Annotated in this window: 43 protein-coding genes, 1 tRNA gene and 1 pseudogene (1 of these 45 running past the window's edge); 20 read left to right on the top strand and 25 right to left on the bottom strand. The window is 62.0% G+C overall.

What is annotated here, in order from left to right:
- From otnK to otnI, 4 genes are all read left to right on the top strand, one after another.
- Positions 1-927 carry the 3' portion of a 3-oxo-tetronate kinase gene (otnK, locus tag K0H47_RS19900; RefSeq protein WP_219273478.1) on the top strand. It extends 366 nt beyond the left edge of the window, so 927 of the gene's 1,293 nt are visible here — the last part of the coding sequence; the start codon falls outside the window, past its left edge; the stop codon is at positions 925-927.
- Positions 924-1,562, top strand: a complete 639-nt coding sequence (locus K0H47_RS19895; protein WP_219273477.1) for an aldolase — start codon at positions 924-926, stop codon at positions 1,560-1,562. Before otnK ends, K0H47_RS19895 begins: the two co-directional genes overlap by 4 nt.
- A gap of 184 nt (positions 1,563-1,746) precedes the next feature.
- The gene (locus K0H47_RS19890; RefSeq protein ID WP_201142642.1) at positions 1,747-3,207 is read left to right on the top strand and encodes an SLC13 family permease; all 1,461 of its coding nucleotides are present in this window, start codon (positions 1,747-1,749) and stop codon (positions 3,205-3,207) included.
- Positions 3,208-3,217: 10 nt separating this feature from the next.
- On the top strand, positions 3,218-4,000 hold the full coding sequence (gene otnI / locus K0H47_RS19885) for a 2-oxo-tetronate isomerase (RefSeq protein WP_219273476.1): 783 nt from the start codon (positions 3,218-3,220) through the stop codon (positions 3,998-4,000).
- A gap of 49 nt (positions 4,001-4,049) precedes the next feature.
- Here the strand turns inward: otnI and K0H47_RS19880 are convergent, their stop codons facing one another.
- A complete protein-coding gene (locus tag K0H47_RS19880; RefSeq protein WP_063028990.1) occupies positions 4,050-4,871 on the bottom strand; it encodes a DeoR/GlpR family DNA-binding transcription regulator in 822 nt (273 codons plus the stop codon).
- Between the two features lie 105 nt (positions 4,872-4,976).
- Entirely contained in the window at positions 4,977-6,104 is a 1,128-nt protein-coding gene (locus K0H47_RS19875; protein ID WP_219273475.1) for an alpha/beta hydrolase, read from the bottom strand.
- 151 nt (positions 6,105-6,255) lie between these two features.
- On the opposite strand from K0H47_RS19875, the gene K0H47_RS19870 reads away from it, so the two are divergent.
- Positions 6,256-7,107, top strand: coding sequence for an EcsC family protein (locus K0H47_RS19870; RefSeq protein WP_063028986.1), 852 nt, complete (start codon positions 6,256-6,258; stop codon positions 7,105-7,107).
- A gap of 165 nt (positions 7,108-7,272) precedes the next feature.
- On the top strand, positions 7,273-9,033 hold the full coding sequence (locus K0H47_RS19865; RefSeq protein ID WP_063028984.1) for an EAL domain-containing protein: 1,761 nt from the start codon (positions 7,273-7,275) through the stop codon (positions 9,031-9,033).
- A 44-nt stretch (positions 9,034-9,077) separates the two neighbouring features.
- Here the strand turns inward: K0H47_RS19865 and katG are convergent, their stop codons facing one another.
- The 4 genes and pseudogenes from katG to K0H47_RS19850 all read right to left on the bottom strand — a co-directional run bounded on the left by katG (position 9,078) and on the right by K0H47_RS19850 (position 22,137).
- On the bottom strand, positions 9,078-11,348 hold the full coding sequence (katG, locus tag K0H47_RS19860; RefSeq protein WP_219273474.1) for a catalase/peroxidase HPI: 2,271 nt from the start codon (positions 11,346-11,348) through the stop codon (positions 9,078-9,080).
- 442 nt (positions 11,349-11,790) lie between these two features.
- A complete protein-coding gene (locus tag K0H47_RS19855) occupies positions 11,791-16,011 on the bottom strand; it encodes a YadA-like family protein (RefSeq protein ID WP_219273473.1) in 4,221 nt (1,406 codons plus the stop codon).
- A 42-nt stretch (positions 16,012-16,053) separates the two neighbouring features.
- A pseudogene (locus K0H47_RS31455) lies at positions 16,054-16,356 on the bottom strand (hypothetical protein); the annotation flags it as partial.
- A 795-nt stretch (positions 16,357-17,151) separates the two neighbouring features.
- Positions 17,152-22,137, bottom strand: a complete 4,986-nt coding sequence (locus tag K0H47_RS19850; protein ID WP_219273472.1) for a YadA-like family protein — start codon at positions 22,135-22,137, stop codon at positions 17,152-17,154.
- A 469-nt stretch (positions 22,138-22,606) separates the two neighbouring features.
- On the opposite strand from K0H47_RS19850, the gene K0H47_RS19845 reads away from it, so the two are divergent.
- The 4 genes from K0H47_RS19845 to K0H47_RS19830 all read left to right on the top strand — a co-directional run bounded on the left by K0H47_RS19845 (position 22,607) and on the right by K0H47_RS19830 (position 27,483).
- Positions 22,607-23,911 (top strand): EAL domain-containing protein, encoded by a 1,305-nt coding sequence (locus K0H47_RS19845; RefSeq protein ID WP_063028976.1) that lies wholly within the window; start codon positions 22,607-22,609, stop codon positions 23,909-23,911.
- A gap of 159 nt (positions 23,912-24,070) precedes the next feature.
- The gene (locus K0H47_RS19840) at positions 24,071-24,730 is read left to right on the top strand and encodes a response regulator transcription factor (RefSeq protein ID WP_063028974.1); all 660 of its coding nucleotides are present in this window, start codon (positions 24,071-24,073) and stop codon (positions 24,728-24,730) included.
- A 2-nt stretch (positions 24,731-24,732) separates the two neighbouring features.
- Positions 24,733-27,150: an ATP-binding protein gene (locus K0H47_RS19835; RefSeq protein ID WP_219273471.1), complete on the top strand. Its 2,418-nt coding sequence runs from the start codon at positions 24,733-24,735 to the stop codon at positions 27,148-27,150.
- Between the two features lie 108 nt (positions 27,151-27,258).
- Positions 27,259-27,483: a hypothetical protein gene (locus K0H47_RS19830; protein WP_063028970.1), complete on the top strand. Its 225-nt coding sequence runs from the start codon at positions 27,259-27,261 to the stop codon at positions 27,481-27,483.
- A 270-nt stretch (positions 27,484-27,753) separates the two neighbouring features.
- Here the strand turns inward: K0H47_RS19830 and K0H47_RS19825 are convergent.
- The 5 genes from K0H47_RS19825 to K0H47_RS19805 form a co-directional block, all read right to left on the bottom strand.
- A tRNA-Gly gene (locus K0H47_RS19825) sits at positions 27,754-27,829 on the bottom strand.
- Between the two features lie 63 nt (positions 27,830-27,892).
- Positions 27,893-28,453: a CDP-diacylglycerol--glycerol-3-phosphate 3-phosphatidyltransferase gene (gene pgsA, locus K0H47_RS19820; protein WP_003208929.1), complete on the bottom strand. Its 561-nt coding sequence runs from the start codon at positions 28,451-28,453 to the stop codon at positions 27,893-27,895.
- A gap of 32 nt (positions 28,454-28,485) precedes the next feature.
- Positions 28,486-30,324 (bottom strand): excinuclease ABC subunit UvrC, encoded by a 1,839-nt coding sequence (gene uvrC / locus K0H47_RS19815; RefSeq protein ID WP_257626709.1) that lies wholly within the window; start codon positions 30,322-30,324, stop codon positions 28,486-28,488.
- A gap of 1 nt (position 30,325) precedes the next feature.
- Positions 30,326-30,967 (bottom strand): UvrY/SirA/GacA family response regulator transcription factor, encoded by a 642-nt coding sequence (uvrY, locus tag K0H47_RS19810; RefSeq protein ID WP_008436066.1) that lies wholly within the window; start codon positions 30,965-30,967, stop codon positions 30,326-30,328.
- 151 nt (positions 30,968-31,118) lie between these two features.
- Positions 31,119-31,484 carry a helix-turn-helix domain-containing protein gene (locus K0H47_RS19805; RefSeq protein ID WP_023658724.1) on the bottom strand — a complete coding sequence of 122 codons (366 nt, stop codon included), beginning with the start codon at positions 31,482-31,484 and terminating at the stop codon, positions 31,119-31,121.
- Between the two features lie 81 nt (positions 31,485-31,565).
- Between K0H47_RS19805 and K0H47_RS19800 the strand changes: the two genes are divergently transcribed.
- A complete protein-coding gene (locus K0H47_RS19800) occupies positions 31,566-31,805 on the top strand; it encodes a DNA-binding protein (RefSeq protein ID WP_003208935.1) in 240 nt (79 codons plus the stop codon).
- A 64-nt stretch (positions 31,806-31,869) separates the two neighbouring features.
- Here the strand turns inward: K0H47_RS19800 and K0H47_RS19795 are convergent, their stop codons facing one another.
- Together K0H47_RS19795 and K0H47_RS19790 are read right to left on the bottom strand one after the other, a co-directional pair.
- Positions 31,870-32,304: a GNAT family N-acetyltransferase gene (locus K0H47_RS19795; protein ID WP_219273470.1), complete on the bottom strand. Its 435-nt coding sequence runs from the start codon at positions 32,302-32,304 to the stop codon at positions 31,870-31,872.
- 13 nt (positions 32,305-32,317) lie between these two features.
- Positions 32,318-33,070 (bottom strand): carbon-nitrogen hydrolase family protein, encoded by a 753-nt coding sequence (locus K0H47_RS19790; RefSeq protein WP_177025999.1) that lies wholly within the window; start codon positions 33,068-33,070, stop codon positions 32,318-32,320.
- 145 nt (positions 33,071-33,215) lie between these two features.
- Between K0H47_RS19790 and K0H47_RS31175 the strand changes: the two genes are divergently transcribed.
- Positions 33,216-33,350: a hypothetical protein gene (locus K0H47_RS31175; protein ID WP_017475425.1), complete on the top strand. Its 135-nt coding sequence runs from the start codon at positions 33,216-33,218 to the stop codon at positions 33,348-33,350.
- A 338-nt stretch (positions 33,351-33,688) separates the two neighbouring features.
- Positions 33,689-34,765, top strand: coding sequence for a 3-deoxy-7-phosphoheptulonate synthase (locus K0H47_RS19785; protein WP_093208468.1), 1,077 nt, complete (start codon positions 33,689-33,691; stop codon positions 34,763-34,765).
- 122 nt (positions 34,766-34,887) lie between these two features.
- On the opposite strand, the gene K0H47_RS19780 is transcribed toward K0H47_RS19785, so the two are convergent.
- The 11 genes from K0H47_RS19780 to K0H47_RS19730 form a co-directional block, all read right to left on the bottom strand.
- On the bottom strand, positions 34,888-35,589 hold the full coding sequence (locus K0H47_RS19780; protein WP_063028964.1) for an NAD(P)H-dependent oxidoreductase: 702 nt from the start codon (positions 35,587-35,589) through the stop codon (positions 34,888-34,890).
- A 9-nt stretch (positions 35,590-35,598) separates the two neighbouring features.
- Positions 35,599-37,218, bottom strand: a complete 1,620-nt coding sequence (locus K0H47_RS19775) for an ABC transporter ATP-binding protein (protein WP_219273469.1) — start codon at positions 37,216-37,218, stop codon at positions 35,599-35,601.
- A gap of 2 nt (positions 37,219-37,220) precedes the next feature.
- On the bottom strand, positions 37,221-38,048 hold the full coding sequence (locus K0H47_RS19770; protein WP_219273468.1) for an ABC transporter permease: 828 nt from the start codon (positions 38,046-38,048) through the stop codon (positions 37,221-37,223).
- A 3-nt stretch (positions 38,049-38,051) separates the two neighbouring features.
- Positions 38,052-39,011 (bottom strand): ABC transporter permease, encoded by a 960-nt coding sequence (locus K0H47_RS19765; RefSeq protein WP_010173705.1) that lies wholly within the window; start codon positions 39,009-39,011, stop codon positions 38,052-38,054.
- Between the two features lie 186 nt (positions 39,012-39,197).
- Entirely contained in the window at positions 39,198-40,784 is a 1,587-nt protein-coding gene (locus K0H47_RS19760) for an ABC transporter substrate-binding protein (RefSeq protein WP_219273467.1), read from the bottom strand.
- Positions 40,785-40,796: 12 nt separating this feature from the next.
- Entirely contained in the window at positions 40,797-42,407 is a 1,611-nt protein-coding gene (locus tag K0H47_RS19755; RefSeq protein WP_219273466.1) for a 5-guanidino-2-oxopentanoate decarboxylase, read from the bottom strand.
- An 11-nt stretch (positions 42,408-42,418) separates the two neighbouring features.
- On the bottom strand, positions 42,419-44,518 hold the full coding sequence (locus K0H47_RS19750; RefSeq protein WP_219273465.1) for an acetate--CoA ligase family protein: 2,100 nt from the start codon (positions 44,516-44,518) through the stop codon (positions 42,419-42,421).
- A gap of 18 nt (positions 44,519-44,536) precedes the next feature.
- On the bottom strand, positions 44,537-45,697 hold the full coding sequence (locus K0H47_RS19745; protein ID WP_017475434.1) for an acyl-CoA dehydrogenase family protein: 1,161 nt from the start codon (positions 45,695-45,697) through the stop codon (positions 44,537-44,539).
- A gap of 42 nt (positions 45,698-45,739) precedes the next feature.
- The gene (locus K0H47_RS19740; RefSeq protein ID WP_219273464.1) at positions 45,740-46,531 is read right to left on the bottom strand and encodes an enoyl-CoA hydratase/isomerase family protein; all 792 of its coding nucleotides are present in this window, start codon (positions 46,529-46,531) and stop codon (positions 45,740-45,742) included.
- Between the two features lie 154 nt (positions 46,532-46,685).
- Positions 46,686-47,324, bottom strand: coding sequence for a TetR family transcriptional regulator C-terminal domain-containing protein (locus K0H47_RS19735; protein ID WP_219273463.1), 639 nt, complete (start codon positions 47,322-47,324; stop codon positions 46,686-46,688).
- A gap of 41 nt (positions 47,325-47,365) precedes the next feature.
- A complete protein-coding gene (locus K0H47_RS19730) occupies positions 47,366-48,124 on the bottom strand; it encodes a class II aldolase/adducin family protein (protein WP_063028946.1) in 759 nt (252 codons plus the stop codon).
- Positions 48,125-48,255: 131 nt separating this feature from the next.
- Here K0H47_RS19730 and K0H47_RS19725 point away from each other — a divergent pair, with 131 nt between their 5' ends.
- The 7 genes from K0H47_RS19725 (at position 48,256) to K0H47_RS19695 (ending at position 56,365) form a co-directional block, all read left to right on the top strand.
- Complete coding sequence (locus K0H47_RS19725) at positions 48,256-50,211, top strand: FAD-dependent oxidoreductase (protein ID WP_219273462.1); 1,956 nt, start codon at positions 48,256-48,258, stop codon at positions 50,209-50,211.
- Positions 50,199-50,777: a helix-turn-helix domain-containing protein gene (locus K0H47_RS19720; RefSeq protein WP_374106765.1), complete on the top strand. Its 579-nt coding sequence runs from the start codon at positions 50,199-50,201 to the stop codon at positions 50,775-50,777. Before K0H47_RS19725 ends, K0H47_RS19720 begins: the two co-directional genes overlap by 13 nt.
- Before the next feature lie 121 nt (positions 50,778-50,898).
- Entirely contained in the window at positions 50,899-51,105 is a 207-nt protein-coding gene (locus K0H47_RS19715; protein WP_063028939.1) for a hypothetical protein, read from the top strand.
- Positions 51,093-51,920 carry a hypothetical protein gene (locus tag K0H47_RS19710; protein ID WP_063028937.1) on the top strand — a complete coding sequence of 276 codons (828 nt, stop codon included), beginning with the start codon at positions 51,093-51,095 and terminating at the stop codon, positions 51,918-51,920. The genes K0H47_RS19715 and K0H47_RS19710 overlap by 13 nt, the downstream gene beginning before the upstream one ends.
- A 161-nt stretch (positions 51,921-52,081) precedes the next feature.
- Positions 52,082-53,470 (top strand): amidase, encoded by a 1,389-nt coding sequence (locus K0H47_RS19705; protein ID WP_218264193.1) that lies wholly within the window; start codon positions 52,082-52,084, stop codon positions 53,468-53,470.
- A gap of 94 nt (positions 53,471-53,564) precedes the next feature.
- Positions 53,565-54,917: a citrate-proton symporter gene (locus tag K0H47_RS19700; RefSeq protein ID WP_257626708.1), complete on the top strand. Its 1,353-nt coding sequence runs from the start codon at positions 53,565-53,567 to the stop codon at positions 54,915-54,917.
- A 101-nt stretch (positions 54,918-55,018) separates the two neighbouring features.
- Positions 55,019-56,365, top strand: a complete 1,347-nt coding sequence (locus K0H47_RS19695) for an OprD family outer membrane porin (RefSeq protein ID WP_219273461.1) — start codon at positions 55,019-55,021, stop codon at positions 56,363-56,365.
- A 9-nt stretch (positions 56,366-56,374) separates the two neighbouring features.
- Here the strand turns inward: K0H47_RS19695 and K0H47_RS19690 are convergent, their stop codons facing one another.
- Positions 56,375-57,277, bottom strand: a complete 903-nt coding sequence (locus K0H47_RS19690; RefSeq protein ID WP_063028932.1) for a LysR family transcriptional regulator — start codon at positions 57,275-57,277, stop codon at positions 56,375-56,377.
- Positions 57,278-57,671 lie beyond the last annotated feature (394 nt).

The raw sequence follows: 57,671 nt of genomic DNA, 5'->3' as shown, positions 1-57,671 counted from the left end.
CCGGCGTTTCCGGAAAATGGCCGAACGATCTTCCGTGGCCATTTGTTCGTGCAGGACCAGTTACTCAACGAGTCGGGCATGCAGCACCATCCGCTGACCCCCATGACCGATGCCAACCTGGTCCGTGTGCTGCAATCGCAAACCTCCTGCAAGGTTGGGCTGCTGCGCTACGACAGCATCGCCCAGGGCGTTGCGCAGGTTCGCGAGAAAATCGCCGAACTGCGCGCCCAAGGTGTGGGCATGGCGGTTGCCGATGCGCTGTCCGACCAGGACCTTTATACCCTCGGCGCTGCCTGCGCCGACTTGCCGCTGTTGACGGGTGGCTCGGGCCTGGCCCTGGGGCTTCCAGAAAACTTCCGCCGTGCCGGCAAGCTGCGCGACTTCGACCCGGCCTCACTGCCAACGGTGGAAGGCGGCGAAGTGGTGTTGGCCGGTAGTGCGTCGATCGCCACCAACGGCCAGGTTGCCGCCTGGATCGAGGCCGGGCGGCCAGCGCTGCGCATCGACCCACTGGCCCTGGCGGCCGGTGAACCGGTGGTGGCAAACGCCGTGGCTTTTGCACGCAACCAGCCACACACCGTGTTGATCTACGCCACCAGTACTCCGGACGACGTCAAGGCGGTCCAGCAGCAACTGGGGGTCGAGCATGCGGGCGAGCTGGTGGAGAACGCCTTGGGCGCCATCGCCCAGGCCCTTCGCGAGAGCGGTGTGCGGCGCTTCGTTGTCGCCGGTGGTGAAACCTCCGGTGCGGTGGTCAAGGCTCTCGGCGTACAGCTGTTGCAGATTGGCGCGCAGATCGACCCCGGGGTGCCGGCCACCGTGAGCAACACCGCCGAACCGCTGGCGCTGGCCCTCAAGTCCGGCAACTTCGGCGGCCGGGACTTTTTCGACAAGGCCCTGAAGCAATTGGCCGGAGGTGCGCAATGAGTCGCGAAAACGCACTGCGCGAGGAGATTTGCACGGTTGGGCACAGCCTTTATCAGCGCGGGTTTACCGTGGGCAGCGCCGGCAACATCAGCGCCCGGCTCGATGATGGCTGGCTGATCACCCCCACCGACGCCTGCCTTGGGCGCCTGGACCCTGCGGCCATTGCCAAGGTCGATCTGGCGGGCAAATGGGTGTCGGGCGACAAGCCTTCGAAGACCCTGGCCCTGCATCGCCAGGTCTACGATCGCAACCCTGGCGTGGGTGGCGTGGTGCATACCCATTCCACGCACCTGGTGGCCCTGACCCTGGCCGGAGTGTGGAGCCAGGACGACATTCTGCCGCCGCTGACGCCGTATCAGGTGATGAAAGTGGGTCATATCCCATTGATCAACTATCAACGCCCTGGCGCACCCAATGTCGCCGAGCAGGTGGCGCAACTGGTCAACCGCGTACGCGGTGTGATGCTCGAACGCCTGGGGCCGGTGGTCTGGGAAAGCTCCGTGTCCAAGGCCAGTTATGCCCTGGAAGAACTCGAAGAAACCGCACGGCTTTGGCTGATGAGCAACCCGCGACCGGCGCCACTGGACCAGGCCGCACTGGACGAACTGCGGGAGACGTTCGGCGCCCAGTGGTAGGTCACCGGTTTTACCCGCAACCCCCTTGATGCACGCCTTCGCGACCCGAGGCAGCCACGCTGTCGCGAGCACGTGCCTGAACAATAAAAACAACAGGACATTCCAGCATGATCAAGCCCTACTGCAGTGTTGACCCTTACAGTGGCACTCACCTTCCGCACGTTCAATGCGCAGGGTGGATGCTATGAGCCCGCTTATTCTGATGGCAACCGCCGGCCTTGGGATCGCACTCCTGCTGTTCCTGGTGCTCAAGTACAAATTCCAGCCGTTTGTGGCGCTGATGCTGGTGAGCATCCTGGTGGCGTTGGTCGCCGGGGTGAAACCGGCCGACCTGGTCGCCACCATCGAAGGCGGGATGGGCAAGACCCTCGGCCACATCGCAATCATCATTGCCCTGGGCGCCATGATCGGTCGCATCATCGAGTTGTCCGGCGGCGCCGAGGCGCTGGCGAAAACCCTGATCGAACGCTTCGGTAACCGACGCACGCCGCTGGCGTTGACGGTGGCCGGCTTCATCATCGGTGTGCCGGTGTTCTTCGAAGTGGGGGTGATCATCCTGATGCCGCTGGCCTATGGCGTTGCCCGCCGTGCGCGCAAACCGCTGCTGATGTTTGCCTTGCCGATGTGCGCGGCGCTGCTCACGGTGCACGCCTTCCTGCCTCCGCATCCCGGTGCCGTGGCGGCCGCCAGCCAACTGGGCGCCGACCTGGGCCGGGTACTGATGTTCGGGCTGCCGCTCACGGCCTTCCTGTGCTACGTCGGCTACCGCGTGGCCGGACGCATGACCCGGCGTTTTTACCCGATGTCTGATGATATCCGTGCAGAGGTCTACGGCCCCCACGTGACCAACGATGACCTGCGCGCCTGGCATAACGGCAACGCCCAGAACGTCGAACAGAGGGCTGGTGCCGTCGCGCACATGGGCCTCGAAGAGTCCACCAGCAGTCTCGTTGCCAAGCTGCCGCCCGCTCCGGCGCCGGGTTTCGGGCTGATCGTCAGCCTGATCCTGTTACCCATCATCCTGATTCTGCTGGGCACCCTGGCGACGTCGCTGCTGCCCATCGAGTCGACGTTACGGGCGATCATGACCGTCCTCGGTGCTCCGTTGGTGGCACTGCTGCTCGATACCTTGCTGTGTGCCTGGCTGCTGGGCTCCCGTCGCGGCTGGAGCCGTACCCAGGTGTCCGATGTGATCGGCTCGGCATTGCCCGGCGTGGCCATGGTGATCCTGATCGCCGGTGCCGGCGGCGTGTTCGGCAAGGTGCTGGTGGACACCGGGATCGGAGCGGTGGTCTCCGACTTGTTGCGCACCACCGGGCTGCCAGTACTGGCGCTGGGCTTTTTGCTGACCATGCTGTTGCGCGCGGTACAGGGTTCGACCACCGTGGCACTGGTGACCACAGCGGGTATCATCAGCCCGTTGATTGCCACGCTCAACCTGACGCCCAACCATATGGCCCTGCTGTGCCTGGCCATGGGCGGTGGCGGGCTGGCGATGTCGCACATCAACGATGCCGGTTACTGGATTTTCACTAAACTGGCCGGGCTCAACGTGGCCGACGGCCTGCGTACCTGGACGGTGATCACCACCCTGCTGGGTACCCTGGGTTTCCTTGTCACCCTGTTGATCTGGCCTTTTGTCTGAAGGAGTTCCCATGCCTCGCTTTGCTGCCAACCTGAGCATGCTCTATCCCGAACACCCGTTTCTGGAGCGCTTCGCCGCGGCCGCCGCCGACGGATTCGAGGCGGTGGAGTATCTGTTTCCCTATGAGTACAGCCCGCAGGAACTGCGACAACGCCTGAACGACAACGGCCTGGTGCAAGCCCTGTTCAACGCGCCGCCGGGTGATTGGGCGGCGGGCGAGCGCGGCATCGCGACCTTGCCGGGTCGCGAGGGCGAGTTTCGCACCGGCTTCGACCGGGCGCTGGAGTACGCCGCCGTGCTGGGCAATACCCGCATCCATGTGATGGCCGGCTTGCTGCCGTCGGAAAGCGACCGCGCGCGGCACCATGGCGTGTACCTGGAAAACCTCGCCTACGCTGCCGGCCAAGCGGCGCAGGCCGGCGTTACCGTGCTGCTGGAACCGATCAACACCCGAGACATGCCAGGGTTTTTCCTCAACCGCCAGGATCAGGTACAGGCCATCTGCAAGGAGGTCGGCGCCCGCAACCTGAAGGTCCAGTTCGACTGCTATCACTGCCAGATCGTCGAGGGCGACCTGGCCGTCAAGCTGCGCCGGGACATGGGCGGCATTGGCCATATCCAGATTGCCGGCGTGCCTGATCGGCATGAACCGGACCTCGGGGAGCTGAATTACCCTTACCTGTTCGAGCTGATCGATGAACTGGGGTATGACGGCTGGATAGGCTGCGAATACCGACCGCGGGGTGACACCTCGGCCGGCCTGCAATGGTTGCGGGACTGGAAGGCACGCTAAACAACGCTACCGCCCCCGCTCGCCGCTCGCAGCAGACCGAAAAGACCCGTCAGGCGGGCGTGAGGTCGGACGGCAACATCAGTTCGACCCCTTGCTTGCGTATGCCGTCCGCTGCGGCGGGCGCCAGCGCGGCATCACTGATGACGATATCGAACTGCTCCAGTCCGGCGATCTTGTACATGCTGAAGGTGCCGTACTTGGAACTGCTGGCCACCAGCACCACTTGCGACGCCGACTGCATGGCAACCTGCTTGACCTCCACCTTCAACGCCGAAGGCGTGGTTATCCCGCGTCGCAGGTCCCAGGAACTGGTAGAGATAAAGGCGATGTCGGTGACCACCTGGCGCAGGGTGGCCACCGCAAGCCCGCCCACACACGAATGGTTGGAGTGATCCAACTGCCCGCCCGTGTGAATCACCGTCACTTGCGGGGCGTCCATCAGTGCCTGCACCACGCCGAAGTCGTTGGTCACCACCGTCATGCCGGCGAGTGCCTTGATGTAAGGCACGATCTCCAGCGTGCTGGTGCCTGCGTCCAGGTAGACCGTCATGTCCGCACGCAGCAAGCGCGCGGCAAGCTTGGCCATGGCCTGCTTCTGCGGCAACTCCACCACGGCCTTGAGCTGATGGCTCGGCTCGCTGTGAAGCTGGCTGGCAATGCGCACCCCACCGGTGACCGAATACGCCCGGCCTTCCTGCTCCAGCAATGCAATGTCGCGCCGCACGGTCATGTGGGAGCAGTCGAACATCTCCATCAACTGATGAACACTCAGCACTTGATGCTTGCGCAATTGACGCAGTATCAGCTCACGGCGCTGATCAGGAATCATCGGTGCGCCGCTCTCGGCGGTGATGTCCTTCTGGCTTGGCATTCAAGGCTCCAACGGGTACGGCGGGTGGGTTCGGGTGAACCCCATAGTAGCGAATCCACCGGGGCCCGCGCGAGCCTGGCAAAAAAATGCAGCCGGCACACACACCTACTTCAACCGCCCGGCCTCACCCAGCCAAGCAGGTGCGTCTATGTGCAGCCAGTCAGTGGCCGCAGGATTGTGTTTGACCCGGCTGTCCAGAAACGCCACGCCAATGGCCTGGATCGCCGCGACTTGCTTGGGATCCGGCGCCGGTTCGCCCGCCATCGGGCTACCGCCGCCAGGTTTGGCGCCGTGCTTGTGCCCTCGACCTTTGGGCGCATCGCCGGACGAATCATTGCCTTTATCGGCTTTTTTCGCCGGCCGGCTGAATAACTCACTGCCCGCCAACGTTTTGTGCGTCGCACTGTTCAGGTCCAAGCGGACACTCCCGGCTACCCTCACCGACTCACCCAATACTTCCCGCTGGCGATAGGAACTGACCCAGTTGAATGGGTCTTCATCCTGTTGACCGGTCATCGACAGCACGGGCGCCGATATCCGGGCATACCTGTCTGGCCGAGCATCGGCGTCCACATAAGGGCTGAGCAGCAGCACTGCCTTGGGCTGAACCGCAACGCCCGACGCACCGCCAGGCTCCAGCGCCCCGGCGAGCGCCTCGGCGGTCTGCGCGCCAAAATCAAAGCCGGCCACCACCACCTGGTTCCAATCGATGGCTGCCAGTTGCGTATCGCCCTTGGCGGCCCGTGCCCGAACCTCAGTCAGGACTTTCTGCAAGGTGGACAGCCTGTCGCGCAGTGCGACGTCGGAATAATGACTGCTCGCCATCCCGCGAAAATCGCCATATTGCGCCTGCTGCGAGGCGAAGATCGACTGGTCATGGGCGTGCTCCTGAACCGACAGCACCGCATAACCGGCCTGCGCCCAAGCCTTGCGCCACGCCACGCCGCCCGAGGCCGACTCTCCCAACCCCGGCAAGTAGATAATCAGCGGCACACGCTCCTGGGTCACCGGGGCCAACCACGCCACATTCACCGATTGCTGATCGACTTGCCAGGTCGCGTCCCAGCCGGCCGTTTCGTAGTGGGACGGTTGATAAGCGGTACTCAGTTCCTTATCGACCCGCTCGCTGAAAGCGGCTCGCGGGTTTGGCGGATCGCCCGCACACCCTGCGATCAATCCCAGGCTGCCCACCAGGGCGCCCACCGCCAGCCAGTACCGCGGTTGAAGGCTCATTCGATGCATACCGTCATTCAGTTCAAGATGAATGGCAGCGTAACCGACCCGCTGGCGAACGCAGCACACGCACAGGTAAAGAATGGGTAAAGCGTGACGGCACGATGGCCTTTCTTGCGGGTCTTTGTTTTATGAGAACCGGAAAAACTTCATGGAGACGCCTGTGAGCATCAGAGACAACCCCGAGGACTACCAGGATCTCAAGCGGGCCGTCGGCTTGCTCGAGTCACCCTCCCTGACTGCCAGGCTGTCCGGCATGATCGGCTCCCCCATTGAAAGTGCGGTGAAGGCTTTGCCGGGGGTGGTTTCAAAAAGGATCAATGGCGCCGTGGCGGCGGCGCTGCACTCCTCCGCCGGCGCGGCGCTGAAGAGCCTGGAGAACAGCCCGAAAAAACCAGCCTCGACCCGGCTGCACAAGGCCTTCGCAGCGACCTCGGGCGCTATCGGCGGAGCCTTCGGTTTTGCGGCGCTGTTTGTCGAACTGCCGATCTCCACCACCATCATGATGCGCGCGGTCGCCGATGTGGCGCGCAGCGAAGGTTTTGACCTGGGGGACTTTGCGACCAAGCAGGCGTGTATTGAGGTGTTTGCCATGGGCGGCAACAGCCAGGTCGACGATGCAACGGAGACGGGTTATTACATGACCCGCAGCTTCACCACCCAGGCCATGCAGCAACTGTCGAAAGAACTGGCGGGAATCGCCGCCAAGCAGGGTTCCAAGGCCATCAGCACCTTGTCCCCGGGGCAAGCCGGCAAATGGCTGGCGATCCTGATCGACAAGGTCGCGACCCAATTTGGCTTTACCATTTCCAGCAAGTTCGCGGCGCAGGCCGTTCCCGTGATGGGCGCCTTTACCGGGGCGACCATCAATACGCTGTTCACCCATTTCTATCAGGACATGGCGCGGGGGCACTTCATCGTCAAACGGCTTGAAGATAAATATGGGTTTGAGGCGGTCAAGGATGAGTACATGGCCATCAAGGCAGCCCCCCTGGTGCACTAGACGCGGGGGAAATGCCTGGCACCACGATGCCCCGGGAGCAGGTTTTCCGGGAGAAGCCGCCCGGATGCATACGTTTGAGCTATCTGTTGAATAGAAAAAACAACATCATAATGATGGCACTGTCTGATACTTTGTTGTACGAACACAGCCACTCCGAGGATTGTCATGGGCGAAGGCGCTCCTATTCCGCCGAATGAAGTTGAACGGCTAAAAGAGGTCGCGAAATTTTGTCCACCCGACAGCGACCACGATGATGTCTTTGAAAAAATCGTCGAGATGGCGTCTGCCTACTTCAACGCCCCTATCGCACTGATTTCAATTGTCGATAAACACCGGCAATGGTTCAAAGCACGCGTGGGGCTTACAGAAACGCAGACACCACGAGAAGTCTCTTTTTGCGCCTACTCCACGCTGGACAATTCCCTGTTGGAGGTGTTGGACGCCACGCTGGATGCCCGTTTCAAACACAACCCCCTGGTAACAGGGCCACCGCATATTCGTTATTACGCGGGCGCGCCGTTGATTACGGAGGATGGTTTTACACTGGGAAGTCTCTGCATCATTGACACCGTCTCCCGCCCTCCCATGAACGAGCGTGACAGTGCCATGCTCAACGGCTTCGCGGAACTTGTGATGATGCGCATACAGGGCATGCGGTCTCGCAACTTTATAGACCAACCCACGGGGCTGTTTAATCGACTCAGGCTTGAGGAAGATATCCGTCAAGCGGTGAAGCTTAAAACCCGGTGCCAGGTGTATGCCGTTGACATTATCTCGCCAAAGTTCCTCAACGATATCGTAAAGGCCCTGGGGTATAGCTTTGCCGGAGACTTGGTCCTGGCGATCAAATCTCGCCTGCAAACACTCTTACCCGCGCGGTGCCTGCTTTACAAAATAAGCCCGACCCGGTTTGGCTTCCTCCTTGAGGAGGAACAAACCACCGAGCACATCTGCACAAGTATTCTGACGGACTTCAAAAAGCCGGTTGAATGCCACGGCATCCCCATACTCATGCAAGTGGGAATTGGCGTCCTGCCCATTCGTGGCGCAGGGCAGCAAGACTGGCTGCGCCTGCTGGTCAGCGCGGCAGATGAGGCGCGTGACCGCAAGCTGGGATGGTCTCTTTATGAACCTCAGTTTGATGCCGCTCAACAACGCGCGTTCATGTTGTTGAGTTCGTTGCCGGAGGCGGTCAGCTCCGACCAACAGTTCAGCCTGGTGTATCAGCCCAAAATCAAACTGCCCTCGGGAAAGTGTGATTCGGTAGAGGCTTTGTTGCGATGGACCCATCCGTTGCTTGGCCCCATCAGCCCTGCTGAATTCATCCCCTTGGCTGAAAAAACTGCCCTGATACCCTCCGTGGGACTATGGGTGCTCAACGCAATCATCCGGCAAACGCTTGTCTGGAAAGCGCAAGGTGTGCGCCTGCGGATAGCGATGAATATCACTGTCAGCGATCTCGAAAGTTCCGAGTTCGTAGACGCGATGATTCATGAAATTCAAACGCACGGCCTGGACCCGGCCAGCTTTGAACTTGAGTTTACCGAAAGCATGCTGATGACCAATCCTGAAGAAGTCATTCGGCAGTTGGAACGGGTTCGTAAGTTTGGCGTAGAGGTTGCCGTTGATGATTTCGGCACTGGCTACAGTAACTGGGCGTATTTGAAAGAGCTTCCGGCCACTACCGTCAAGCTTGATCAATCACTGATCAGCGGACTGGGCACCAATCAAAATGACAAGCAACTGGTTAAAACCCTGATAGGCCTGGCGAAGGGGCTCGGCTACCGCGTCGTTGCCGAAGGCGTAGAAAATGAAGAGATCCTGGATCTTTTAATACAGTGGGGGTGTTCCGAGGCGCAGGGCTATCTGATAGCAAAGCCTATGAGCGCAGCGGATCTGGAAGCCTGGATAAACCAAGGCCGCTAGCGAACAGGCCCACAGCGTGGGCCTGTACAAGTATGGCGCTGGTGTCAGGCCAGTTCGAAGCGATCCAGATTCATCACCTTGGTCCAGGCCGACACGAAGTCTTCGACGAACTTCTCCTCGGCGTCGGCACTGCCATAGACTTCGGACAGCGCCCTCAACTGGGCATGCGAACCGAACACCAGGTCGACCCGGGTGCCAGTCCACTTGACGGCACCGGTCTTGCGGTCATGCGCCTCAAAGGTATCGTGGGTGCCGGTGACTGGCTTCCATTCAACGCCCATGTCCAGCAGGTTCCTGAAGAAGTCATTGCTCAGGGTTCCAGGGCGCTCGGTGAACACCCCGTGCTTGCTTTCCCCGACATTGATACCCAAGACCCGCAGTCCGCCCAACAGCACCGTCATTTCGGGTGCGGTCAATGTCAGCAGTTGTGCCTTGTCGACCAGCAACTCTTCCGCCGACACCTTGTAGTGCCCCTTCTGGTAGTTGCGAAAGCCATCGGCGACCGGTTCAAGGAAGCCGAACGACTCGACATCCGTCTGCTCCTGGGAAGCATCCGTGCGCCCTGCCGTGAAAGGCACCGTGGTCTGGCGGCCGGCATTTTTTGCCGCCAACTCAACTCCCACGCTGCCCGCCAGCACGATCAGGTCTGCCAGGGATATCCTTTTGCCTCCCGCCTGCGCGGCGTTGAAGTCGCCCTGAATAGCCTCGAGATGCTTCAATACGCCTGACAGTTGCTCAGGCTGGTTGACCGCCCAATCCTTCTGTGGAGCCAGACGCAGGCGCCCGCCATTCGCTCCCCCGCGTTTATCGGAGCCGCGGAAGGTGGACGCTGCGGCCCATGCCGTCGAAACCAGCTGCGAGGCCGTCAGCCCCGCGGCGAGAATCTTTTGCTTGAGCGCCGCCACATCCTGCTCATCCACCAGTGGATGATCGACGGCAGGAATCGGGTCCTGCCACAGCAACTCTTCCGCGGGGGTTTCCGGGCCGAGATAACGCGCAAGCGGTCCCATGTCACGGTGGGTAAGCTTGAACCAGGCGCGGGCAAACGCGTCGGCCAGTTGGTCGGGGTTGGCCAGGAAACGTCGGGAAATCTGTTCGTACGCCGGATCGAAACGCAGCGCCAGGTCCGAGGTCAGCATGCTCGGCGCATGCCGCTTGCCAGCGTCATGGGCATCCGGAACCTTGCCGGCGCCGGCACCGTTCTTCGGTGTCCACTGATGCGCTCCCGCCGGGCTTCTGGTCAGCTCCCATTCAAAGCCAAAGAGGTTTTCGAGGTACTCATTGCTCCATTTCGTCGGCGTCGAGGTCCAGGTCACTTCCAGCCCGCTGGTGATGGTGTCACCGCCCTTGCCGCTGCCGAAGCTGTTTTTCCAGCCCAGCCCCTGCTCTTCCAGGCCAGCCGCTTCCGGTTCCGGGCCGACGTTATCCGCCGGGCCTGCGCCGTGGGTCTTGCCGAAGGCGTGACCGCCGGCAATCAGTGCAACGGTCTCTTCATCATTCATCGCCATGCGGCCGAAGGTTTCACGGATATCCTTCGCCGAGGCAACCGGGTCCGGAACCCCTTCCGGCCCTTCCGGGTTCACGTAGATCAGGCCCATCTGTACAGCGGCGAGAGGGTTTTCCAGATTGCGCTCGCCGCTCCCGGTGCGGCTTTCTTCGTTGCCATGGTTCTGCGGCTCGGCCACCAACGTACCATCGCCCGGCTGCTGCATTTTCTTTTGCACGCCGTAACGCTCTTCTCCCCCCAGCCAAGTGGTCTCGGCCCCCCAGTAAACGTCTTCGTCCGGTTCCCAGACATCCGGGCGACCGCCAGAGAACCCGAAGGTCTTGAAGCCCATGGACTCCAGCGCAACGTTACCGGTGAGGACGATCAGATCGGCCCAGGAAATCTGGCGGCCGTACTTTTGCTTGACCGGCCAGATCAGGCGACGGGCTTTATCCAGGCTGACGTTGTCAGGCCAGCTGTTGAGCGGTGCAAAGCGCTGCTGACCGGTACCGGCACCGCCACGACCGTCAGCGGTACGGTAAGTCCCGGCGCTGTGCCAGGCCATGCGAATAAACAGTGGGCCGTAATGGCCAAAGTCCGCGGGCCACCAGTCCTGGGATTGCGTCATGACATCGCGCAAATCCTGCTTGACCGCTTCAAAGTCAAGACTCTTGAACGCCTTGGCGTAATCGAACCCCTGACCCATGGGGTCGCTGAGGGAGGAATGCTGATGCAGGATCTTCAGATTCAGTTGCTGGGGCCACCAGTCTCGGTTCGTGGTGCCGCCACCCGCAGCGTGGTTGAAAGGGCATTTCGATTCAGTTGACATGCTTGATACACCTTTTCGTCATGTTCATCCGTACCATCCTGTCCGCTGGAGCACGCTGGACATTGATGGTGAAACTCAAAAGTGCAGGCCTCTCAATAATGATCGGGCGGCTCTGCAAGTGGCGCTGATCAGCTTGCCGCCAGGCGCTTGAACGAAATGCTGGCACTGACGTCTGCAAAGATTAGCCTCGTTCGCAGAAAACTCTAATAGCCGCAACCTTACCGCTTGATAGACCGACTCTTGGGATTGAACGCGCAACTGATGGTACTGCATCCCCCCATACATACCGTGGACGACCCTGACGGCTGGGAAAGACTTAATTCCAGACTTGTTTTTGCAACATTTAAACAGCCAAACGAGAAGTGGGTGTTTTGGGCGCCGCAGGTGAATTAGTGCTGCTGGCCTAAGGAAAGGCTGAAACCTCTTATGCAAAAAGGATTAACTACCAATGGTAACCAAGTCCCACGGTAAGCCCGAAATCACCCTGTGCAGTACCCGCCCCGGTTGCACTGTAGGTCCATTTCCCACCCCTGGAACGCGCCGTCAACCCAACGGCCAGAGCGGGCTGGCCCTCGTACAAAGCGGTTGCCACCGCCACCATCGACTTGCCCGGCGAGGAAGCCACCGGCAACCCGGAAGTGGCCATCACCGTCGCAATACCGGCATACACGTCCTGCCGCAGGCTGCCGATACGACGGTCGGCATAGGCATTGGCCTCACTTAGCGAGCGAACGGCGGCCTGGTTTGAAAGCCGCTTCGCCTGCCGGAAATTGACCGCATCCGTGCCTCGCGCAGCCTCGGCAACATGGCTGATTTGACGCTCGGTGCCGTGGGCGCCTACAGACACACTGTTGGCCCGACCGGTTCGGGAACCCTCCCCCAACGCCACACTGTTCGCCGCATTGGCACTTGCCCGCGAACCCAGCGCAGTGCCCTGTTCACCCTGCGCAGTGGCGCCCGCCCCAATGGCTACACTGCGCTCGCCTCCGGCTTGAGCCTGCGCCCCGAGCGCCACGGATTGACTACCCGAACGGGTGGATGAATTGTCGCCAGCTTCGCTCGCATCCACGGCGATGCCGGAAGACTGCTGGCCTAATTGCTCGGCCTGCCGGTTCACTGCCTCCAGTTGGCGCCCGTTGACGGAATCGAGACTGGTAGAACTGACCTCACCACCCTCAATGCCAGCAAGGCTGCGCGGGCCTTGGCTGCCAGTGACATCGACCCGGGCCCCATCAGCGGCACCGGCCAACTGTATGTCACGACTGAACGGATCCTGGCGGACCAGCCCTACCTCACCACTGTCCATTTGTTTGCGCAGGGTGTCGGTTTGCGCACTGACGGCGCTCGATTGATCGTCGGCAGCCACAACACGGTCTTCGAGTTGACCGAGTGCCTGTCCAATAGTGTCGACCTTGATCGACTGAGCCCCGGCGCCCTTCTTGCCAGGCTGCGTCAGTGTGTAAGGCGAAGGACTCGTTGAACCGTCGGCGTTCACAGTTGCGGCGCCGCCCAATGCGGTAGCCAGCGCCTGGTCATGGGCTCGAGCGGCGTCCTGGATGTGCCCGAGTACGGTTTCGCCTTGGGCAATACCGTACAGCCTTGCAGCTGACTGGTCCGCGACCTGACCGGCGAGCGTCGCGCTGGCGTGCGCTGCATCGGCGCGATCACGCACCATTGCAGCGGCAGTTTGTGTGGCCTCGGCAATGCCCATGGCCGCGTCTGCACCCGTCCTTGCAGTGACAGCGGCGTCTGTCGCACGCACGGCTGCGCCTTGCGTCTGGTCTGCCATGGTTTTCCCAGCCTCGGCGGCACTCCGGGCTGCCGCCGCGACGCGATCAACTTCATCCAGCTGGCCCTTGTTCACCGCATCGGCCGGTGTGCGACCGGAGGCAAGTTGGACGATGCGGGCCGGCTCACTGGCCGAGTGATCACGGCTGGCATTGTAGGCCCCGTCGATACCACTCCACTGCAACGTGTCATCGCGCAGGCCTTGTATGTCCTCGCCCACCGTACCAAGCGCCGTGGCGTGGGTACGTACGGCATCGTTGAGCGTGGAAAGACTGCCCGCCACCGCATTCAGCGCATCCCCTGCGTTGTCGTGTTTGATTGCAGGCTGAACACTACCATCGGTCGCGATCACGGGGATGCCATAGGCGGGCGCCGTGGGTTGGCTTTCGGCGTCCACGGTTGAGCCGCCACCCAGCAGCCGGGTGATGGCCTCACGGCCAAGGCCTGAAGCCGTCTTTAGCGCGGCATCAAGGCGCTCTACCACGGTCTGTCCGGAGTCGAGGCCGGCAAGCTGAACGGCCGCCACATCGGCGGCGGACCGGGCAGCGTTGGCGGTGCCCTGGGCATTATCGACCGCTCGCGCGGCTTCTGACGCAACGCCCGATGCCATGCCTGCCGTAACTTGTGCGGCAGCGGCACGCTGGCTTGCCTCAGTTGCGGTGCCTTGTGCCTGATCGGCGTCCGACTGCGCCGCGGCGGCGACACTCATTGCATCGATGCCGGCGCTGTTTGCTTGCTGCGCCGAGGCCTGAGCCGTGTCCGCCTTACGCCGCGCGGTGTTTGCCGTCTCCAGGGCCGCATTGGCGCTGCCTTGGGCGGCCAGGGCCTTCTCATTGACCGCCAAGGTGGTCAGCATCGCATGGTCCGCCGCACCCTGCGCCGTCTGCGCAGCCGCCTGAGCGGTGGATGCCGCGGCCAACGCAGCGTCAGCCTTGGCTTGGGTGTCCAGCACGGCTTGTTGTACGCCGGACGCCGCAGCGGAGGCGGTGCCGGCAGTGCCTTGGGCAGCCTGAGCGGAAGCTTGTGCGCCGGTGGCGAGGTTCAGCGCTTGATTGGCGGTAATGCTGGCAGCGCTGGCAGCCTTCCGTGCTGTCGATGCCGCACCGAGTGCTGTGTCGGCACTGTCGCGCGCTGCCATGGCGGTATTGTTCGCACTGATGGCAGAGCCCTGCGCAGCGCCGGCGGTGTGCTGCGCGGCATCCGCAGACCGCTGCGCCTGCAAGGCCGAGGACAACGCAACGTCAGCGATGCCTTGAGCTCCATCGCTGATAACCGCAGCGTTTTCCAGAGCGCCCAATGCGCTGTCTGCGAAGCGCTGGGCGACATCAGCCAGACCTTGGGCAGAAGCCGCGGTGCTGTGAGCTTTTGTTGCGGTGCCCTGGGCATTCTGCGCATTGGTTTGCGCAGTGGCGGCCGCAGCACCCGCCGAGTCAGCTGTTTGCCGGGCGGTGGCGGCCGTTGTCTGGGCGTCGGTTGCCGCGCCAAGCGCGGCATTGGCTGCAACCTGTGCCGAACCGGCGGCGCTGAGTGCACCAGCAGCCGCGTCCTGGGCTCTGTCAGCCATGCTTTTGGCGACCTCACCGGCGCCCTGGGCCGTCGACGCAGCCCCCGTGGCCTGATCGGCAATTCCACGAGCGGTAGCCGCCGCAACCTGTACGGCGTTCGCTGCGCTCATGGTCTGGCCGGCAGTGGCTTGCGCAGCATCCGCGGCAACTTCGGCGCCGTTGCCAGCGAGCAAGGCCGCATCCGCAGCACGCTGTGCAACATCGGCCACCCCCTGTGCACGTGAAGCTGCAGTGGCAGCCTGGTCCGTCCGGTCTTGTGCATCCGCAGCAGCGGCCTGCGCCGAAGTGACTGCACCCGAAGCAGCATCAGCCGAGCCCAGGGCAGCTGTTGCGGCAGTCGTGGCCTCGTCCACGATATCGACCACTTCCTTCACGCGGGTTTGTGCGGCGCTGGCCAGAGCCTGCGCCGTCGTTGCGCTGCTTTGTGCTTGCGTGGCGGCGCCCTGGGCGGTCTGGGCCGACTGCTGAGCACTGGTGGCAACAACGCCGGCACGCTCCGCTGCTACTTGCGCGTTGGCGGCAGTCGCGCCGGCCTTGCTGGCGGCGCTTGCCGCCGCACCGGCGCTGCCCTGGGCCAGATTGGCGGCGGCGAGTGCGCCAGCTGCCTCCTGGGAGGCATTGTTGGCCCGTGCCAACGATGAGTCGGCGGCATCCTTTACCGCCAACGACACCTGACGAGCCTTGTCCACGGCAGCACTGGCGGTGTCGACCGCTTGTTGAGCACGCATCGCGCTGCTTTCAACAGCGTCCAACTGACCTTTGTTGACGGCGTCGGTTGCCGCTACGCCGGCAGCCATATTGATTATCGACGCGGGCACACCGGCGTCCCTGTCGGCATCATACGCACCGGTCTGTGGGTTCCAGTAGAACCTCTTGGTCGCCCTCAACACTTGGGCTTTTTCCGAGATATCCATGACGGAATCGAACACTTCCCCCATGCGCCCATCAGTGACTTTGTGCGCCTCGTCCAAAGCCGCCAGCGCCCCCAACAGCGTGGTGGGCGGCGGTGCTCCCTGGTCGATGCTGGTCAGCACAAGCGGTGCCGGCACTACCCGGTTGCCCTGGGCCAACGGGCCGGACCCCAAGGCCTGAGCCACCGACTCAGCGGCCGTGGTCTCACGTGTGCCGAGACGGCGGATCGCCTCATATCCCGAGAACAACTGGGCACCATTAATGGCATTTGTACTCGTGGCGTTCACCGCCCCTGGAGCTACAAAAATCCATTGGCGCAATCGCGCCGCACTGCCGCCGCTGACCGTGCCGACCGCGCTGTTGCGGTCGAAAGAGTAGACGCGTCCATTGAGGGTCACGGGCGCAACTTCGCGCAGATCGTCAGTGGCCGAAAAGCTGCCGAGCGCGACACTCGCCCTCTGAGGGGCCTGGGCGCTGTAACCAAGTGCCAGGCTTTCCAAGTTGGATGCGCTCGCGTTCCTGCCGATCGCTACCGAGTTGTCCCCTCGTGATACTGCGAATCGCCCGCCGGCGAACGAACCCGCACCGCCCGCCTGTGCGCTCGCGCCGAGTGTAGTGGCATACTCACCTGAAGCAGTGGATGCCGAACCGAATGCAGTACTGAATGTATTGGAAGCCGTAGCGGTATTCCCGAACGACAGTGCATAGGGGTTCCGGGCCCTGGCGGCAAGACCTAAGGCCATGGTCCAGGCGGCCGTGCTCTGGGCACCGCGGCCGAAGGCAAAGCCGTTATCAGTCACAAACGGGGCGCCAACCTCGATGCCGGAATGGCCAATCGCGATGCTGCCGTCGACACCTCCCAACATCAGCCGCCCACTGTTGATATACAGCTCCCCGCCCAAGGAAAGCGAGGTTGCCCCAACACCCGGCGTTCCTGACGGCCGATAGAACATCACGCTCTCGGTTTGGCCACCTTTGGCGTTCGAGTCACACAGCCCCGACTGACCATCCTTGAAATTCAAGTTTTCGTTCAAATAGGCTCTGTCGGCCCCGGTGCCTGCAGTATAAGTATTTTGGGGGTCATTGAGACTGACGCATTCGCCGCTGTCATTCGCATTGATGTGTACACCGTTGCCTGCACGGGCATCAGACACGCTCAGCAGCGCCGAAACCCCGGTAAGGGTCAGCAGGCCGAGAATCGGCCAACCGCGTGATGTGACCGCAAACTCGGGGCAGTAGAAGCCGCGAATGAGGGAGCGAAGTGGGTTGAGAGGAACAGCATGCAGACAAGCGACCTGCGAATCGAAACGCAATGTGACTTTCACGATGACTTACCTGAGACATTGACGGATGCGTCGAACCGAAACAAGGCACCACGGCAATCCGATGGCTGAGACGGGTTCCACGAGTGGTAGCCGCTGCGACAGCGGGCAATGATTACTGAGGGTTATTGTGGACAGTGAGGCCGGAGAGGAATATCGGACTGCTCCTAAATCGGCAGGCCGAGGGCCAGCCCCTCGACCTGCCGATATCAGGCCCTACCATTCGTAACCCACGCCAACCGCCAGCCCGACACTTCCCTGGGCACTGCCCGAACCATTGGCCTTGTACGCCCAACGGCCATCTTCGGTGCGCCCCGAGAGGCCAACGGCCAAGGCTGATTGCCCCTCATAGACCGACGTCCCCATGGCCACCATGCTCCTGCCCGGTGTCGAAGCCACAGGCAAGGCTGCCATGGCCATGGCCGACGCGATGCCGGCATAGGCGTCCTGGCGCACCGCGCTGATCTGGCTGTCGGTATAGGCGTTGGCTTGCCGTAGCGTGCGGTCAGCGGCCTGGTTGGAGATCTGCGTGGCCTGGCCGAGATTGACGACATCCGTCGCCTCGCTGGCTGCCCCTACGTTAGTGATTTGCCGCTCGGCGCCCGGCGCGCCCACTGAGACGGTATTCGCCCGCGGGGCCTGGGAGCCGGCGCCAAGCGCGACGCTGCCTGGCGCATCGGCCTTGGCACCAGCCCCCAGTGCAGTGCTGCGAGGCGCCTGGGCCACTGCACCGGCCCCCGTGGCAACACTGCGTTCGCCACCGGCCTGGGCGCTGGCCCCTGCCGCCACGGACTTGCTGCCCGGCGCCACCGTCGCCTTGTCACCGCCTTGAGTGTCTACCGCGATGCCGGAGGCTTGCTGTGCCAACTGCTTGACCTGCCGGTTGACGGCATCGAGTTGTCGACCATTGACGGCATCGGTGCTGTCGGCACCCAAGGCGCCGTCCTTCACACCCGTCAGAATCCGAGGTCCCTGGGTACCACTGAGATCGACACGAACGCCGTCAGTGTCCCGCGCCACCTGGATGTCCCGGTTGAGGGCGTCCTGTCGAACCAGGCCGGCCTGACCGTTGTTCACCTGCTCGCGCAAACTGCCCATGCTCGCTGTGGCCTTGTCGGCCTTGGCGTTGACTGCATTCAGCGACACGTCGAGTGTTTCGATCGCTTGCCCGACGTTGCCAGCCCGGACCTGGCCAGCGGGGCCCCCCTCAGAGTCGATCCGGGTCACAGCGTAGGCCGGTGCTTTCACGGAACCATCCGCGTTGACAGCAGCGCCACCGCCCAGCGCATCAGCCAATGCCTGTCGACCTGCGTGGTTCGCTGACTGTATGCGATCAAGTACGGTTTCACCCTCCTCCAGCCCCTGCAATTGCGCTGCGGCGCGCTCCGCCACCTGGCCAACCTGACTGGCGAACGTGTGAGCAGCGTTTGCAGCCTCATGTGCGTCGGCAGCAGTGCTGCCAGCGGTATCGGCAGCATGTTGCGCGGCATCAGCAGCGGTCTGGGCGAAAGCAGCAGCAACCACCGCGCCATCCGCTGTCCCCTGGGCCTTCACCGCTGCCGCCCGGGCTGCGTCAGCGGCGCTGCCGGCCTGCGATGCGGTGGTCGCGACGGTATCGAGCTGCCCCTTGTTGACGGCATCGCTTGGTGCAACACCGGCCGCCAGGTTACCGATGCGTGCCGGCTCATTGCGATCCGCGCCACGACCCGCGGTATAAGCGCCGCTGGCCTCGTCCCACACAACGCTATCGTCACGCAAGGCCCGGACGCCCTCACCCAAGGCGCCGAGTGCTGCGCCCTGGCGGTTCACGGCGGCGTTGACCGTGCCGACATTGTGGTCCAAAGCCGTCAGGGCAGCGCCCACGTTGTCATGGAGTTGAGGAGCGGGCTGGACGCTGCCATCGGCATTGATCTGACTGATGGCATAGGCCGGCGCCGTCGGCTGGCCATCGCTACCCACGGTGGAACCTCCTCCCAGAGCCTTGGCAACGAACTCACTGGCTACACCTGCGGCGCTTCGAATAGCCGCGTCAATGCGCTGGACGACCGTCTGGCCGTCGTCCAGGCCCTTGAGCTGGCCGGTGGCGATATCGGCGGTGGCCTTGGCCGCATCAGCGGTGTGTTGGGCGGCGACCGCCCCTTTCTGGGCATTGCTTGCGGCGTCCAAAGCGTTGTCGGCGCTGGCCTGTGACGTTGTCGCGGCCTGCAGCGCATCGTTTGCCGAGCGACCGGCGGCGTCCGCCGTGCTCTGGGCCTTGTCCGCCACATTGCGTGCGGACGCGGCCGAAGCCAGGGCGGTATCGGCGGAGCTCTGCGCGGTTTCAGCGGTTTTCTGCGCGCCGGAAGCCGAGCTCAATGCCGTGTCAGCCGTGCCTTGGGCAGCATCTGCGGCGTGCTGTGCCCGGGCCGCCGAAGCCAATGCGCCGTCAGCGGTACCCTGGGCGTTACCGGCCGCGCTTTGCGCGCTGGCTGCGGCGGTCAGCGCTGCATCGGCCGTGCCTTGGGCCGTCTCGACCGCCTGGTGCGCCGTGGAGACCGTGTTCAGTGCCTGGTCTGCGGTGGATTTGGCGGCGTCGGCCGTGCGCTGTGCCGTGGAGGCAGCACCAAGGGCGGTGTCCGCCGTGTCTTGCGCGGCATTTGCGGCCTGTTGTGCACCGGCCGCCGAACTGACGGCGGCATCCGCGCGATCCTGAGCCGATTGAGCGGCAGTCTGCGCCCCTGTCGCCGTTGCCAATGCCGAATCCGCCGCGCTTTGGGCCGCGTTGGCGGATTGCCCGGCACCCTCGGAGGCGCTGAGCGCCTGATTGGCTGTAAGCTGCGCGGCATCGGCGCTTTTCTGCACCACGGCGGCCTTGTCCAGCGCCGTGTTCGCAGTGCCTTGGGCCACGTCGGCAGTCTTGTGGGAGCTGGCGGCTGCAGCCAAGGCGGCATCGGCGGAGCCCTGGGCGGCCGTAGCGGTTTCGCCGGCCCGAACAGCCGTGCCCAACGCCGTATCGGCAGAGCCCTGCGCAGCATTCGCGGCTTGTTGGGCGCTGGAGGCCGTGGTCAGCGCGGTATCGGCAGTGCCTTGGGCCGTCGCGGCGCTTTTTTGCGCTTCAGACGCCGAACTCAGTGCTGTGGTGGCTGCCCCTTGTGCGGCTTCGGCCGTCTTCTGGGCAGTGGCTGCCGAGCCCAGGGCCGTGTTGGCGACACCCTGTGCGGTTTCGGCCGTCTGTTGTGCAGTCGCAACGGCCCCTTGCGCCCGTTCGGCGGTTCCCCGGGCGGATTCGGCAGTTTTCTGGGCGTCAGCCGCGGAGTCCAGCGCGGTACTGGCCGTCCCTTGCGCCACACCTGCGCTCTTTTCGGCGCTGTCGGCCTTGGCCAAAGCGGCATCGGCAGCAGCTCGCACACCGTCTGCCGCCTTACGGGCATCATCGGCACCGGCCAACGCCGAGCTCGCCTTGCCTTCTGCAGCCTCTGCAGTTCGCTGCGCCGTCGTTGCGGAATTCGCCGCCACGTCCGCAGCCTCCTGTGCAGCCTGTGCCAGTTGCTGCGCGCCGCTTGCCGACCCCAGTGCCGAGCTGGCGGTGCCTTGGGCGGCATCAGCTGTCGCCTGCGCGGTTGATGCCACCCCCATCGCGGCAGTGGCGGAACCTTGCGCGGCTTCTGCAGCTTTCTGTGCGGTTTCGGCCGAGCTGGAGGCGTCCTTGGCGGTGCTCTGCGCATTATCTGCCGTTGCCCGTGCTCCCGCCGCCGTTTGCAGGGCAGCGTCGGCACCCTCTTGCGCCGCGCTTGCCGTTTTGCGGGCATCGTCAGCGGTGGCCATCGCTGCGTTGGCACCGGACAGCGCGCTGGCAGCAAGGCTGTTCGCGTTATTGGCCGTACTTTCCACGGCGTCCAACTGGCCCTTGTTCACCGCGTCGGTAGCAGCCACACCTGCGGCTACATTGGCAATCCGGCTCTCAGGGTGGGCGCCTTCGCTGGCCGTGTAGGCCTGCTGGTCCTCGCTCCAACGCAGGTATTTCTCAGCCATCGCCAAACGAACTTGCCCTGCCGTTGCGTTGGCCAGTTGATCAACATCATTCAAGGCTTCCTGCGTACCTTTATGGGCCTGATCCAAGGCCTTGATCGCCCCCACCACCGATGTGGGCTGTGCCACGCCAGTACCCAGGCTGGTCAGGGAAAAGGCCGGCAGCACCACCTTGCCGTCCTTGACCGCAGTACCCTCACCGAGGGCATCCGCCACCGACTGAGTGGCCACCAACTCCCGATCCCCGAGCTTCTGGATCGCATCGTAGGCCACGAATAACTGGGCGCCATTGACGCCATCGGTGCTGTTGTTGCTTACCGCCCCGGGGGCCATGTTGATCAGTTGGCGAGTCTGGCTGGCATTACCCAGGCTGACTACGCCCATGGCCGACGTACTATCGACACTGTAGGCAGTGCCATTGATCGTCACCGGCGCAACCGCCTTCAGGTTTTGCGTCGTTGAGCCACTGCCCAGTGCAACGCCGTAGTTGTGTTGCGCGCTGGCCTTGTTGCCCAAGGCAACCCCTTCATTACTGCTGGCCGTCACGCTGGCCTCAGAGCCCACCGCAACGCTGTGGGTGCCGTCCGCCCTGGCGTCGCGACTCGCGGCAAAAGCCCCGCCGCCACTGGCCGATGCACCGGCGCCCACAGCCGTGGCCCGCTCTCCCGCCGCCGTCGTATTTGCGCCGATAGCCGTGGCGTACTGATTCGAGGCCTGGGCGTTATAGCCAAATGCGTGGGCATAGTCAGCCAGGGACTTGGCCTGGAACCCCGCCGCCATGCCCCAGCGGCCGAGGCCTTGGGCCCCATGACCAATGGCAGCCCCGTCGGCGCTGGCTTGAGTACTCTCGTTACCAATCGCCATATTGCCGCCGGGCTGCCCGAGGATCACCCGGCCGCTGTTGACGAACAGTTCGCCGCCCAGGGTCAGAGAGGTCGCCCCTACGCCAGAAACGCCCCCTGGACGGTAAAACAATACCGAATCGGTCTGCGAACCTTTAGTCGCGGAATTGCACTTGCCCGAGGCCTGATCCTTGAAGATCAGGTTTTGCGCAAGATACGTCGCGGCATTGCCATCGTTGTTCTGCGGGTCATTCAAACTTACGCACTGGCCGTCCGCATTCGCGTTGATGTGCACACCATTGCCGGCATGGGCAGTTGCACTCAGCAATGCCGTTATGCCGGTCAGGGTCATCACCCCCCATATCGCCCAATCCAGTTGACGGTGTCGGGACTGACAAGCATCAGGCGCATGGCAATAACGCATGCGAACCCCGTGGCGAATTGGATTAAGCGGGGCTGATCGCAGGAACGCAAACGGCAAGACTGAACGCGACGTGACTTTCACAATAACTCACCCTGTAGCACACACACATCGTCAGGTATGAGGCCTCACGAAGTGGCATTGAAGCGCAGAGCAACAGCTGTCGGCGACAGCGTGCGTGCACTCGTTCTGTAATGCCCGCACATGCTGCGAGCCGCCATGAATCGGGGTGAATTCTGTAGAGCGCTCGCCAAATCCGATATCGGACTGCTCTTAAATTTCGGATCAGCACAAGCCGGACCCCAGACAGGGTCCAGCCGCGATTTAGTCCCAGTCTTATATTTCTCTCACATCGCCTTTGCTCAAATGTGACCTCACCACAACCACCGAGCATCAGCTGATGGCAGCCCACGTCATCGTTCCCTCCGAGCACGCCCTGCAAAGCCTGGTCATCCTGGCCAGTGACGAGCAGTACGCCCACCGCGTAGCCACGCAGCTCAACGGGAGCCCCCTTTTTCATATCGAACACATCGATTCGTTGAGCGAGTTGATGACCCGCTTGCGCAAGCAACCTGTCGACATCATCGTCGCGCAGATTCATGCCGACCATGTCGACAGCTTGATGTTGCCGTGCTGTGTCAGCGACCTGAATGCTTCCGGGCTGCTACACAGCATTCCGCATATCGTCTGGACCGCACAGCCACAATCCGAGCATGCGCTGCCCCCCGGCGTACTGACCGCAGGCCTTGAGCAGGGCTGGACGCACACTCTCAATGGCGTCTCGACGGCAGCCCTGGCTTCCCATGCACGCCTGGCCAGGGCTTCAGGTATCCGGGTAGAGATCGCGGTGGAGCAACAACCCGAGCAACTCCTGGCAGTGATCAGTCAATTGGCGCATACCGCCCATCCGGCACCGCGCAGTCCACATGAGGAAAAACTGGAGCAACTGCTCAATGACGATGAGGTGGTGGCGGCCCTCGCCACCGGCGAAGGATTAAGAGTGGTCTACCAGCCCCAATATGACCTGGCGACACGAGAGATTGTCGGCGCGGAAGCCCTGATCCGCTGGCACCATCCACGGCATGGGGATGTGCCACCCTCGGTCCTGATCCCGATGATCAACCAGCTCGGGCTGGATCTGTTGTTGTTCAGCTTTATCGAGAAGACTGTGATCGACACCCTGGGCAAGTTGAAGCGTGCAGGCATTGATATTCCCATCGCTATCAACGCTTCGGCACGCACGCTCTGCGCCCATGGCCTGGCCACGAGACTTGCGCAAAAGATGCATCGGGCGGGGTTGCCTTGCAAACGCCTCAAGATCGAGCTGACCGAAGACTTGGCTCCCGACAGCGAGCTGGCCCTTTCAGCCTCGATCACTGCTTTGCGCGCCAAAGGCTTTCCGGTGTCCCTGGACGACTTCGGTGCCGGCGCCGCGACGTTGTCCCTGCTGTCACGCATGCCATTCGACGAGATGAAGATTGACGGAGCCCTGGTGCGTGCGGTGGGCCAGTTTGCCCACTCTTCAGAAATCATCTCGGGGATCGTCGGCCTGGCGCAGTTGTTCAATATCAACTTGATCACCGAAGGGATTGAAGATACCGAAAGCATCGAGTTGCTGAGCAGGCTGGGCTGCAACACCGGGCAGGGTTTCGCTCTGGCCCGGCCCATGGAGAGCGATGTATTCCTGAGCATGATCACTGCCTAGGGATGCGCTTACGTCCATTGTTCCTGCAAACATCGCCTCGCGTGTGCTGAAATAATCACGGCGTGGTTAAACGGTATCTTCACCCCTGCTGGAGCCGAATTGAGAGATGGTCTTTAATCAATTAGTTATCCGGCTACTTTCGAGTGTCCATTGGCATCCATGAAAACCATACGCATAGCGATCCTTGATGATCATGCAGTGGTACGCCACGGCCTTGTCAGCCACCTCGCCGAAGAGTCATCCATCGAGATTGTTGGCGTCTATGAAACCAGTCGCGAACTGATACGCGGCATGGCGACGATGCCCGCCAACGTCTTGCTGCTGGACTTTGCTCTGGGACGGGATGAACTCGACGGCGTCTCCCTGATTCGCGCCTTGCGAAGCCGCTTCCCTGACTGTCGTATTCTGGTGCTATCAAGCCATCATGAGTCGGCTACCGTTTCGCTTGCCTTGCGTGTAGGAGCGCGCGGTTTTGTAGGCAAAGATGAGGGACTGGGAAGCCTGGTGAAGGCGATTCGTACCGTTGCTTCGGGCGCCATTTACCTGAGTGCCGATATGTCTTACCAGGTGGCCGACGCAGCCAGGCCCGGCGAGTCGACGCAAACGCCTATCAGCGACAACGCCTTGCAGCGAGCGGCATTGTCGGCACGTGAGCAGGAAGTGATCCGCTGCTATCTGGAAGGCATGACCGTGACGGAGATCGCCGAGAAGTTCAATCGCAGTATCAAGACCATCAGTACGCAAAAGGCCACGGCTTTTCGCAAGCTTGGGGTCACCTCCAATAACGGTTTGTTCAAGATCATGAAAACCCTGGACTAGACATGATGACCAGGAACCGCGTTCGTTGGGGCACCAGCCTGTGCCTGTTAATGGCCGCAACATGGGCTAACGCCGGCGCGCGGCCTCCCGGACCTGATTTAAGCGTCGAGGAAAGAGTCTGGATCGAACATCATCCGGTATTGCGTGTCGCCGCAGTGGGCAGTCTTTCTCCAATCGAATACGTGGAGAACGGCCGCCTCAAGGGGCTGTCAGCTGAATACTTGCAGCTGATTGCCCACAAGACCGGCATGAAGATCGACTACGTTTCCGCTCACTCGATCCAGGATCGCATAGAGCTGCTGATGACCGGTAAGGCAGACCTTATCTCCACTGTCAGGCTTAATGGGCCCGGAGGTAAAAATCCTCGGCTGCTGCTGACTTCAGCCTATTTGAATACCACCACGGTCATCATCACCCGCACCGGGCGCCCGCCTCTTTTCGAGGCCGAACAGCTGGACCGGTTGACCGTGACCCTGCCCTACTTCGACCGCTACAGTGATTTTCTCGCGACGAAGGCACCTGGGGCGAAACTGATCATCGGCGGCAGCGCCATGGCGATGCTGCAGCAAGTTGCCGAAGGAACCGCTGACGCTGCGGTTGCCACCGAAGCCTATCTGCTGCCGTTCCTCTATCGACAGTTCCAGGGCCAGCTGCAGATATCCGGGGTGCTCACCGGTATGGCATCGCAAATTGGCATGGGTACTCGAAAAAACGAGCCTTTACTGCACTCAATCATCCAGAAGACGCTGGACTCGGTCACCCCTGACGAAGTTCGCGTCCTGCACGCTAACTGGCTGCGCGAACATGCCACCCAGGAACTGCCGCTCAGGGAAGTCGTATCCCACTACCCTCACGAGATCGCGTTAATTGTCCTGGTGGTAGTGCTATTGCTCATCACGATTTACCAAACCCAGCGCATGCGTCAGCGCGCCGAGCGCAACGAACGGGAAAAGGCGATGTTCCTGGCCGTAATGAGCCATGAAATCCGCTCGCCGATGAACGCGGTGGTGGCTGCCGTCGAACTGCTGCGCAACACGCCACTGGACAAGCAGCAACAGCACTTTGCCGACTTGGCCAACCACGGCGCTCAGTCGTTATTGAGGCTGCTCAATGACGTACTGGATATTTCCAAGCTTGATGCCGGACAGGTCAGACTCGACTACGAGCCGGTGAACATCTACACCCTGGTGCATAACGTCGTTGACCTGCATCGCTTGCGGGCCCAGGAGAAACATCTATCGATCAGCACCGATGGCGAATCCCACCTGCCGCTGTTGATGCTCGACAGCACCCGCATTGGGCAAGTGCTGCACAACCTGCTATCCAATGCGATCAAGTTCACCGAAATCGGTGGCGTGGAAGTTGCCTATGTGATCAGTGACCTGCCTTCATCGCGCAACAAGCAGCTGCGCTTGACCGTCACCGATACCGGTATCGGTCTGAGCCCGGAAAGCCAGGCTCGCCTGTTCCAGCCTTACAGCCAGGCAGCACAATCCTATAAGCGCTCCGGTGGCACAGGCCTGGGGCTGGTCATCTGTCGCGACTTACTCAAACTCATGGGCGGCACCCTCACGCTGGACAGTTCGCTGGGCAACGGAACGCGCGTTGAATTGTCGTTGACCGCGGAGTTGGCGCCGCCCGATTCGACGGAGGCTGAAACCGTACTCCCCGCTACAAGCTGGTCAGCGGCATCCTCACCAAAGGCCTTGCGCGTTCTGGTAGTGGAGGACACCGTCGCCAACCAGGCCGTATTGCGGGCACAGATCGAAGGCTTCGGCTGCACCGCGGTGATCGCCAGGGATGGTGCCCAGGCCGTGGACTGCTTTGAACAAGGCACCTACGACCTGATCTTGATGGACTGCGACTTGCCAGACCAGGACGGCTATTCGCTGACCCGTCTGTTCCGCATGATCGAACAGGATGCCGCACAAACGCGTTGCCCCATCATTGCGATATCCGCCTCTACAGGCAACGGGCACGTCACACGCTGTTTTGATGCGGGCATGGATGGCATCCTCAGTAAGCCGATCGGCCTCGGAAAATTACAGGATGCCATCGAGTTATGGTGCGGCGTAACGCTGACGTTACTGCCACAACCCTTCGCCCACCGGTACACGGTGGACCACCAACAGATCCGTGAAGCGTTGGAGCGGGATCTACAGGCGCTGCTTGAAGGTATGGTGCTACAGAGACTGGAGCCTGCCCTGCACGCCACCCACCGTCTTCACGGTGCTGCACGCAGCATCGAGTGGACAGCGGTGGCCCGTGAATCGGGGCAGTTGGAGGTCCTGCTCAGAGCGGCCACGCCGTGGAGCGACCCAAGCTACCTCACGACCTTGCAGGCGCTGATTCACGAGTTCCGCACCACTACGTTCAGTCACCCTGTTTCCGAGTATCCCGCTCCTCCTCCGCTGGATTGAGATTCGTGTCTGTGATTTCAGAGCAGTCTGATTGGATCCCCCGCTCTCGCGCCTGAAAATCGGCCGTGTCATCTGACGACAAACTCAACTGCACCCAAGGTTTGACTGATGGATCCTTTGCACGAGATTCAAAGACGGCAACTCAGGCTGATCGAGTCAGCGTCCATCAACGAAGCCTGCGCGATTGACTTGCTGAGCCTGTTGCGCAGATTGACAGCGGCCGAAGCCAATAATGTCCTGAATATGATCACGCTGCTGCAAAGCGAGGCGGAATTCCTGCGCAGGCTTTCGAAAGAAATGGCCATCCGGGATTACGGGATGCTCGCTGGTTAGCGTGATCACACGTGGCCTGAGTGTCGCCAACGCGTCAAAAGCCAAACAACTCACTCCCCACGAGCGCTTTTAGCTCCTGGATCCTGATCACGTACGACGAGGGCAGTTGTGAGCTGTCATTCAAGCCGTCCTGCCGGCCTCAGTCACCATAAGTGACAAGTCCCTGGATTTCGGTAGTTTTCCGTAGAAAAGAAAAAGACGCCGAAGCGTCTATTGCATAAATCACAGGCAAAAAAAAGCCACTCGTTAGAGTGGCTTTTTCTTTGTGTTTGGAGCGGGAAACGAGACTCGAACTCGCGACCCCGACCTTGGCAAGGTCGTGCTCTACCAACTGAGCTATTCCCGCGTCTTGGTGATGCGCATTCTATAGAATCCTCATCACCCGTCAACCCCTTGATTCAAAAAAGTTTTATTTCTTTTCAACCTCAGTGCGCAGATGCGGCCAGGCGGCGCGCAAATATTGCAGCATGGACCACAAGGTCAGCCCCGCGGCGATCAGCAGCAAGGCGTAGCCCAGCAATACCCAGAAGGAGAAATCCGACGGGTTGGCCAGCAGGATCACCAGGGCAAGCATCTGCGCCGCGGTTTTCCATTTGCCCATGTTGGACACGGCCACGTGAGCACGGGCGCCGATTTCGGCCATCCATTCCCGCAGGGCCGAGACGACGATCTCGCGACCGATGATCACGGCCGCCGGCAAGGTCAGCCAGAGGTTGCCATGTTCCTGCACCAGCAGCACCAGGGCGACCGCTACCATCAGTTTGTCGGCCACCGGGTCCAGGAACGCGCCAAACGGCGTGCTCTGCTCCAGGCGGCGGGCCAGGTAGCCGTCCAGCCAGTCGGTGGCAGCCGCGAAGGCGAAGACCGAACTGGATGCCATGTAACTCCATTCGTACGGCAGGTAAAACAGCAAAATGAAAATCGGAATGAGCAGGACGCGTAGTACGGTGATCAGATTAGGGATATTCATCGGCACAACTGGCTACGAGGTGAGAAGGCATTCTACTCGCTGTGCAGATTTGCATAAATCAACTCTGCGAGCTTTTTACTGATACCGGGAGCTTTGGCTATTTCTTCGATGCTGGCACGGGACAGCTCCTGCAAGCCACCAAAATGTTTTAACAAGTCCCGCCGCCGCGTTGGCCCGACCCCCGCCACCCCTTCCAGGGTTGAGGTACGCCGGGTCTTGCCACGTCGGGCGCGGTGGCCGGTGATGGCGAAACGGTGGGCTTCGTCGCGGATCTGCTGGATAAGATGCAGCGCCGGGGAGTCGCCCTTCAAAGTGAACTCATGGGCGGCATCATTCAAGTACAAGGTTTCAAAACCGGCCTTGCGGGTGGCCCCCTTGGCCACGCCGAGCAGGATCAGGTCGGGCACCGCCAGTTCATTGAGCACGTCGCGGGCCATGGATAGCTGACCCTTGCCACCGTCCACCAACAGGATGTCCGGCAGCTTGCCCTCGCCGTCCTTCAGTTTGCTGAAGCGGCGGGTCAGGGCCTGGTGCATGGCGGCATAGTCATCGCCCGGAGTAACGCCTTCGATGTTGTAGCGCCGGTAGTCGGACTTGATCGGTCCTTCAGGCCCGAACACCACGCAGGAGGCCACGGTGGCTTCGCCGCTGGAATGGCTGATGTCGTAGCACTCGAGGCGCTGGGGCGGCTCGTCAAGGTTGAGGACTTCGGCCAAAGCGTCAAACCGTGCGGCGACGTGCTGGCGGTTGGCCAGACGTGCGCCCAGGGCCTGTTCGGCATTGGTCACGGCCAGTTGCTGCCAGCGGGCCCGGGTGCCGCGTACGCGGTGGCTGATGTCCAGCTCGCGGCCGCGCAATTCGTGAATCGCTTCGATCAGCGCCGGGAAGTCCTCATGCACCACGTTGACGATCAGCTCGCTCGGCAGGTCGCGCTCGGGGCTGCTGACGTAGTACTGGCCAAGGAACGCCGCCATGACTTCGGCGACCTCCTCTTCTATACCGGTCTGGGGGAAGAAGTTCTTGCTGCCCAGCACCCGGCCGCCGCGCACGCTGATCAGGTGCACACAAGCACCGCCCGGGTTGACGAAGGCGGCGATGACGTCGACGTCACCGGTGCCGCCCTCCATGCTCTGCTGGTCCTGCACGCGGCGCAGCAGGGAGATCTGGTCGCGCAGTTCGGCGGCGCGCTCGAAATCCAGGGTGCTGGCCGCTTGCTCCATGGCGCCGGACAGTTCATCGGCCAGGGCGTTGCTGCGGCCTTCGAGGAACATCACCGAATGGCGCACGTCCTCAGCGTATTCCGCAGGCTCAACCAGACCTACACATGGCGCCTTGCAGCGCTTGATCTGGTACTGCAGGCATGGGCGGTTGCGGTTCTTGTAGAAACTGTCTTCGCACTGGCGCACGAAAAACGCCTTTTGCAACAGGCTCAGGCTTTCGCGGATGGCGCCGGCGCTGGGGTAAGGCCCGAAGTACTTGCCCTTCTGCTTCTTGGCACCGCGATGGATGCTCAGGCGTGGGAAGTCGCCGTCCGAGAGAAACACGTACGGGTAGGACTTATCGTCACGCAGCAGGATGTTATAGGGCGGCCGCCATTCCTTGATCAGCGTCTGCTCAAGCAGCAGCGCCTCGGTTTCGTTGGCGGTGATGGTGGTTTCCACCTGGGCGATACGCGCCACCAGTGCCGCCGTCTTCGTTGCCAGGCCGGTCTTGCGGAAGTAACTCGCCAGGCGGCTCTTCAGGTTCTTGGCTTTACCGACGTAGAGCAGGCGCGCTTCGCTGTCGAACATGCGATACACGCCGGGACGGCCACTGCAGGTTGCAAGGAACGCACTCGGATCGAATTGGACCTTTATTTCAGAAGCTGTCATTTCAGGCGCTGGCATCTACCATGCCGTGGCGTACCGCCAGCAGGGTCAATTCAACATCACTGCTGATGGAAAGCTTTTCGAAAATCCGATAACGGTAGGTGTTCACGGTTTTCGGCGACAGGCACAGCTTGTCGGAGATCGACTGGACTTTCTGACAGCCGACAATCATCAGGGCGATCTGGATTTCGCGCTCCGACAGCGCATCGAACGGCGAGTCGCTGGTGGGCTGGAAAGACTTGATCGCCAGCTGCTGGGCAATCTGCGGGCTGATGTAGCGTTGGCCGGCAAATACCAGGCGAATGGCCTGGACCATTTCCGCCAATCCCGCGCCTTTTGTCAGATAGCCAGCCGCGCCCGCTTGTAGCAGCCGTGTAGGAAAAGGATCTTCCTCACACACGGTTACTACCACGACTTTGATATCCGGATGGCTGCGCAACAACTTTGTAGTGGCGCCAAGACCGCCGATCCCAGGCATCTTGACGTCCATCAAAACCACATCGGGCTTCAACTCCCGGGCCTTGATCAGGGACTCCTCCCCTGACTCGGCCTGGCCGACTACTTGCAGGCCATCGATGTCAGCCAGCATTCGTGTAATGCCTGTACGAACGAGATCATGGTCATCGACTACTAGCACCCTAATCAAGCAGACACCTCGCGATATGGTCTTATAGGTTGCTGAACACCTTAGCAAAAAACCACGGCGCAGACCTAGCTGCAAGCGTCATATATATAGAGTTTCAATGCACAACGGGCCGCCGCCGAGTGGCGGGCGGCTCAATTTCCTGGGTAAAAGGTCAGGAATCCGGGGCCGATGACCGGTTTTTTCCATTGGTGGAGAGTGAATGCTCGGCCAGGGTAGAGGTCAGGCGATGGATTGCATCCTGGTCTTCCTTGAACATCGCACGGTAGTTGCCCAGCACTTTTTCTTCGATTTGGCTCAGATTTTCCAGTTGGGTCGGCGTCGGCGTGCCGGTCAACACGTACAGGATATCGACACCTTTTTCTGCCACGCGGGACAAGTAATCGGCCTTGGGCGCGCGGCCGCCATTTTCGTACTTCCCCTGTGCGTTAGCTTCTACACCTCCTATTTCACCAAAAGTTTTCTGCGACAGGCCAAGTCGCTCTCTTTCTTGCCTTAACCGGAAACCGATTCCACTCATTTGGATGTATGATCCTATTTGGCACACCCCAAGAGGTGACACACTCATCTCGTTTTACACAAACTTGAACGGTTTTGAACTATGCCCGGTATTCGCACTGCTGCACAAGCCAAGGCTTGGCTGGAACATCAAGGTAAGTCTGTTCAAGCGTTCGCCCGGGAACATGGCGTGGACCCGGCAACCACTTATCAAGTGCTCGCTGGGCGCAAAAAGGGACGGCGGGGAGAAGCCCACAAGGTCGCGGTCCTGTTAGGCATGAAGGACGGGATCATCCCGGTTGAGGACGAAACCGTAAGGCAAGATCAGGAAGTCATTTCTTGAAGTCAGTATGCGCTTATTAAAACCAAGTGCCTGTTTTCCCAAAATTGGCAGTACTCACACCTGATCACGGCCGGCAATTGCGCTCCATGCGCCAGAAGCAATCCTCCGCATTTACGATTTCCAGGCCCTTGCGTTGATACAGCCGTCGCGCCGGGTTGGTCTTGAAAACGGTCAACCGTAAAAGACCCAGCCCTTCCGCGCGCGCCTTGTACACCATCTGCTCGATAACCCAGCCGCCAGCCCCTTGATGACGAAACGCCTCAAGGATGTGCAATTCGCGTATATACAACGCCTTGGGGTCACGACTCAGACTGATGAAACCCAGCACCTGGGTATCGCGACAGATCAACCAGTTTTCCCGACCCGCCCAGGCGGTATCGAACCCGGCATCGGACCAGGACAAGTCGTATTGGCGATAATAGTTGCCCATGGCCTGATGGGTCAGGGTTCGGGCGAAGGCCAGGTGCTGGCTGGTTGCAGCCTGTAGTTGAAACGCCATGTGCCTGCGCCTCCTAAATCGCCACCTGTTCCCCGCGCCATTGGCCAGCGCTGCTGCGACGTGCAATCACCAACGAATCGCCCACACCAGGGGCGGCTGCGATCAAAGTGCCGTCAGCGCCCCAGATCGAACTGCGTCCGGCGCAGGTCCAGCCACCGGTCGGGCCACCGTGATTGGCCATCAGCACCAGCATTTGGTGCTCGGCGGCGTAGCCTTGTAGCAACGTCGTATCGGGAGCGTAGCCGCCTTCGCTGATCAGCACACCCGCAACGTAGATATTCGCCCCGGCTTCGGCTGCCTGCCGTGGGTGGCTGGGGTGGGAGAAGTCTGCACATACGGCCAGGGCAATCCGGTCGCCACCCCATTCAAGGACGGCCCCGCCCTGCCCCGCAGCAAAGGCCGCTTCTTCACCAGGATGCAGATGCTGCTTGGTATAGACCGACACCGAACCATCCGGCCCCAGCACCAGCGCGCCGATCAACACCTCACTGGCGGCCCCCAGGCGAATCGGCATGCCCACCACCGCAGTAATGCGCAACTCACGGGCCATCTCCCGCAGCGGCGCCACTACTTCATCGTCAGGCGCAATCGCCAATTCGGCGGCCAACGCTGGTTCGTACCCCGTCAGCGACAGTTCCGGAAACACCAGCAATTGCACACCATGCTCTGCCGCCGTGCGCATGAATGCCAAGTGACGCGCGATATTTCCGGGCACGTCGCCGGCAATGGAGATGGATTGGGCAGCAGCAATCGTGAAGGCAATCATGGTCGCATCCAGGCAATCATCGTGAAGTCCGTGCAGCATATCGACACTTGGGTCATAGCCGTAAGTACCCACACTCAATAGAAATTACTGATTGAATCCACCCGCTCGCCTCAGTTAAGCTCCCCCCATCATTTGGAGACACACCATGTTGCAACTCACCCACATTCAGGTTTGCCCTGCTGCCAGCGCCCAGCGCTCGGTCGTGGCTGCCCGTGTGAGCGGTTTGAGTGCACTGGTCAGCTTTTATTTTGGGTATTGGTTTAGCCACTGGCGCGCCTGATACCTGAAATCGGCGCCCACTACTCAAGGGGTCGCCTACCAGAGAAATCTAACCCCCGGTCGGCTCCCCGACCGGGGGTTTTGTTTTTTCAGCCCTTATTATTTTTGCCACACACCGAACACTTAAAGGACTCACGACATGAACTACGCCACCTATTACCGCTACGACACCTCCACCGCCTGGCGATTTAGCAAGCTCCGTTCGGGACAGCCTGCCGCCTCCGATCGGTCACCTATTGGTGGCAAGCCAACACTCGTAGCCAATACGGCCAATTGTCGAACACCCCAGTAGGGCAGAGCGTGCGGGAACAGCCCGCTGCTTGCCCAGGAAGCCCGAATATGAACTCCTCGATCGCCGCTCTGCCTGTTTCTACCCTGTCCTGCGCCAATGAAGCGCTGACCCAGCGTTTGCCCAGTGCCCTTGAGCTCAAGCACCAACTGCCCCTGAGCCCATTCCTCAACGAACAGATCCACGCCCATCGCCAAGCCGTGCGCGCCATCCTCAAGGGTGAAGACTCACGCCTGCTGGTGATCGTCGGCCCGTGCTCGATCCACGACCCGGAATCGGCCATGGAATACGCGCGCAACCTGAAAAAACTGGCCCATGAAGTCAGTGACCAGATGCTGCTGGTGATCCGCGCCTACGTCGAAAAACCCCGCACCACCATCGGTTGGAAAGGCCTGGCCTACGACCCGCACTTGGATGGCAGCGACGACATGGCCGCAGGCCTGACCCTGTCCCGGGAGCTGATGCGTGAAATGCTGCGCCTGGGCCTGCCGGTCGCCACCGAGCTGCTGCAACCGATGGCTGCCGGCTACTTCGATGACCTGCTGAGCTGGGTCGCCATTGGCGCGCGCACCACCGAATCGCAGATCCACCGCGAAATGGCCAGCGGCCTCGGCATGCCCGTGGGCTTCAAGAACGGCACCGACGGCGGCGTCGCCATCGCCTGTGACGCCATGCGCTCCGCCGCGCACCCGCACCGCCACTTCGGCGTCGACAGTCAGGGCCATCCGGCGATCATCCAGACCCCGGGCAACCCCGACACTCACCTCGTGTTGCGCGGCGGCCACCGTGGGCCGAACTACGATCGTCAGAGCGTGGCCCAGGTACACGCCGACCTGGCCAAGAGCAAAGTCGCGCCGCGGATCATGGTCGACTGCAGCCACGCCAACAGCGGCAAAGACCCGCTGCGCCAACCGGCAGTGTTCAACGACGTGCTGGAGCAGCGCTTGCAGGGCGACACGTCGCTGATCGGCATGATGATCGAAAGCCACCTGTTCGAAGGCTGTCAGCCGTTGAGCCCGTCGATGAAATACGGCGTGTCGATCACCGACGGCTGCCTGGGCTGGGACGGCACGGAGCAGTTGCTGCGCAGTGCTGCCGAGCGGCTGCGGGCACACAATCCCGCCTGACAATGAAGATCAAATGTGGGAGCTGGCTTGCCTGCGATGGCGGTGTATCAGTTACCTGACAGGCTGACTGATGCACCGCCATCGCGGGCAAGCCCGGCTCCCACACTGGTTCTTCACTGAGTTCAGGCTAGTGGATAAAGAGCCTCATCAAACTGCGCCAACTTCGGAAACACCAACGGCTGGTCATCCGCCAGCCCTTCCAATCGCTGCTGGTAACTGCGCAGAAAATCCTGCCGGGCCTCGGCGCTGATATATGGCACATGCCACGCCACAAACGGTTCCAGCACCTCAAACCCGACATACGCCAGCGTGCCACGCAGGATCGGCCGCAGCATGTCCTCCAATGGCCCGTGAATCGCCCCCTCGCCAAACATATGCTCGCGCCCGCCAAGGGTCACCGTGACGAGCGCTTTCTTGCCGGCGAGCCCGCCCTGATCATAAAACCGCTTGCCGCCGTAACACACGCCCGACACCAGCACCCGGTCAATCCAGCCCTTGAGCATCGCGGGCGCCGAGAACCAGAAGATCGGGAAGTTGAGGATCAGCAGATCAGCCCACAGCAGCTTGTCCAACTCCTGCTGGATATCCGCCGCGATGGATTGGCTTTTCACCCCCAGGCGCTGCTCCAGGGCATACACCAGGTAGTCGGGGTTCTCCCGGGAGGTGAAGTCCGAGGCGCTGGCTACGGGATTCCAGTTCATCGCGTACAAATCACTGACCTGCACCTCATGCCCCTGCGCTTGCAGGGTGGCGATGGCCTGGTCACGCAAGGCCGCGGTAAACGACTGCGGCTCGGGATGGGCATGGACAATCAACACCTTCATAAAAACTCCTCAAGAAGTTAGGGCGGCCCGTTCGGCCAGCAAATGGTCGAGCCAGTCGGGGTCCATTTCCGGCTCCGATGAAAACAGCAGGCCGGTGTAGTCCTGATACGGCGGGGTGAAGATCGCGCTGCGGCTGCCCTGGTCCACCACCCTGCCCCGCTGCATCACCACCACTTCGTCGGCAATGGCGCGCACCGTGGCCACGTCATGGGTGATAAACAGGTAGGCCACGCCCAACTGCTGCTGAATTCGATTGAGCAGTTTCAGCACGCCCTCGGCGACCAACTGATCCAGGGCCGAGGTCACTTCGTCGCAGATGATCAGTTGTGGGTCGGCCGCCAGGGCGCGAGCGATGCAGATCCGTTGCTTCTGGCCGCCGGACAGTTCTCGGGGCTGACGCTCCATGAACGTGGCCGGGTCCAGCTCGATCATCTCCAGCAACTCGGCGACCCGGGCGCGCATGGCCTTGCCCTTGAGGCCGAGGTAGAAGGTCAGCGGCCGGCCGATGATGTCGACGATGCGCTGGCGCGGGTTCAACGCGGTATCGGGGATCTGGTAGATCATCTGGATCCGTCGCAACTGCTCCTTGCTGCGCCGACGAAAGTCCGCCGGCAACGCTTCACCGTCATACAGCACCTGCCCCGCCGTAGCCGGCAGCAACCCGGTAATCACACGTGCGGTGGAGCTTTTGCCGCTGCCGGACTCACCGATCACCGCCAACGTCTGGCCGCGATGCAAGCTCATCGACACGTCATGCAGCACCGGCTGACGCCCGTAGCTGGCGCACACCTGACGCACTTCCAGCAACGGCACCTGCTGCTGCGGACAGGCCTTGGGCTCGGTGCGAAAGCTGCGCACCGCCCACAGGGATTTGGTGTAGTCCTGCTGCGGGGCGCTGAGCATGGTGCGGGTCTCGGCCTCCTCCACCAGCTTGCCGTGGCGCAGCACCATGATGCGGTCGGCCATCTGTGCGACCACCGCCAGGTCGTGGCTGATATACAGCGCGGCGCTGCCGAAGGTTTTGACCGCATCGCGAATCGCCGCCAGCACTTCGATCTGGGTGGTGACGTCGAGGGCGGTGGTAGGTTCGTCGAAGATGATCAGGTCGGGGTGGCAGGCCATCGCCATGGCGGTCATCACCCGTTGCAGTTGCCCGCCGGACACCTGATGCGGATACCGTTGACCGATGGTTTCCGGATTGGGCAGGCGCAGCACGCGGTACAACTCCACCGCCTCACGTTCAGCCTGGGCGCGACTGATACCGCCATTGATCACGGCGGTTTCCACATGCTGGTCAATCAGCCGGTGGGCCGGGTTGAACGACGCGGCGGCGCTCTGCGCAACGTAGGCAATCCGCAGTCCTCGAAGCTTGCGCAAGGCTTCGGGTTTGGCCTGCAGCAGCTGAATGCCGTCAAAGCACACCGAGCCACCGGTGATGCGGCAACCGTCGCGGGCAAAGCCCATGGCCGCCAGGCCCAGGGTTGATTTACCCGCGCCAGACTCACCAATCAACCCCAACACCTCGCCCCGCTGCAAGGTCAAATCGATGCCCTTGATCAACGGATGCCAGGCGTCTTCGTAATGCCCTTCAATCTGCAGGTTGCGGATTTCCAGCAATGGCTTGTCCATCCTCAACACTCCTTCAGGCCGCTGGATTTATGCAGCATCCAGTCGACGACAAAATTCACGCTGACGGTGATCAACGCCACTGCCAGCGCCGGCAGCAACGGGCTGACGTCACCGAAGGTGATCAGCACCGCGTTGTCGCGGACCATGCTGCCCCAATCGGCGGTGGGCGGTTGAATGCCCAGGCCAAGGAACGACAGCGCGCTGATAAACAAAAACACGAAGCAAAAGCGCAGGCCGAATTCGGCAATCAACGGAGCAGCCGCGTTGGGCAGCACTTCGCGGGTGACCAGCCACCAGAGCCCTTCCCCGCGCAGCCGCGCGGCTTCGACAAAATCCTGCACCACCACAGTCATCGCCACGGCCCGGGACAGGCGAAACACCCGGGTGGAATCCAGCAGTGCAATCACCAGCACCAGCGAGGTGGCATTGGTGCCCACCACGCTGAGAATCAGCAAGGCGAAGATCAGTTGCGGGATCGCCATCAGGATGTCCACCACCCGCGACAACCCTTGATCGACCCAGCCGCCCTTGATCGCCGCAATCAAGCCGCTCAAGCCACCCAGTAAAAACGCCAGCACCGTCGTCAAAAAAGCGATGCCCAGGGTGTTGCGCGCGCCATACACCAGGCGGCTGAACATATCCCGCCCGAGGTTATCGGTGCCCAGCAGGAACTGGCCGCTCCAGGGTGCAAATCCGTCGCCCACCACCTGGGTTTCCCCATAGGGCGCGAGCACCGGTGCAAACAGCGCCACCAGCACGTACAGCACGATAATCAGCAGGCCGAACTTCGCGCTCAATGGCGCCCGGGCCAGTTGTGTGAGAAGGCTCATGGTCTACCCCTTGGGATGCATCAGACGTGGGTTGGTGGCGATGGACAGCACATCGGCGCCGGTATTTAGCAGGATGTAGGTGGCGGCAAAGATCAGGCTGCACGCCTGCACCACCGGGATATCGCGCTTGGACACCGAGTCCACCAGCAACTGGCCGAGACCCGGGTAGACAAACACCACCTCCACCACCACTACGCCCACCACCAGATACGCGAGGTTGAGCGCGATCACGTTGACGATCGGCGCCAGGGCATTGGGCAACGCGTGGCGCCAGATAATCCGCGACTGGCTGATGCCCTTGAGCCGGGCCATTTCGATATACGGGCTGGCCAGCAGGTTGATCAGCGAGGCGCGGGTCATGCGCATCATCTGCGCAATCACCACCAGGCTCAGGGTGGCCACCGGCAGCACCGAACGCTCGAGGATGGTGCCGAATGAGGCGTCCGGCGCCAGGTTGGACAGGCTGGGAAACCAGCCCAGCTTGACCGAAAACACCAGGATCAGCAGGTAGGCGACGAAGAACTCCGGGAACGACACCGCGCTCAGGGCCGAGGTGTTGAGCAGGCGGTCGAACCAGCTATTGCGGTACAGCGCGGCAAGCATGCCCAGCACCAGCGCCAGGGGCACCGAAACCAGCGCGGCCAATGCCGCCAGGCGCAAGGTGTTGCCCAGGCGTGCGCCGATCAGTTCGGCGATGGGCCGCTGGTTGGCCAGGGACGCGCCGAGGTCGCCGTGCAGCAGGCGCAGCAGCCATTGCACGAAGCGGCTCAGGGGCGGCAGGTCCAGGCCCAGTTGGGCGCGAAAGGCAGCGACGGTTTCCGGCGTGGCGGACTGGCCGAGCATGGCCTGGGCGATATCGCCGGGAAGCATGCCCACGGCCAGGAAGATGATCACCGAGACGGCGAACAACGACAGCAGGCCAAGGGCGAGGCGTTGGAGTACCAGTTTGAATAGGCTATTCATGTTCGGTTCTCATGAGTTGGGCATGTTCTCGAAGGCGACAAATGTCCTCTGTGGGAGCTGTCGAGCTTTAGCGAGGCTGCGATGCAGGCGCCGCGGTTTAACAGGACACCGAGGTGATGCCATCGCAGGCAAGCCAGCTCCCACACTTGATCTTCATTGCTTGAGGGATAGCGTTCGACACAAGAGTCACGCCTGCCACCACCGCTCGATCAGCCGCAACCCATCCAGTTCCCCATACGGCGCCGTCAGCGGTCCATGGCTGATGCGGTTCGAGCGGGCCGCCACGGAGTTGGCGAACAACGGCACAATCGCCCCGCCGTCGTCCCGGCACAGGCCCTGCATTTCGTTGTACATCTCCTGGCGCAGCGGCGCGTTCATCTCGCCTCGTGCTGCGTTGAGCAACTGGTTGAAGCGGTCGTTATCCCAATGGGTTTCGTTCCACGCCGCGCCCTTGGCGTATCCGATGCTGAACATGCGGTCGGCGGTCAGGCTGCTGTACCAGAACGAGGTGGTGAATGGCTGCTTCATCCAGATGTTGGAGAAGTACCCATCCGCCGGCTCGCGCACCACGTCGATATCAATCCCGGCCTGGCGTGCCTGTTCCTTGAACAGCACCGAGGCGTCCACTGCGCCGGTGTAGGCGGCATCGGAAGCTTGCAGGCGCACCTTCAGCGACTCGACACCGGCCTTGCGCAGGTAGAAGCGCGACTTGTCCGGATCGTAGGTACGCTGCTCGAGGGCAGCGTTGATAAAGCGGCTGCCGGGCTGGATCGGATGGTCGTTGCCCACCAGGCCATAGCCATGCAGCACCGAGGCCAGCAGGGTTTCGCGGTTGATCGCATGCTTCATCGCCATGCGGATGTCGTTGTTCTTGAACTCGTTGCTGTCGCAGAGCATCGGGAAGGTGTAGTGCTGGGCACCCTTGGTTTCTTCGATGACCAGCATGGGATTGCGCTTGAGCAGGGCCACGGTTTTCAGGTCGACCTTGTTGATCACGTCCACTTGCCCGGTGACCAGCGCATTGACCCGCGCTGCGCCGTCGGCAATCGCCAGCAGCTCGGCGCTGGCGAAGTGCGCCCGGCCCGGCTTCCAGTAATCCGGGTTGCGCTCCAGGTCCATGCGTACGCCGGGCTCGAAACTTTTCAAGCGATAGCCGCTGGTGCCGATCCCGGCCTGCCAGTCGGCGGCACCGTCCTTGGCGGGCATGATCACCAGGTGGTAATCGGCGACCACATAGGCGAAATCGGCATTGCCCGAATGCAGTTCGAACACCACCGCATCGCTGCCCTTGGCGCTGACACTGGCCACATCGCCGATTACCGTTTTGGCCGCCGACGTGGAGTTGGCTGCCAGGTGATGGTTGATCGAGGCCACCACATCGTCAGCGGTCAGGCTTTTGCCGTTATGGAAGGTCACGCCCTGGCGCAGCTTGAAGGTCCAGATGCGCGCGTCGGGCGTCGACTCAAAGCTCTCGGCCAATTCGGGGATGGCGCTGCCGTCCACCGCGATTTCGGTGAGGGTGTTGTACACCGCCGAAAAGCCGACGAAGGTGAAGGTGTCGACCCAGGAGCCTGGGTCGCGGGAGTCGGTGGTGCTGCCGCCAGCCAGCCCCATGCGCAGCACACCGCCGGGCTTGGGCGTGGCCTCTTCGGCAAAGGCCTGCAGCGGCAGGCCCATGGAAAACGCGGCGGCCACGGCACCGGCTACGGCGCTGTGTTTGAGGAAATCCCGTCGGTGCATCGCTTGAGTCATTTTGTTGTTGTTTTCGCTCATGGTGTTGCTCCTCTAAAGGTTCACACAGGCATGCTTCAACTCGATCAAGGTCACGCCGTTGCGCTTGAAACCGTTACGCAAATCCGTCTGCAGCTCATCCAGGTTCTGTGGCTCGCTGACCGTGCAGCCGAACGCCCGCGCCAGGGCGGCGAAGTCCGGGTTGCGCGGCAGTACGCCGATGGGTTCGATGTCCAGGTTCAGCATGTCGTCGCGAATCTGCCCCAGGGCGTCGTTGTTCCACAGCAACACCACCAGCGGGCTGTCCAGTTCTTCCACCGCTGTGGCCAGTTCCTGGGCGGTGTAGAGAAAGCCGCCGTCGCCCACCAGCACCAGGCCGGGCCGCTCCGGCGCGCCGAACTTGGCGCCGATACCGGCCGGCAGGCCATAGCCCAAGGTGCCGTAGCCGGTGGGATGCAGCCAACTGCGGGTGGCATTGCTGGGGAAGGCGTAGTTGCCGGTGTAGGCCAGTTGGGTCATGTCACTGCTGATGAAGGCATTGGCGGGCAACTCGGCGGCGACGCGGTCGAGAATCGCCTGGTGAATCCGTTGCAACGGACCGTGGCCGCTGCTGACTGCCTGGCGTAACCTTGCAACCGCGTCGGTCGCTGCATCGGCGTTGCGCGGCTTGGCTGGCAAGCGTTCCAGCAAAGCCAGCGCCGTTTGCCGGGCATCACCGTGCAACGCGACGGCGCAAGGATAGAAATCGTTGAACTTGCGCGGGTCGATATCCACGCGCAGCAGCTCGCCGTTAATGGGCAGGCGTTCACGCCAAAAATCCGTATCGGCCATTTCGGTGCCGATGGCCAACACCACATCCGCCTCGGCGATAAGCTGCCAGCCGGGCTCGACACACAAGGTCGAACCGGCATTCAACGGATGCGCCACCGGCAACAACCCCTTGCCGGCGACACTGCTGAAAAACGGCGCCGCCAACTGCGTGCTCAAGCGCTGCAAGGCCTCCGCCGCCAATAGCGCGCCGCCACCGGCAATGATCATCGGACGCTTGGCCGCCGCCAGTTTCGCCACGGCCTGATCGAGGCTTTCAGCCGATGGCAGACCTCGCCCGGGACGGCGCACCACGTCATTGTTCCAGTCGCGCTTGATCGGCGCCGACAGCACATCCAGCGGCACCGAAATATGCACCGGCCGCGGCCGCTCACTGTCGAACACCGCGTAGGCCCGCGCGATCAATTCCGGCAAATCCTCGGCACTCAACGCCACCGCCGAAAACGCGGTGATGGGCGCGGTCATCGCGCGCTGGTCCTGGGTTTCATGCAGGCAGCCCCAGCCCTTACCGAGGCTGGCGGTGTGGTTAACGCTGGAAATCACCAGCAGCGGAATCGAGTCGGCGTACGCCTGGCCGATCGCCGTGGCGGCATTGGTCACCCCTGGCCCGGTGATGATGAAACACACGCCTGGCTTGCCGCTGACCCGCGCATAACCGTCGGCCATAAAGCCGGCGCCCTGCTCGTGGCGAGTCAGCACATGCCGAATGCCACTGCCGGGTAAGCCGCGATACAGCTCCAGCGTGTGCACGCCGGGAATCCCGAACACCGTGTCGACGCCATAGTTGGCCAGCAATCGCACCAGGGCCTGGCCGCCCGTCAAGGTTTTGCTTTGCATCGTCATCTCCTTCACACCTGGGCGAGACGGATCAATGCATCGACCGCCGTGGCGCCCCGGGCATTGACCAGCAATGGGTTTACATCGAGTTCCAGCAACTGCCCGGCGTTGGCGCAGGCGTAGTCGGCCACCGCACGAATCGCCGCCACCAGCGCCTCCATGTCGGCCACTTCCCCCCCGCGAAAGCCTTGCAGCAATGCCGCGCTGCGCAGGCTGAGCAAGGCATTGCGGATCGCATCGTCGGTGGTCGGCAGCAACAGGCTGCGACTGTCCTTGAGCAATTCCACGAGGATTCCACCGGCTCCGATCACCAGCGCCAGGCCGAAATCGTTTTCGCGTTTGATGCCCACAATCAGCTCGGCCAACGGCGGCGTGGCCATGGATTCCAGTAGCAGGTGATCGAACGGTACACCCGGCGCGTAGGCAGCAATCCGCTCACGCATATGGGCCAGGGCCGCAGTCAAGGCGAAGCCGTCCCTCAGGTTGAGCGCCACAGCGCCCGCCTCGGTTTTATGCGGGAGGTCGGCACTGACTGCCTTGAGTACCAGCGGATAGCCCAGCACTTTGGCATCGGCGATGGCCCGCGCTGGCGTGCTCAAGACACCGGCCGGCGTCGACAGACCGAAAGCCCGCAACGCCTGCTTGGAGTCCCACTCGTTAAGCGACTGTCCGAGTGCTTCCAGCGCTTGCGGGCACAGCGGCACCAATACCGACTCACCCCGCGCCAGCAGCGCCCGGCGATTGTTTTGATAATCGGCAATCCGACCCCAGGCCGCCAGCGCATCTTCTACGCCCTGCAACGCCGCAACACCTTGCGCATGCAGGCGCTCCCGCGCGTGAGCCGGCAGCAATTCGGGGAATGCCGAGGTGACAAAGCCGGTCTTGCCATGGCGAGTCAGCGCACTGCAAAACAGCTCCAGCAGCAGGTCGCATTCCTTGCGCTCACCGGTAAATTCCGCCGGGTAGTCGAGCACCAGCATCGCCGCATCCGCTTCGGTGCGCAGTGCCGTATCGAGCATGGTATTGAGGGCTTCGCTGTTGCCCCAGATGGCCGTGGTGAAATCCAGCGGGTTGACCAGGTTGGCGTAGCTCGGCAGTACCTGCGCCAGTTCCGAACGCTGGCCCTCATCGAGTTTGGGCAGGCTTAAATCGTTGCGCTCGGCGTAGTCGGCAATCAACCCGGCATCACCACCGGAACAGGCCAGGGCAATCAGGTTGTTGCCCGCCGGCAAGTTACCGCAGGCCGCAGCTTTCAGGGTCTCGACAAAACTCACCGGGCCGCTGACCCGGATCACGCCCAGGCGCGCAAACAGGCTGTCGTACAACGCGTCTGAACCCGACAACGAACTGGTATGACTCAAGGCCAACTCGGCGCCGATCTGCGACACGCCGGTTTTCAGGGCGATGATTGGAATGCCTTTTTCCAGGGCCTTATGGGCCGCACGGGCGAACCCCGGCACATTCTTCAAGCCTTCCAGGTGCAAGCCGATGGCCGTGACGCGTGGTTCGTCGAGCAACACATCCATCAACTCGGCAACCCCCAATTGCGCCTGGTTGCCCACCGACGCCATATAGGCCACCGGCAGCGAACGGTCGCTCATGGACAGGTTGTAGGCGAAGTTGCCACTCTGGGTCAGCACCGCAACGCCCTTCTCTACCGGCTTGCCGCCATGGGCTACTGGCCAGAGCGCCGAGCTGTGCAAGTGATCCAGCAGGCCATAGCAATTGGGACCCAGCAGCGCCATCTCGCCAGCCGCCTCGAGCAGTTGTTGCTGCAAGGCCTGGCCCTCGGCGCCGGTTTCGGCAAACCCGGAGGCGTAGCAGATGGCACCGCCGGTACCTATGGCCGCCAGTTCGGCGACACAGGTCAGGGTCAGCTCGCGATTGGTAGCGATAAACACCGCGTCCGGACCGCACGGCAAATCGGCCACGCGACGCACGCAGGGAACGCCATCAAGGCTGTCATGTTGCGGGTTGACCAGCCACATCTGGCCGTCAAAACCACCTTCGGCGCAGCGCTTGAGGGCGCGGGCCATGCTGCGCCCGCCGACGAATGCCAAGTGACGGGGCGCCAGCAGGCGCTTGAGATTGTCGCGAATAGCCTGGGACATAAGCGTTCTCCCACCCGATCAGCGCAACAGCGGCCGCAACAGTTCGCGGGCAATAATGTGGCGCTGGATTTCCGAAGTGCCTTCCCAGATCCGTTCGATCCGCGCGTTGCGCCAGATGCGCTCCACCGGCCCTTCGTCCATCAAGCCCATGCCGCCGTAAATCTGCACGGCCTCATCAGCGACCTTGCCCAGCACCTCGCTGGCAAACAGCTTGGCCATGCCGGCCTCGCCGTCGGTCATGGTGCCCTGGTCCATTTTCCAGGCAGTGTTCAGGGTCAGCAGTTCGGCCGCGCGGATTTGCGTGGCCATGTCGGCGAGCTTGAACGAGATGCCTTGATAGGTGCCGATGGGCTGGCCGAACTGCTTGCGATCCGCCGCCCATTGCAGGGACACGTCCAACGCACGCTGGGCCTGGCCGACGCAGTTGGCGGCCACCATCACCCGGCCAGCGGTCAGCCAGGCGTTGGCGACCTCCCAGCCTTTGCCGACTTCGCCGAGGACTTTTGAGGCCGGCACGCGGCAGTCGTCGAAGAACATTTCATAGGTGTGATAGCCGCGGTTGCTGACGCACTTGGGGCCTCGGCGAATGGTCATGCCCGGCGTGCCACGGTCCACCAGGAACGAGGTCACGGCGTTGCGCTGGCGGCCGTTGTGTTCATAGGTGTCGGTAACGGCAAACACGATCGCAAAATCCGCGTGGCCGGCGTGGCTGATGAAGTGCTTGCTGCCGTTGAGCACAAAGTCATCGCCGCTGCGCACGGCGCGGGTCTTGATCGCGTTGGCGTCGGAACCGGCACCCGGCTCGGTCAAGGCAAAACAGTCGATCTTCTTGCCCTGCACGCACGGCAACAGGTACTCGCCAATCTGCGCGCCGGTGCAGGCCATGAGGATTTTCGAGGGCCGGGCGACAAACACATGCAGCGCCCAGGACACCTTCGACAACTCCCGTTCGATCAACGCCTGGGACAGGTAATCCAGGCCGCCACCGCCGACCTCTTCCGGCATGTTGAAGGCATAAAACCCGGCGGCAATCGCCTTGTCCCGAATCTGTGCGGCGAGCTCCGGCGAGACTTCATCGGCGCGGTCCACCGCCTCCTCGTGGGGCAACAATTCCTTGGCAACAAAACTGCGTACCGCGTCCACCAACATGTCTTGTTCTTGGCTGGGCTGGAAATTCATGGCGCTACCTGTCGATCGTTCGAGGGGTGTTTTGAGGAGGAATCAGTTGCCGGAGAAATTCGGGGGGCGCTTTTCCATCGAGGCGCGCAGGGCTTCAGCACCGTCGGCGCTGCGTCCGCACAGCAAGCCGGCGGCGAGTTCGGCTTGGAGCTGCTCGGGCAGGCTGCGCCCGGCGCCTTCGCGGATCAGGGTTTTGGTCTGGGCGAAGGCGAAGGTCGGGCCGTTGGCCAGGCGTGTGGCCAGGTCGGTGACGTGGGCGTGCAGTTGCTCATCGGCGACCACTTCGCCCACCAGGCCGGCGGCCAGGGCACGGTCGGCACTCCACAATTCATCGAGGAACAGCAGGCGCTTGGCTTGCTCGCTGCCGATCAGGCGCGGCAGATGCCAGCTGGCACCGGCGTCCGGCGAGTAGGCCATGCTGGTGTAGCCAGCCTTGAAACGTGCCGATTGCGCGGCTACACGCAGGTCGCAGCACAGGGTCAGGTCCATGCCGGCGCCGACGGCCGTGCCGTTGATGGCGGCAACGGTGGGTTTGTCGAGGGTGTGCAGGCGGGTCATCAGGGCGTGGGCGGTTTCGGTCCAGCCGTAGGTTTCGAGGGCGCCACGGGCTTCGGCGTCGGCCCATTCAGCCAAGTCAGCACCGGCGCAGAAGCTGCGACCAGTGCCGGTCAACACCACCACACGTAAGGCCGGGTCGCTGTTGAAACCGTCCAGCAACGCATGCAGGTGCTTGAGGGTCGGGATGTCCAGGGCGTTGCGCTGGGCGCCGCGATTAAGGGTGATCCAGGCAACGCCTGCTTGCACTTGAGTGAGCACAGACGGATCTGTAGTCATGGAATCCTCGAATTATTTTAATTGGCTTGAGGGGTGCGACATGGGGCGATACTAAACGAGTGTTCAGTAAGGAGGCAATCGGGTAACTGCAAATATTTTTCGAGGGGAAAATGCCGGCCCGGACATTGCGTCCAGGCGGCGCGGAATCGTTAGTTCAGGGTTTGATCTGGAAGCGTTTGCGGCCGCCAGACTGCAAGCCGTCGACCCAGGCTTCGCAGATCTGGATGCCCTGTTCCGGGGTGAAGGTGCCGGGGTTGAGCCCCGATTCCAGCCACAGGCCATCGAGCAAGGCGCCCAAGGCGATGGCCGCCAAATCGGCGTCGAACTGCTTCCAACCCTCCTCCTCGGCCATGTCCACCAAGGCCGAGCGCATGATGGTGCGGTACTCGCCATAGGAATGTTCGTGGGCCTGGTTGATCGCCGGGGCCGTCTTGACCGCGCCCCAGAACACCAGCCAGGCATCCAGCAGTTGCGGGTCCAGCAACTCGGGGGAAAACGAGCCGTGAAAGAACGCCGACAGCCGCTCCCGCGGGCTGGGCGGCGCCTTGGCCATGGCGTCACGCAGCAAGTCCATGACTTGCCGGGTGATAGACCGATAGGCCTCGGCCACCAGCTCATCCTTGCCCGAATAGTGATGACTGATCAGCCCCACCGACACCCCGGCCTCGGCGCTGATCTTGCGGATCGACGCGCCCTGGAAGCCGTCGCGCTTAAGGCACACCAGTGTGGCCTGGACCAGATTGGCCTTGCGCAATTCCGGTTCCATACGGGAGAAACGGGATTCCTGGGTCATGAGGCGGTGTCCTTGGGTAGAGTCGGCTGGACGACTCTACCTCACTCCCGGAAACCCGGCGACACCCGATCCAGCAACCGCAGTAATGCTGCCCACGCCAGTTGCATGGCGTCCAGGTCTGCCAGCTCGCCCTCTTCCAATGAGCGGCCAGGCTCATTGAACTGCCGCTCGGTGTATTCACACACGTCTGCAGGCGGCAGGATCAGCTTGCCGCACGCCTGGGCGGCGATCTGGATATCGCAGGCCTTCTCCAGGTAGTACATGCGCAGGAAGGCCTGGCTGACCGTCTCCCCCACCGTCAACAAACCATGGTTGCGCAGCATCAACACCGGTTTGTCGCCGAGGTCGCGCACCAGTCGCTGCTGCTCGTCCATGTCCAGCGCCACGCCTTCATAGTCGTGGTAGGCAACCTTGCCGTAGAACTCCATGGAAATCTGGTTCACCGGCAACAGCCCGCATTCCAGCGCCGCCACCGCACACCCGGCGCGGGTGTGAGTGTGCAGCACGCACTGGGCGTCTTCGCGGGCGCCGTGAATCGCGCTGTGAATCACAAACCCCGCCGGGTTGACGCCATGGGTCGAAGCCTCGACCGCGCGCCCGTCCAGGCCGATCTTCACCAGGCTGGACGCCGTGATCTCCTCGAACATCAGCCCATAGGGGTTGATCAAAAAGTGATGCTCGGGCCCGGGAATACGCACCGAGATATGGGTGAAGATCAGGTCGCTCATGCGAAAGTGCGCGATCAGCCGGTAGCAGGCAGCAAGCTCTTCACGCAGCTGTCGTTCGGTGGCCCCAGTCATTTTTATTCTCCAGGCGGGTGGTTGATGTGGCTGACGCTAATCCAGTCGCCAGTAAAAAAACAAGTTGATTTTTTACTGAGGCTGACCTCCTATAGAAAAATAATAACAACAGCGCCTGGAGTATCCGCACCATGTCGCCCCATGCCTTTCCGCATCTTTTTGAACCGTTGACGCTGCGCGGCAAACGCCTGAAAAACCGCATCATGTCCAGCGGGCACGACACCTCGATGCCCACCGACAACCGGGTCAACGAGCAGTTGATCGCCTACCACCGGGCACGTGCCGAAGGCGGCGTCGGGCTGATTGTGTTGCAGGTGGCCGGCGTGCATGACAGCGCCCGCTACACCTCCCATGTACTGATGGCCACCGATGACAGCTGCATCGAGGGCTACCGCCGACTGGCCGAAACCTGCCATGCCTACGGCACCGTGGTGCTGTCGCAGATTTTCCACCCGGGACGGGAAATCATGGAGTCGGCGGATGGCTTGCTGGCGGTGGCTTACTCGGCGTCAGGGGTGCCCAACGAGCGGTTCCGGGTGATGCCGCGCGCCCTTGACCAGTTGATGATTGACGAGATTGTGGCCGGCTACGGTGCGGCGGCAAGGCGCCTGCATCAGGCGGGGATTGACGGCGTGGAAGTGGTCGCCAGCCATGGGTATCTGCCGGCGCAATTTCTCAACCCGCGAGTGAACCGCCGCACCGATGGCTACAACGGCGAGCTTGAACAACGCCTGCGTTTCCTGCGGGAAATCATCGCCGCAGTACGGGCAGAAACCGACGAACAGTTCATCATCGGCCTGCGTATTTCAGCCGATGAGCGCGACCCCGAAGGCCTGACGGAAGATGACTCCCTGGCGGCCGTGCAACAGCTGCAATCACAGCTGGATTATGTGCACATCGTCGCCGGCACCTCGGCTTCCCTCGGTGGCGCGATCCATATCGTGCCGCCCATGGCTATTGCTCCGGCTTACCTGGCGACAGAAGCCGCAACGTTCAAGGCCAGCCTGTCGATTCCGCTGTTCGTCACCGGGCGCATCAACCAGCCCCACGAGGCCGAGCTGATGCTGCAGCGCGGCCAGGCCGATGTATGCGGCATGACCCGCGCGTTGATCTGCGACCCGCGAATGCCGGCCAAAACCTCAAGCGGCCATGCCGAAGATGTACGGGCATGCATCGCCTGCAATCAGGCCTGCATCGGCCACTTCCACAAAGGCTTGCCGATCTCCTGCATCCAGCACCCCGAGACCGGCCGCGAATTGCAGTTTGGCCAGTTGCAACCGGCATTGCGACGCAAGCGGATTATGGTCGTCGGCGGCGGTCCGGCAGGGATGAAAGCCGCAGCGGTGGCAGCACAGCGCGGCCATGAAGTGACCTTGTATGAGGCCAATGCCCAACTGGGCGGCCAGGTGCTCCTCGCACAGTTACTGCCACGGCGCAGCGAGTTTGGCGGCGCCAGTACCAACCTGCAGCGCGAGATGGAACTGGCCGGGGTTCGCGTGGTGCGCAATACCCGCGTCGACCGTGCTTTGGTGGAGCGCGAACAACCCGAGCTGGTGATCGTCGCCACCGGCGCCGAACCCTACTGGCCGGCCTTCGAACGCGGCGGTGAGCTACAGGTGCTGGACGCCTGGCAAGTGCTGCGCGACGAGGTCCCGCTGGGCCGTTCGGTGGTCGTGGTGGATTGGCGTTGCGACTGGATCGGCCCGGGCATTGCCGAGCGCCTCACGCGCGCCGGCCATCAGGTGCAACTGGCGGTGAACGGCACCCATTGCGGGGAAAACCTGCCGTTGTACGTGCGTGATCAACTGGCCGGTGAACTGCACCGGCTGGGCATTCCCATCATCCCTTACGCTCGTTTGTATGGCTGCGACGACACCACCGTCTACCTGCAACACACCGCCAGCGGCGAGCCGATGCTGCTGGAAAATATCGACACCCTGGTGTTGTGCCAGGGTCACCAGCCGGTGGACACTCTGGGCGCAGAACTGGAAGGCCTGGTGGCGTTCAGGCGCATCGGCGATTGCCTGGCGCCGCGTACCGCCGAAGAGGCGATTTATGAAGGATTGAAGGTAGCGTGGGACATTTGAACGACCAACCGCCACAGCTGTTTCTCGGCACCCGCATCCGTGGCTTGCGCAAGGCCCGGGGCATGACGCTTACCGAATTGGCGCAAATGAGCGAATTGACGGCCGGCTATATCAGCCAACTGGAACGCAACCTCGCCCACCCGTCGATCCCGGCCCTGTTCAACATCGCCCGCAGCCTGGGGGTGACGATCCAGTGGTTTTTTGCCAGCGAGACCACGCCGGCAGCGGAGGATGAAGGGTTTGTGGTGCGCAGGAACAATCGCCAGAGCATTCACTATGAGGACGGGATCGTCGACCAGTTGCTGACGCCCCTGCCCAATCATCAATTGGAGATGCTGCACTCGCGCTTTCCACCGGGCACCTATAGCCAGCAGAGCTATAGCCATGAGGGTGAAGAGGCGGGTTATGTGTTGAGCGGAACGTTTGAGTTATGGGTGGGCGAGCGGCATTTTCAGCTGGCTGAAGGGGACAGTTTCAGCTTCTCCAGCAGTGAGCCCCATCGGTATGGCAACCCCGGGAAGGTGGATGCGGTGGTGATTTGGGTGATTACGCCGCCGACGTTTTAGACCGTTGGTGTAAATGGAGACGTTTCCTACGGGAACTGGCGACGCTGGCACGCCGGCCATCAATGGCGGGGGTCAAGGCCGCTTGCTATAAAAACGACTACATCTTTTCGAGGTCGTCGCCATGTTTGGATTGTATTCGTTGTTTGCCGGTAAGCCGACTCAGGATGACTTGGATACGGTGGAAGCCATCAAGTCAAAAAGAACCATGAGGATTGAGGGAGAATGGGGTATTTCAGTCTCCGCCGAAGAAGTCATGGAATCCGAGGCCTACAAAGAAGCAATTCGCCAAGTCCGCAAAATGGAGGCCAATGATTCATGGGCCTGCTGATCATTTTTCCGTTACTGGTCAGCGGTTATCTGGTGTGTATCAAGCATCCTTATTACTACTGCCGGCTGCATCGTTTTGAAGGGCAGTTACTCTATCTACAGGTTGCGCGACTGGGACTGGTTTGCCTGGTCGTCGCCAGCCTGACAAGTGCCTTGATTCTGGCATTGTCCCAACAGGCGGTTTACGTCGCAGGCCGTGGGGTTGCAACAGACTATGGCCGCTATCTCGGCGCCTTATTGGTACAACTCGATATTGCCAACGAAAAGAATGCCGCACTTTGGGTTTTCTGGCTGCAGACCGGCTTGACCACCCTGGTCATTCCTTCTCTCTGGGCAAGACTTTATGTCAACGCGAAGAAAAAAGAGCTGAAGTTGAAATCCGATGAACAACTGAACTGCCGGCTCGCCCTGAACATCCTTGAAGGCACACCTTTCAAATACCTGCTCAGAGAATCCATCCAGAAGTACACGCCTTGCATGTTCAGCTTGAACGATCGAAAGGTGTACGTAGGCATTGTCGTATTCGTTGGCATGCCCACCGAGTCAGAAGGAATGGACCATGCATTTACTCTTCTCCCCCTGCTTAGCGGCTACCGTGACAAGGACACACTGGAAGTCACCCTGAGCACACGTTATTCAGATAGCAGCCACCCAGCCCCCATCATGCTGATCCAGGAAAACGTAGTCTCTGTCACTCGCTTCGATTTCACCACCTGGAACACTTCACACGCTCGAAAGAACCGCCCACCTCAACAGGAGCCGTTCTTCAATCACCGCTCCATCCGTACGACAAAAGCCTCAAGCGCCTGCGCCTGAGGTTTTAAAATAAGCCAGAGGCTGCGCTTCGGGTTTCAGTGCACACAAAAACGCAACACTGAACTGCACCGATTGTGATGGCCGCGCCACATCGGGGTTTATATAGTCGTTCCTACTGCAACCCGCCATGAGCCAGCCGGCCCATCACAAGGAAGCGTTCGATGACTGACCTGCATACCCTTACGGCCGCCGAACTGTTGGCGCAATTTGCCAGCCGGCAACTCGCGCCCATCGACTACTACGACCAGCTCCTGGCCCATATCGACCGCTGGGAGCCGAAGATCAACGCGCTCTATGCCTTCGACCCGCAACAGGTACGCCAGCAAGCCCAGGCCTCAACCGAGCGCTGGAACAAGGGCCAGCCCAACGGTGCCCTCGACGGCGTACCGGTGACCCTCAAGGAATTGATCGCCACTGAAGGTGTGCCTATCCCCCTCGGCAGCGCCGCCACCCGACTGACCCCGGCCCTCAGGGACGCACCGCCCGCAGCCCGTATGCGTGAAGCAGGCGCGATTATCCTGGCCAAGACCACCAACCCGGATTTCGGCATGCTGTCTTCCGGCCTGTCGAGCTTCCACGGCATCACCCGCAACCCGTGGAATACCGCCAACAACACTGGCGGTTCCAGCTCCGGTGCCGCCGCTGCGGCTGCCGCCGGTTACGGCCCACTGCACGTGGGCACCGACATCGGCGGCTCGGTGCGCCTGCCCGCCGCCTGGTGCGGCCTGGTGGGATTCAAGCCGACCCTGGGGCGCATTCCCATTGACCCGTACTACACCGGCCGCGCCGCCGGGCCCATGACCCGCACCGTCGACGACTGCGTGCTGCTGATGCAACACCTGGCCCGCCCCGATGCCCGCGACGCCACCAGCCTGCCGCCACTCGCCACCCAGTGGAGCAACCAACCGTTGTCGGTCAAGGGCCTGCGGGTCGGCCTGATGCTCGAGCCTGGTGTGGGCATGCAGCCTGAAGGCTTCGTGTGTGAAGCGGTGGAACACGCCGCACGGCTGTTCGAAGCCCATGGCGCCAAGGTCACGCTGATCCCGCCGATCATGGACCGGGCACAACTCGACGGCCTCGATCATTTCTGGCGCGCCCGGCAGTGGGGCGACTTGTCCGCGTTGAGCAGCGAGCAGTTCGACAAGGTCTTGCCGTATATCCGCGACTGGGCCGCGCCAGGCGCCGAGATCAGTGGCGTACAGGCCGTTAAAGGCTTCAACCAGACCTTCGAAATGCGCCGCCGCGCCGCGCAGGTGTTCACCGAACTCGACCTGGTGCTCTCCCCCACCAACCAAGTCAACGCCTTCCCCGCTGAGTGGCCTTCACCCAGCAACGACCCGCAACGGCCGTTCGAACACATCGTGTTCACGGTGCCCTGGAACATGGGCGAACAACCGGCGCTGTCGATCAACTGCGGTTTCGCCGCCGATGGCATGCCCATCGGCTTGCAGATGATCGCCCCGCGTTTCGCCGATCAATGGCTGCTGCAAATCGCTAAAACCTACGAGAGCTGGCGTGGCGCAATCCACCACTGGCCGAATCCTTCCTGACTTTGACTCTGTAAGAACTGCCCACCCACACGCCAGCTCCGGGCCTACACGGCCGGGAGCTTGGACGACCTATAACTAAAATCGAGGGGCTGGTATGCACACTGAGCAATTGACACGATCCGATCCTGATCACGCACCCGAAACACCGTCCCCGGACGCCGGCAAAAAGAGCATTTTTGCCGTGGTCCTGGGTAACGCCGTGGAGTTTTTCGACTTTGGTGTGTACGCAACCTTTGCGGTGATGATCGGCCACACGTTTTTTCCGTCCGACAGCGCCTTCGTCAGCTTGATGCTGTCGGTCACCGCGTTCGGTATCGGCTTTATCGTCAGACCACTGGGCGCGGTGCTGATCGGCGCCTACGCCGACCGCGTCGGGCGCAAACCGGCTATGCTGTTGACCCTGGTGATGATGGCCGTGGGCACCGGCAGCATCGCGATATTGCCCGGCTACGAGACCATCGGCATCGCGGCACCGATCCTGCTGGTGCTCACCCGCATGATCCAGGGCCTGGCCTGGGGCGGTGAAGCCGGCCCCGCCACCACCTATATCCTCGAAGCGGCGCCGCCCCACAAACGCGGGACGTACGCCTGCTGGCAAGTGGTTGCCCAGGGCGTCGCGGCCATGGTGGCCGGGCTGGTAGGGTTCACCCTGACCAAAGTCATGTCCCCGGAAGACCTCAACAGCTGGGGCTGGCGCGTACCCTTTGTGTTCGGCCTGTTGGTATTGCCGATCGGCATCTACATCCGCCGCAACCTCGCCGAAACCTTCCACGGCCACGGCGAGCAGACCAGCACCAGCGACCTGGTACGGGAAGTCTGCGGCAAGCACCGGCGGGTATTGGTACTGGGGTTGCTGATCCTTTCCGGCAGCACCATCACCCAGTACTTCCTCAACTACATGACCACCTTCGCCCTCACCGAGCTGAAGCTGCCCACCAGCATTTCCATGCTCTCGACCCTGGTGGCGGGCGCCGCCATGGCCGTGTGCGCGGTGGCCGGCGGCATGCTCTGCGACCGCTTCGGGCGCCGGCTGATCCTGATGACACCGCGGGTGGTGTTGCTGCTGATCCTGTTCCCGGCCCTGCAACTGATGACCGAACACCCCAGCCCGGCGACCTTCCTGCTGACCCTCGCGGTACTCTCGGGCCTGCACGGCATGAGCGGCGCGGCGTTGATCGTGCTGCTGGTGGAAAGCTTCCCGAAATCCGTGCGCTCCACCGGTTTCTCCATCGTCTACGCCTTCGGTGTGGCGGCGTTTGGCGGCACCGCGCAGATCATCATTACCTGGCTGATCGGCACCACCGGCGATCCAATGTCACCGGTCTGGTACCTGCTGATCGCCAACCTGGTGTGCCTCACCGCCGCCTGGTTCGCCAAGGAAACCCGCCCGTCGCTGCCCGGCAGCCCGGCCCGCGAAACCCGGCTCACAGAAGCTTCGGTTCGCTGAACACCTTTTCCCACTGTCCCGCGTCTTTTCGCCACTGACCGGCAGCGCCTGAGGGTCTGCCGGGACGGTCGCCTTACGTCTGATTTGTATGGGGATTTACCATGTATTCACGTCTTTTACTGGCCGTCACCCTGGCGTCCAGCACCCAGGCTTTCGCCCAAGAGAACGCTCAAGCCAGTGCACCGGGCTTCCTCGAAGGCAGCACCCTAGACCTTAACCTGCGCCACTACTATTCCAACCAGCACACCAAGCGCACTACCCACCTGAGCATCAAGAAACCCGGCGGCATCGAGCCCACCCGTGTACGGGAAACCTGGGTGCAGACCAGCATGCTCAAGTACAGCTCCGGCTACACCCAGGGCCTGATTGGCGTGGGCGTGGATGCGGGAATCTTCAGTGCGGTCAACCTGGAGCGTGGCCACGGCAAGGTGGCCAATGGTGGCGACCGGGTGCTGGTAGACGGCGACGGCGATGCGATTCCCACCTGGAGCCGCCTGGGTGTGGGCGACGTGCGTTTGCGCCTGTCCAGCACCGAGATCAAGGCGGGCCGGCTGATGACCGACAACCCGATCCTGCGCTACAAGGACAACCGTGCCCTGCCCTCCAGCTTCCAGGGCGTGGGCCTGTTCAGCAACGAATTCGACTGGTTGTCGGTGCAGGGCGGCAGCTTCGAGCGGGCGATTCCGCGCACCGGCACCGGCGCCGAAAAGCTCACCACCACCTTCGGCAACCGCGCCTACAGCGGCGCACGCATCAGCTACCTGGGGGCCACGGTCAAACCGGGTTACGGGCTGGAGGCCAGCGTCTACGCGTCGCGCTTCGAAGACATGTGGGACCAGACCTACGTCGGCCTGACCCACCGCATCGGCGACAAAAGCGACATCGCCTTAAAGACCGCCTTCAACTACTACCACACCAGCGATTCGGGGGACAAAAACCTCGGCTACATCGACAACAACGCCGCCAGCCTGGCCTTCACCGCCACGCACCTGGCCCACAGCCTGACGCTGGCCTGGCAGCAGGTGTTTGGCAATGAATACTTCGACTACGTGTGGGAGTCCACCGGCAACTACATGGCCAACTCGCTGTACTCGGACTACAACGGCCCCAACGAAAAGTCCTGGCAACTGCGCTACGACCTGGACTTCGCCGCCTACGGCGTGCCCGGCCTCACTGCCAGCCTGTGGCACGCCAAGGGTTGGGACATCGACGGCACCCATTACGATGGCGACCGCAACGGCCACAACACCGGCTACAACGTGCGCAGCCTGGATGGCGCCAAGCACAACGAAAACGGCTTGATGGTGGCCTATGTGATTCAGTCCGGAACACTCAAGAACACCGTACTGCGCACCATCGTCTACAACCACCGCGCCAGCGGCGGGCAGATTGACGGCAGCTACGATGAGTTCCGCCTCGTTGCCAATGTGCCGATCAACATCTTCTGAGGCTCAGGCTCAGTTCAGCGAACAACGCTGCATCGCCCCTGCCAGCATCTCCTGGCACTTGAGCACCGCCACCGAACGGGGGCGGTTGCGGTATACGCAGAGGTCGATGCGGATGCGCCCGAGGTCTTCATCGGCGATCGGCACGGCGACCAGGCCGTCGCCCAAGTCCCGTACGTCTGCCTCGACCTGGGGCAAAATCAGCACCGCTGCCCGTTGCCGGGCCAGGCTTTTCTGCACTTCCAGGGAGCTGGTGGTGAACACCGGTTCGAGGGTGACTCCGCGTTTTTTCGCGGCCACTTCCAGGGCCTGGCGCACGCCGTAGGCCGAGTCGGGAATCGCCAGGGGCTGGCCTTGCAGTTCGCTCAATTCGATGCTTTCGCGTTGGGCGAAGGGGTGTTCGGCACTGACCAGCACCCGGTGCCACAGCTGGCAATGGGCAGTGACTTCGACGTCGGCGCGTTCTTGCAGGTAGAACGCCAGGCCCAGGTCTGCCTCGCCGCTGCACAGGGCGTCGAGCGTGGCCGATGCACTGGCGATTACGATGTTGAAGGTGACCTTGGGATGGGCGCGGTAGAAGGTGGCGAGTACCGGGGCGAGTACGGTGGAAACGATACTTTCTGACACATGGATGCTGATGTTACCGGCCACCTGGCTTTGGCGGCTGGCGATGACTTCGCGTACTTGGTCGAGGCCGCGCAGGGTTGAGGTGACTTGTTCGGCCAGGCATTCGCCCTCGGCGGTGAGGCGGATGCCGCGGGGGCCGCGTTCAATCAGGGCGGCGCCGAAGAAGTGTTCCAGGTGTTCGATCTGGCGGCTGACGGCGGTTGGGGTGACGTATAGACGTTCGGCTGCCTTACGCAGGGAGGCGCAGCGGGCGACCTCGTGGAAATATCGCAAGGCGCGTAGTTGCATTGGGGTTGCTCCTTTTTTTGGGGGGTTGGGTTGGGGGGGACGCAATTACTGCGCCATGCATGTGTACATATCCGTTTCTTCGGTCACGGCGGCTTATGGTTCCGCTCTTACAGCGGCTCACTTTGGAAAAGCCCCAAAGTAAGCAAAGGGCTCTGCCCCGCCTGTCGGCACCTCGCCTAGGCTCGGTGTTCCCTCACTCCGGCATTGTTCCGCGGGCCGCCGCGACGGGCCATCCATGGCCCGGCGCGGCTAAACCGGCGTCCTGCCGGTTTACCCGCTCCGCACTGCGTTCGGCCTCGGGCTTATTGGGGCAGTCAGATCAAAATCAAAATCAAAAGCAAGAGCACAGCGGCCTACCGGCCGGCTTGAGTGTTAAAAGCAAAGGCAAGATCCA

The organism is Pseudomonas sp. Xaverov 83 (genome assembly GCF_019352905.1).
In the GTDB taxonomy this organism is placed as follows: domain Bacteria; phylum Pseudomonadota; class Gammaproteobacteria; order Pseudomonadales; family Pseudomonadaceae; genus Aquipseudomonas; species Aquipseudomonas yamanorum.
The sequence above is the reverse complement of the archived record's forward strand: the minus strand, read 5'-3'. Positions and strand labels throughout refer to the sequence as shown.

Coding starts and splice junctions, on each gene's coding strand:
- K0H47_RS19875 (WP_219273475.1), bottom strand. CDS start 6,104: ATGAGCCTTCAACCGCGGTACTGGCTGGCGGTGGGCGCCCTGGTGGGC.
- K0H47_RS19695 (WP_219273461.1), top strand. CDS start 55,019: ATGTATTCACGTCTTTTACTGGCCGTCACCCTGGCGTCCAGCACCCAG.
- K0H47_RS19805 (WP_023658724.1), bottom strand. CDS start 31,484: ATGAGTGGAATCGGTTTCCGGTTAAGGCAAGAAAGAGAGCGACTTGGC.
- katG (WP_219273474.1), bottom strand. CDS start 11,348: ATGTCAACTGAATCGAAATGCCCTTTCAACCACGCTGCGGGTGGCGGC.
- K0H47_RS19865 (WP_063028984.1), top strand. CDS start 7,273: ATGGGCGAAGGCGCTCCTATTCCGCCGAATGAAGTTGAACGGCTAAAA.
- K0H47_RS19870 (WP_063028986.1), top strand. CDS start 6,256: ATGGAGACGCCTGTGAGCATCAGAGACAACCCCGAGGACTACCAGGAT.
- K0H47_RS19725 (WP_219273462.1), top strand. CDS start 48,256: ATGTCGCCCCATGCCTTTCCGCATCTTTTTGAACCGTTGACGCTGCGC.
- K0H47_RS19840 (WP_063028974.1), top strand. CDS start 24,071: ATGAAAACCATACGCATAGCGATCCTTGATGATCATGCAGTGGTACGC.
- K0H47_RS19745 (WP_017475434.1), bottom strand. CDS start 45,697: ATGAATTTCCAGCCCAGCCAAGAACAAGACATGTTGGTGGACGCGGTA.
- K0H47_RS19755 (WP_219273466.1), bottom strand. CDS start 42,407: ATGCAAAGCAAAACCTTGACGGGCGGCCAGGCCCTGGTGCGATTGCTG.
- K0H47_RS19780 (WP_063028964.1), bottom strand. CDS start 35,589: ATGAAGGTGTTGATTGTCCATGCCCATCCCGAGCCGCAGTCGTTTACC.
- K0H47_RS19800 (WP_003208935.1), top strand. CDS start 31,566: ATGCCCGGTATTCGCACTGCTGCACAAGCCAAGGCTTGGCTGGAACAT.
- K0H47_RS19895 (WP_219273477.1), top strand. CDS start 924: ATGAGTCGCGAAAACGCACTGCGCGAGGAGATTTGCACGGTTGGGCAC.
- K0H47_RS19890 (WP_201142642.1), top strand. CDS start 1,747: ATGAGCCCGCTTATTCTGATGGCAACCGCCGGCCTTGGGATCGCACTC.
- K0H47_RS19880 (WP_063028990.1), bottom strand. CDS start 4,871: ATGCCAAGCCAGAAGGACATCACCGCCGAGAGCGGCGCACCGATGATT.
- K0H47_RS19715 (WP_063028939.1), top strand. CDS start 50,899: ATGTTTGGATTGTATTCGTTGTTTGCCGGTAAGCCGACTCAGGATGAC.
- K0H47_RS19785 (WP_093208468.1), top strand. CDS start 33,689: ATGAACTCCTCGATCGCCGCTCTGCCTGTTTCTACCCTGTCCTGCGCC.
- K0H47_RS19690 (WP_063028932.1), bottom strand. CDS start 57,277: ATGCAACTACGCGCCTTGCGATATTTCCACGAGGTCGCCCGCTGCGCC.
- K0H47_RS19765 (WP_010173705.1), bottom strand. CDS start 39,011: ATGAATAGCCTATTCAAACTGGTACTCCAACGCCTCGCCCTTGGCCTG.
- K0H47_RS19770 (WP_219273468.1), bottom strand. CDS start 38,048: ATGAGCCTTCTCACACAACTGGCCCGGGCGCCATTGAGCGCGAAGTTC.
- otnI (WP_219273476.1), top strand. CDS start 3,218: ATGCCTCGCTTTGCTGCCAACCTGAGCATGCTCTATCCCGAACACCCG.
- K0H47_RS19760 (WP_219273467.1), bottom strand. CDS start 40,784: ATGAGCGAAAACAACAACAAAATGACTCAAGCGATGCACCGACGGGAT.
- K0H47_RS19795 (WP_219273470.1), bottom strand. CDS start 32,304: ATGGCGTTTCAACTACAGGCTGCAACCAGCCAGCACCTGGCCTTCGCC.
- uvrC (WP_257626709.1), bottom strand. CDS start 30,324: ATGACAGCTTCTGAAATAAAGGTCCAATTCGATCCGAGTGCGTTCCTT.
- K0H47_RS19850 (WP_219273472.1), bottom strand. CDS start 22,137: ATGACCCTGACCGGCATAACGGCATTGCTGAGTGCAACTGCCCATGCC.
- K0H47_RS19835 (WP_219273471.1), top strand. CDS start 24,733: ATGATGACCAGGAACCGCGTTCGTTGGGGCACCAGCCTGTGCCTGTTA.
- K0H47_RS19830 (WP_063028970.1), top strand. CDS start 27,259: ATGGATCCTTTGCACGAGATTCAAAGACGGCAACTCAGGCTGATCGAG.
- K0H47_RS19705 (WP_218264193.1), top strand. CDS start 52,082: ATGACTGACCTGCATACCCTTACGGCCGCCGAACTGTTGGCGCAATTT.
- K0H47_RS19790 (WP_177025999.1), bottom strand. CDS start 33,070: ATGATTGCCTTCACGATTGCTGCTGCCCAATCCATCTCCATTGCCGGC.
- K0H47_RS19710 (WP_063028937.1), top strand. CDS start 51,093: ATGGGCCTGCTGATCATTTTTCCGTTACTGGTCAGCGGTTATCTGGTG.
- pgsA (WP_003208929.1), bottom strand. CDS start 28,453: ATGAATATCCCTAATCTGATCACCGTACTACGCGTCCTGCTCATTCCG.
- K0H47_RS31175 (WP_017475425.1), top strand. CDS start 33,216: ATGTTGCAACTCACCCACATTCAGGTTTGCCCTGCTGCCAGCGCCCAG.
- K0H47_RS19730 (WP_063028946.1), bottom strand. CDS start 48,124: ATGACTGGGGCCACCGAACGACAGCTGCGTGAAGAGCTTGCTGCCTGC.
- K0H47_RS19845 (WP_063028976.1), top strand. CDS start 22,607: ATGGCAGCCCACGTCATCGTTCCCTCCGAGCACGCCCTGCAAAGCCTG.
- K0H47_RS19735 (WP_219273463.1), bottom strand. CDS start 47,324: ATGACCCAGGAATCCCGTTTCTCCCGTATGGAACCGGAATTGCGCAAG.
- K0H47_RS19700 (WP_257626708.1), top strand. CDS start 53,565: ATGCACACTGAGCAATTGACACGATCCGATCCTGATCACGCACCCGAA.
- K0H47_RS19775 (WP_219273469.1), bottom strand. CDS start 37,218: ATGGACAAGCCATTGCTGGAAATCCGCAACCTGCAGATTGAAGGGCAT.
- K0H47_RS19740 (WP_219273464.1), bottom strand. CDS start 46,531: ATGACTACAGATCCGTCTGTGCTCACTCAAGTGCAAGCAGGCGTTGCC.
- K0H47_RS19750 (WP_219273465.1), bottom strand. CDS start 44,518: ATGTCCCAGGCTATTCGCGACAATCTCAAGCGCCTGCTGGCGCCCCGT.